Below are 57,671 nucleotides of genomic sequence, written 5' to 3'. Positions count from 1 at the left end.
TATTGGGGGGGAACACCGGAGAAGCGCCGTCGTTTTTTGATGGCGGTGTACTACGCCATTCGTGATGAGGTGGGAGAGGACTTCCCCATTGGTATCAAGCTGAACTCGGCAGATTTTCAGAAAGGCGGGTATGACGAAAGTGAATCGATGCAAGCGGTGCTGGCGATTGCAGAGGCGGGTATCGACATGATTGAGATCTCAGGTGGCACCTACGAAGATCCTGCATTCACCGGTGTCCAGCAGCCTGTAAAACAGAGCACCCGCAAGCGCGAAGCGTACTTCCTGGATTTTGCCGAGAAGGTTCGCGAGCAGACATCGGTGCCTTTGATGGTGACTGGTGGATTCCGGTCCGTGGCGGGAATGAATGAAGCTCTCGAAGGTGGAGGGCTGGATCTGGTTGGGCTTGCACGGTTGTTCAGCCTTGATGCTGCGGTACCGCAGCGGTTGTTGGCGGGGCTGGACCCGCAGTATGAAGTCACCCCGAGACGATCTGGCGTAAAAGCGGTCGACCGGTCCGGGATGATGGAAATCGTCTGGTACTCACACCAGCTCAAGAGAATTGCGCGACAAGGTCAGGCCCGCCCAAGGGAATCAGTCCTCAAGGTGGCGCTCTGCTACATGCTGAGCAACTTCGCCAAAGGAGATATTGGATTACCCAAATTCCGCGCTAGTTAAACGATTTATCGCAATTCAAGCCGTATTAACAGGAGATCATTCCATGGCTTTCAAACTGCCCCCGCTTCCTTATGACATTAGTGCGTTGGTTCCTCATATCTCGAAGGAAACACTGGAATACCACTATGGAAAACATCACAGCACCTATGTGGTGAAGCTTAATGGCCTTATTGAGGGAACCGACCTCGAAAACCAGTCTTTGGAAGAGATTATCAAAAACAGCAGCGGCGGCATTTTCAATAATGCAGCACAGATCTGGAACCACACCTTTTACTGGAACGGCCTGAGTCCCCATGGCGGGGGCCTGCCAGAGGGAGCCGTCGCTGATGCCATCGACGCTGCTTTTGGGTCCTTCGAGAACTTCCAGGCCGAATTCAATGAGAAAGCGGTCAACAACTTCGGCTCTTCATGGACCTGGTTAGTCAAAAGAGCAGATGGATCATTGGCTATCGTCAACACCAGTAACGCTGAAACCCCGCTAACGGGCGACGACATTCCACTGCTGACCTGCGACTTGTGGGAGCACGCCTATTACATCGACTACCGCAATGCCCGGCCCGGTTATCTGGGCGCGTTCTGGCAACTGGTGAACTGGCGTTTTGTGGGAGACAACCTCTCGGCATCAACAGCTTGATGTCACTGGCACAGGAGGCAGGAACAATGAACAAGCAAAGTGATCAGTTAAGCGCAGCCCCGACGATACAGATCCGCGCGGAGGAGGCATTAAGCAGGTTGCACTCATTGGGTGTGCGCGTTCCTGTCATGCAGGCCGGAATGACCAGTGCATCTGGCCCAGCGCTGGCAGGCGCGGTATCAGCAGCGGGCGGGATTGGAACGCTCGGCCTGCATGATGTGTCGGTGTGGGAGGGAATGATTGAGCGTACCCGCGCCCGGGCAGAGGGAAACCCGATCAGCGTCAATTTGCTGTTGCCTTATACCAGGGCGAAGCACATGGAAGTCGTCATTCGACAGCAGGTACCTATCGTTACCCTGTTCTGGGGGGATGGGACACGTGAGATCCGCACGCTGAAACAGCATGGCGTCTTTGTGTTCCAGCAAGTAGGGGCCGTGTCAGAGGCGCGTAAAGCTATTGATGCGGGTGTTGATGGCATCATCGTCCAGGGTATAGAGGCTGGCGGCCATGTAAGAGCCGAGGAGCGGCTTGAAGCGCTGTTGCCCGAAGTTGCCGAGCTGGCATCAACACTGCCTGTTTTTGCAGCAGGGGGCATCTACACAGCCAATGATGCTGCTAGAGTAGCGAAACTTGGAGCGGATGGTGTGTGCACCGGTACCCGTTTTCTCCTGACACCGGAAAGTCACATTCACGATGCCTATCGGAATGCACTCCTGGCCGCAGACAATACCATTTTGACTCACCTGTTTGGGTTCGGTTGGCCGGATCTACACCGGGTAGTGCCGAACAAGGCAACCGAACGCTGGTGTCGGGAAGACGGTAGCATTCCATGGTGGTTACAAGCACTCAATACGAGTTTTGGGTTTACCCGCAAGCTTGTACCGATGAAATCCAGCATATCCTCAATCCAGAAACCGGGGGTGCCGTTCTTTTCACCCGCCATGCTCAGCAGAGGGCAGAAAGATAAGCTGCTTAATTCAACCGCCATCTACGCGGGCGAGCATATTGGGCGCATCCATAGCATCAAGCCAGCAGCAGAGATTGTTGCTGAGCTGTCCGCTGGTTTCATGATGGAAAGGGAAGGTGAGTCATGAATCAAGACATAAATCGTGCAGCTCATGCAGCAAGAACCAGTTTAACGGTGTTCGGGCTTTATATGATGGCTATCCCAGGGCTCGGTCTCATGACTGTTCCCGGAGTGTTGCTCGATCTGTTTCAACTGGAACATGGCGAGTACTTCTGGATGGCCAGGGTGATTGGTCTTCTGGCCTTTATCATTGGGGTATTCCAGTTCTGTATCGCCCGTTTTGCCCTGGCGGAGCTTTACCTGATTACCGTGGCACAGCGATATTTTGCTGCACTGGTGTTTATTGCTTTGTGGATCAAGGGCGAAGCTGAAATTGCCATTGTCCTGTTTGCTACGCTGGATATGGCCGGAGCCACCTGGACGTTGATGGCGTTCAAACGGAGTGATTCAGCCCTAAAAAACCACTAATTTGCATTGATTCAATTTTTTCGATATTCCCCCGGCGTCTTCCCCGTCCAGCGCTTGAAGGCCCTCTGGAAGGCGCTTTGTTCTGAAAACCCGAGCAGGTAGGCGATATCAACCAGACTCAGGCTCGGGTCTCTGACATAGCCCAGTGCCAGAGCCTGCCTCAACTCATCAACAAACCCCCGGAAACTGGTGCCGCGTTGGGCCAGCTGGGATTTCAGCTCTTCTTCGCTCATGTTGGTCGCATCGGCAACACTGGCGATGTCCGGTAGCCCTTCTTTGAACGATTTCAATATCAACTGGCGGGCCTGTGCGACCCAGCCCGGCTCCAGCGCGGTACCCAGTTGCTTTACCAGGCCGGCACAGACATCGTCCATCATCTGCCGAAGCTGGGGATTGGCGTGGGGCAGGGTGATAAGCAGGTAAGAACCATCAACGCAGACCGCGGTTTCAGGCCGGGAGAAATGTACCGGGCAGTTAAAAAACGCGGAATACTGCGTGGTGTCTGAAGGCTCCGGGTGCTGGAACGAGACCCATTTGGGGGCTAGATCGTTGCGGTTGGTGAACCAGCGGGCCATGGCAACCGTGGTTGCCATATTCAGCTCGTCCTGCAACCGACCCAGTTTTGCCCCGTCCTGGAGACTGCTTCTCAGATAACGAATATAGTCATTACCACTTTGTTCGATCACCACATGGGCGGCATCAATGGTGAGCATGGAATAACGCATATGCTGCTGCATCAACTCCGCACCGGTGGAACAGCTCATGAGTGCAAAACCGTGGGATCCCAGATGGCCGGGCCGGATGCTTTGACCCAATTTCAAGCCCAGACAGGGTTCATCAAGGGTCTTTGCAGTGAGATTGAGCAGGTGATCGAACTTGGTGAAAGACACTCGGCCATTAGGATCATTTAAATCGTCCGGAGTCAGATCTGCCTCACCGAGCAGGCCGGCAGCAGAAAGGCCCCTGGATTCAATAAAGTCGGTCACGAGTTTAACGAAGTGCACCGCTACACTGTGGGTGTCTGCTGCCCCATGCGCCATTTTGTCTGACATCTTCTTGTCTCATAGGTCCATCTGCTTTCGATAGAGCATATCAGCTCGAACCAGACTGCACCTGATGAATTGCTTGTTCTATGACGCCTCAATGGCTAAAAGGAAAAAGCAATCCCGTTGCTTTCTGAATCATCAGCTGGAGCGACATGGCCATGGCCAATGCGCCCCCGATGTTAACGCCGATTAGTATGCGGCTTCGTGCATCGCTTTTGCCGCCGCAATGGGATCATGGCTTTCCTCATACTTGCTAAGCCAAGCCTCGTAGTTATGCACGGCAGGCATATCTTCCGGGTGGAACCCGGGACGAAAATAGGTAAGCAACATGGGAAGCAGGCGGGCATAAATATCCAGCTGCCAGGGTAGGCCTTTCACAAACATTGACAGACATTGGCGGCGGCTAAAATCATCCGCCCTGAGCATGAAGAAAGGGGCGATCAGGGAGTACAACGAAAAGCCAACCGTTACATGGGTCATGGCCAGAGCACGACGAAAATAACCCACCCTGGCGACGCGTTTCATCACATCAAATGCCACCGCCCGGTGCTCCATCTCTTCAATAGCATGCCAGGCGAACATGGCACGAATTCGGTCATCCGCACCCTCGGTGGATGATTTATGCGCAAAGAACAGCTCAGCCATCATGGCAGTGTAGTGTTCGAACGCCGAAGTTAGCGCAATGTTGTATTCCGGCGAGTTATCCTGAAGTCGCTTGTCCATTACCCGCTTGATCCGAGACGTGAACTTCTCGATCGGGATCCCCTGTCGCTTCAGACGCTTGTTGTAATTGGCGTGAACAATGCCGTGCTGGCCTTCCTGCATGGTAAAATCACGGACTTCCTGCCTGAGCACACTGTCCTGAATCTTGTCCTTGAAGGCCCGTACAGAGGAAATAAAGAAACGTTCACCATCCGGAAACGTGGCCTGAATGGCATCAAACACGCGGGTTTTATAGGGATCCCCGTCTTGCCAATAGGTCGGGATATCCTCTGACATCAATCCGAAATCCAAATCCTTACGTACGACGATGGTTTCTTTGTGCGATGACATTATTCGCTCTCCTGGCAATTCAGCGGCTCGGTGCGGCATAGCGATCAAATTCAACCGGGTCATGGGAACTAAACAACGACACTTCATCTGCATGATTGAGTGCCAGTTCACGTAACCGCTGCAGGTTCCTGACGCGCTCGGAAGGCAATGAGGCAATCCCTTTCTGGAACATCATTGAGCCAAAGGGGACTCTCGGATTCTCCGTAACCTGGCTATGGTGGTAATAGGCATCACCGCAGTGCAGTAGCCAGCGCTCTCCCTGTTTGACTGCGACACCGGTATGTCCGCGTGTATGACCCACCAGAGGGATCAGCAGAATGTCCGACGACAGGCCCGGAATGGCGCGTATGCTGCTGAAGCCAAACCAGTTTTCCCCTTGCTCTTCATGTACGACCCAATCCGGCTGGTGATCAAACTGGATCGGCCGAAAGCGGTTTTTTTCACGAAAGCCAGGGTTCAGCAATTGCTCCAGTTCAGGCTTGAAGATATGAACCTGCGCCTGGGGAAAATCAGATAACCCGCCAGCGTGATCAAGATCCACATGGGTGAGAGCGATGTGCCTCACATCGGATCCCTTGAAGCCTAGTTGCTGAATCTGGTGCAGGGCGGTTTCCTGATAGTCCAGCCGCGGCTGGAAAATAGGCGGGTAGGCGAGGCCCAATCGCTTTCTTGGCTGATCGATGTCGTGGGTACCAAGGCCGGTATCGACAAGGATAAGCCCGTCCGGTGCTTCGATAAGAAGGCAATGGCAGACCAGTTTTCCCTTCTTGAAAATCTGCCCGTCCTGATTGTTCATCAGTCGGTCGCAGAGCGGGCACATGGTGCCGCAGTTCAGGTGATGAATACGGATGCTCATTGGGGCTCCTTGTTCCAATGGCCTTGAAGGCCATCAAAATCCAATATCACCGCATAGTAACCCTGCAGGGCAACTGGGTATTGACCCAATCCCAGTTGCTATGACCCAACATGGCTCAACGAAAGGTGGGTCAACACCACCGTGTTTGAGTCAATACGTCACACGCCAGACGATCAACAATAGTGAGGTGAATCATTGCCTAATTGACAACACTGGAGCAGGGCATGCCTATTGGATTCTTCGAAAAACCTACCAGCCTTTTTGATCGGTTATACCGGTGGATTGCCATCAGGCTTTCGAAATTCTCTCATGGCGCCGATGCCGTGCCCCCGAAAGAAGCGCTGCAGGGATATCGTGATGCCCAGCGATTAGCCAATGACACGGTGCTGCATGTCGGGAAGCTGCTTAAAGTAGGCATGACAGAAAAGGAAGCCGCCGGGCTACTGGAAGGCTACCTGAAAGAGCACGGCAGTGAGCGTTACCTGCATCGGCCCTTTGCCTGGTTCGGTAACCACGCCAGGTTCGATGAATACACCAGTTACGATGATTACCATCCTGGTGACAGGAAACTGGAATACGGTGCCACCGCCATCCTCGACGTTGCCCCCATTGTTAATGGGTACATTGGGGATGTGGGCTATACCTTGTCCATTGGGCCGAATCGGGAGCTGGACATTGCCCGGGAGTTCTTGCTCCAGCTACGTTCTGAAATCCCCCGGCTATTCATGAGCGAGATGACCCCGGCTGAAATCTGGCTTGAGGTTGATCGGCGCATTGCTGCTGCGGGTTACGACAATATTCACTCCAAATACCCTTTTTGCACATTGGGGCACCGTGTCTTTCGGGTTAAGTCCAAAAAAGGCAAGGAACGCCGCCTGGGTAGCAAATACTTTGGCTGGTTTTCGGTAGATGCCAATCTGGCCTTCCTGAAATTTGGCCCTTCCGTGACGATCAATGCAGAAAATGTGGGTAAGAAACTCGGAGTGTGGGCGATTGAGCCACACATTGGTTGGAGCGGAGGAGGAGCCAAGTTCGAAGAAATTCTGGTTGTGGAGCCGGATCGTTGTTACTGGATTGATAACGACGTTCCTCACCTGAAAGCCGATGGTCAACTCTCTCACCCCGTCGCGGGATAAGTGCTGGACAAATCTGGAGTCGAAAGATGGTGAACATTCCCGAATTCATGCAGTCGCTACAGGCATTACAACCCGCGCCAGTTGAGGCCTTTCCTGAAACCGATCAGCTGTCCAGATACCTGGCGGTGAATACGGTCAAGGTACCGAAACCGGGCTACGGGGAAGTGCTTGTGAAAGTGTCACGCGGAACGATCAACCCGAATGATATTTATCACGTTCAGGGGATCTACACTGCAACAGAAGGGGAGCCTTTCCCGAGAAATCTGGGTTTTGAGGGGGCAGGCGTTGTTGTTGCCTCTGGCGGTGGACTGATTGGCAGGGTCAGGATAGGGAGCCGCGTGGCGTTCTACGCCACGGGCATGTTTGCCGAGTATGTGATCTGCAATGCACTGGACCTGATCGATATCCCCTCGGATGTGGATTTCGCCACAGCAGCCTGTTCGGTTGCCAATCCCATGACCGCCCTGACGATGCTCGATGTGGCTCGTCGTGCTGGCGCCAGCACCATCGTGAATACCGCCGGGGCCAGCGCGCTGGGGAAACTGCTGATCCGGCTTGGCAAGCAGAAGGGTATTGGCGTGATTTCTGTCGTCCGGCGAGACGAACAGGCCGATATTTGCCGCAATGCTGGCGCCCTGGAGGTCATTAATTCCAGCCGGGACAACTTTGAGGACGAGCTCAAGGAGGCCTGTGAATCAACGGGCTGTTTCATGGCCTTTGATTGCGTTGCGGGCGATATGCCGCAGCATCTGCTCAACGCCCTTCCCAAGGAGGGTGGGGTCGTGAAGATGTATGGCTATATGACGCCAGGCACCGTTGAGATTACCCCGCAAAGCCTCTTTCCCGAGCGAAGAATTGAGACCTTCGAGATCAATGCCTATCTGGATCGCATGAGCCTGCTTAAAAAGGGCATGGTGGCCTGGTCTATCCGTAGTGGTATGGGCAAGGACCTTGTCACCGAGATTCAAAAGAGCTTCCCATTGAGTGATGGTGTTGCGGCTTTCTCGTGGTATAGCCAGAACATGACGGGTGGAAAAGTGCAGATTGTTGCGGATGCTCACCTATGAAACGTAGTCGCATGACATCCTTGTTGGGTCTGGTCATTGTTGTTTCCGCGGTGTCTGGCTGGGTCGTGACTGAGCCCGCCTCTTATCATGAGGTTGGCGATATCCGTGTCTTTGGTAATACCCCAAAGGAAATTACCGAGATGGCCGCAGGTGACGTTATTGCCAGCGAAGGGCGCACCCTGGCAGAAGAGCTTCCCGGACACGATGAAATCTTGCCACTTCCTGATGGCAAACATGTCCTGGTAAGCGGTAGAGACGAGTGGATATGGAAGGTTAACCTCCATGACGGAAGCTCGGAAAAACTGGCTTACTCGCCGGTATCACCGACTGGAGCAAGAATTGACCCCAACAATCCCGGGCAGGTGTATTTCTGCATGGCCCGGCTGGATTTTCATGACTACGAAAACGATCCGGGGCTTTACAAACTTGACCTTAAAAGTGGCACCTTTACCCCTGTTGTCACCCGCGTTCCAGTAACAGGGAATCTGCGCCCGGACGGCCTTGAGATTCCCAACCACGCTGATGACAATCAGGAAGTCGTTTATCTGCCACCCTACAAGCAGACCGGCGTTGCCAGCCTGGGGGCTTCCAACAGTCGCGTTCTCCAGTTCTGTAATGACCTGGACATTTCCCGCGATGGCCAACATATCTATATCACCGAGCCGTTTAGTCACCCAAAGGCGTCATCAGGCCTGGGGGCCTTTGCTGAAGGCATTACCCTGGCCCGCAACGGACGGGTATGGCGCTACGATACCGATACCCAGCAGGTTGGGCTGGTACTGGAAAACAATATTTTTTCCGACGGCATCCTCATCGAATATGACGCCAGTGGTAACGAAACCGGGCTGTTAATCAGTGAAACCGTGAATTCGAGAATAGGGCGTGTTCACCTGTCAGGAGAGAAAGCCGGGGAGTACGAGCTTCTTTGGGACGATCTGCCCGGCCTGCCGGATGGTATGGACCGTGATAGCGAAGGTCGAATCTGGGTTGGGTTGATCAAAGACCGAACCGCCTTGATGACCTGGATGCACCGTAATCCGTGGCTAAAGCCTTTGGTACTGAGGATCCCGCCCCATTTGCTTCCTGCCTCCAAAGGCACCGCTGTGCTGGGCCTGTCACCGGATGCGAGTCGCGTCATCGCATACACCCACCATGATGGATCACGGCTGCTGGACATCTCTGTCGTCGTTCCTGTCGGTAAAGCCCTGTATCTGTCCAGCTTCTACAAAAATAATGCCGGGATTCATTCTGTCCCGATAAAAGCCGTACTCGGCGCATCCTCACCTGAGTGAGGCGGTCATGAGAAAAAGACTTCTGCTTGCAGCCGTTGTAATGGGGGTAACCCTCTGGTCAGTCATGACCTTTGATATGAGTGATTACCATGCTCACAGGGAATCACCGCTCTTGTACACAGGGCTGGTGATCAACAGTCACCACCCTGAGCGGCTAGGGGGCTTTTACCTCAATACCTTTGGTGGGCAAAGGGTTGAGTCGGGTATGGGCACCTTTTCACTCCGAACGCAGGGTTATAACGGGGAGGGGCCTTTACTCATCATCGAGAAGCTGTCAGACCCAGCCTCAACTAATGCACACCAGGCGTTCGATCACGGTTATGTCCATCTCTGTTTTGAAGCCGATGATGTGTCACGGATAAAGGCATTATTCATCAAGAATGGTGGGGAGATAATCAGTCATTTTGATCCGTTGGATCCTACGGTGGCGTTCTATGGCAAAGACCCGGAAGGCAATCTGGTGGAAGTGCACCTACCTTTCCCGACGCCATTCACCCCACGTACGGTGGCGAGAACCTTCTTGTCCTATCTACAGATAAAAAGCGGTATGGATGTGGCGCACTCTGATTCTGTCAGGTTTATTCATACCAATATCAACACATCGGACTGGGTCAAAACCGTCAGTTTCTACCAGGCTGCATTCGGGACCGAGCCCACCGGCCCGAAGCGGGACTATGACGGTGACTATATTGGGTTGCTGACTGGCGTGCCGGGCGCAGCCGTAGAGGGGAGGCATGTGGCATTACCTGGCTATTCAGCAGGCGGTCCCACCTTTGAAATATTCACCTATAACCTGACGGCAAATCACTTCCCACGACAGCGCGACCAGCTGGGCTATGTGATGACCGAGTTCATTGCCGATGATCTGGATAACACGGTAAGACGCGTCATCAATGCGGGCGGCAAGATTGAGGCGCCCATGAATAACACCAGCGTATTAGTCAGTGATCCTGATGGAAACCTGATACGTCTTATTCCTGATCGCTAGCATTTACCGGAGAAACCCATGGTCCAAGCCATACCAAAGACCATGTTGGCATTGCGCCAGCATGCCCCAGTCCCGGAAGACGCGCTCTCTGATCCAGAGAAGATCAAGCAATACGTCTCTCTGGAAACCGTTCCTGTGCCGGAGCCAGGCCCAGGCCAGGTGCTCGTAAAGGTGAGTCGAGGATCCCTGAACCCCAATGACCTTTACCACATCAAGGGGGTGTACAGTTCAACGTTTGACTACCCCTATCCCCGAGGCATGGGATTCGAAGGGGCCGGAGTGGTCGTTGCCAGCGGGAAGGGATGGCTCGGCAAGCTACGCCAAGGCAAGCGGGTCTCGTTCTACAGCAAAAATGGTCTGTTTGCAGAATATGTTCTGGCTGACGCAATGCAGTTAATTGTATTGCCGGAGGAGGTGGGCTTTAAGGAGGCGGCCTCATCCGTGGCCAACCCTATTACCGGTACGGGCATGGCACGCTGGGCAAAACAGTCCGGTTCAGAGTACTTCTTCATTACCGCAGCAGCCGGCGTGGTGGCGACCATGACCATGCGAGTGGCTCGCTCCTACGGTCTGAAGCCTATCGCCATTGTACGGCGGGAGGAGCAGGCGGAAGTGTGTCGGCAAGAGGGCGCCATTCATGTGCTCAACCAAACCGATCCGGATTTTCAGGAACAGCTGGCTAAACTCTGTGCGGAAGTGAACTGCACCTATGGTTTTGATTCCATTGGCGGACACATGCCGCTGACGCTGATGCGGGCCATGCCGCAGGGTTCGACCCTTTGCATGTACGGCTATTTCGACACAGGTCCAATGCAGTTTGAACCACAAAAGCTGTTTAATGGCTGGAAAGTCGATTATTTCGAAACCGAATACTATCTGGCGTCGCTGTCGTTGTTATCCCGCTACCGGCTTAGCCGGGAGGTCGTTAACAACATCAATGGCCTGTTTCAGCCAAGAATCCATAAAACGTTTGCTCTGAAAGACGCTCTACAGGCTTACACGTACTACAGCCAGAACATGACCGCAGGAAAAGTCCAGCTTGTGGCCGATCCATCGCTGTAGCCGGGCCAGTCTCAGGGGGAGGCGTGATGCTTTGCCGTAACGTTGACTCTCCCTGAGTGCAAAGAGGTGGGAAGAGGGCGCACAGGCTATCTCTCCCGCACCCTCTCCCCGATCCGTTTTTATAGATTCTCCTGGAAGAACGGGATCAGTTTGGCCAGAGCCTGGCCGACGGGTTCTGGTTGGTCATACAAGTCGTAGTGCGAGAAGCCTTCGACGACCACGAGCTCCTTGACCTCGGCTGCGGCGCGGGCATAAATCTCCAGGCCATCGCGATAGGCACCAAAGCCGCCGGGCTTGTCACCGACCACCACCATCATTGGGGCAGTCAGTAAGGTCTCTGACAGATGGAAAGCGTCCCAGACGGCAGACCCGGCACGACGCGAGAACAGCGCTCGGGTTCCGGCATTGTCGTTAATGCATCGGTTACGGTAGTAGTCGGTGGCGCCCAGCACATCGATGTCAGTAATGCCTGCCTCAGTGGCCACTTCCATTGACGGGGGAACGAACAGGTCCACCTGCAGCGCCTCACCTCTGGCTTCGGCAGTGCGCTGTGCTGCGACCCGTTCCATCTGGCCAATGGGATCAAAGCCACTGAAGCCTTCACGGCACAAGCGACCGTAGTTCACACCGGTAATACTGACGAGAGCCTTGATGCGACGCTCGATCATGGTGGCGTTGATGGCATAGCCACCGCCACCGCAGATTCCCAGCACGCCGATGCGGTCGGCATCGACATAGGGAAGGGTGACGAGGTAGTCCGTGACGCGGCTGAAGTCCTCAACCGCCAGCGCAGGGTCTTCAATGTAACGGGGCTCGCCGCCGCTCTGTCCTTGTGTGCTGCGGTCGAAGGCAATGACAACAAAGCCGGCTTCTGCCAACGCTTCGCCATAAACATTGCCTGCGGTTTGTTCCTTGCAGCTACCGATAGGGTGGGCGCTGATAATGGCCGGGTATTGTTTCTGTGCGTTGAACCCTGGTGGGTGATAGATGTTGGCAGCCATGTCCCAATATTGGGTCTTGATTTTGACAGTTTCCATTGTCTTCTCCATTTGCAGTTTGGTGTTCTTAACACAAGCGTTTACAGGGTACGTTTTTGCATTCAATGGTGATTTCGCGAATCACACCTAATCAGGCTTTCAAAGGGTCCGACTAAAAAATGGCGCCAGCACCGATACCGCTTCATTCACATAGTTGTCCCTATCATAGAGGGACATGTGATTCGCGCCTTCGACGACATGGAAGCTCTTGTCGGTACTGGCGACACGGTTGAACAGGTCGTCACTCATCCACTTACTGCCCGCCTGGCTACCGGCGACCACTTGCAGAGGTTGGGTGAAGAACGCTTCAGCCTTATGGAAGGCATCGTAAGTGATGATCTGGTTCAGGCTGCGGGCGGTAGCAAAGCCGGGGGCGGTCGGGTACTGGCACCGATCCGTGTGGTAGTACTCCCAGGCTTCACGGAGCTCCTCGTTGGGCGCATCTTCTTCACGCAGTGGCGCCAGGGGAATGGTGGCGATATCCGCACCACTGGCGTCGGAGGTGCGGGCATCTGAGCCACCCAGAATGGCAGGCATGGCATCGGCGTCCTTGATGTCATTTTCCCAACCATTGCGGAACATCTGGCCGATATTCACCAGGCTGACGGTGCCTACCGCTTTGATCCGGCGATCATTAATGGCCGCATTCGCGGTATAGCCCGCACCAGCACAAATGCCCATGGCGCCAATGCGATCATTGTCCACATAGGGCAGGGTGGTCAGATAGTCGATGACGGCACTGACGTCTTCAGTACGAATGTGGGGGTTTTCTAGCTGACGAGGCTCGCCAGTGCTCTCACCTTGGTAAGACGCATCGTAGGCGATGGTCACAAAACCTTGCTCGGCCAGTTTTTTTGCATATAGGCCTGCTGTCTGCTCTTTGACCCCACCGCCTGGGTGGGATACGACCACCGCGGGATAGCTTTTGCTTTCATTGAAGCCTTCCGGGAAGTTCAGCACCGCTGCGATGCTTATGTTTTGGCCGTTAAGGTTCTGGAAATTAACCTTTTTCATCACAAGTCCCTCTTTTGGGTTGGGTGGTGTTCATCTTCAAGACGATGTTTAGCGCATGAATTCATGCCTGCACCCATGCCGTCCTGATTTGTATCCACTATCCCCCATGGCCGGATTCGGCGCTTGTCCGAATTGACGCAATAATTGCCCATTTCAACAGAATTCTGGCATGGCTACTGGTGTCCCATTCGCTTCTGGTTACACTGATCCCATCACAAGAAAGGGCAGGATGAGCATGTCATTAGCACCGGATAACGATCAGCCGTTGTTGGCTCGACTCGAGGCAAAGCTGCTGGCGATTGCCAAAACCGAAGGGGATTTCACTACCGCGATTCCTGCCCTGACTGTGCATCGTCGCAATTCGGTGACTGAACCCATGCCGTGCATTTATTCATTGGGGCTGGCCATTACGGTTCGCGGCGGTAAGCAGGTGACCTTTGGTAATGAGGTGTTCAACTACGAACCTGGCGAGGCGTTACTGGCATCGGTCGATATGCCCGCGGTTTCACGCGTCACACGTGGCTCTCTAGCAGAGCCCTATATCGGCATCATGTTGTGCCTGGATACACGTATGGTGCAGGAGATGGCGGCCCAGCTCCCATTGCGCAGAAACCGCAAAGGGGCCAGCCAAATCGGGATTCGCACCCATAAGCTGGATCCTGCGATATTGGACGCGATTACGCGATTGGTGGATGTGAACGCCCAACCTGCACTTTGTCAGGCTGTGGCGCCGCTGATTCAGCGTGAGATTATCTGCCGCATTCTTGTCAGTGATTGTGGTCCTGCCTTTCTCTCACTGAATGAAGGGGCCAACCCGGGTCGGCAAATTGCGTCCTGTATGGCCTGGATGAAGCAGCACTATATGGAATCCGTGAGCATTGATTCGCTGGCCGAGCAGGCCTTCATGAGCCCGACCTCCTTCCGGCAGCACTTCAAGGCGGTCGCGGGCATGAGTCCCCTGCAGTATCTCAAGAATGTTCGTCTTCAGGAGGCGAGGGTGCTGATGCTCAACGAAGGGGCAGAGGCGGGGGCGGCCGGGCTGAAAGTCGGCTATGAGAGTGTGTCCCAGTTTAATCGTGAATACTCCCGTCTATTTGGTGCTCCACCTTTGAGGGATATAAAACGCGTACGCGAGCAGCAAACCCGGCAGAAACAGACCACGGAGAACCCGGCTGATGATTAAAGCCATTTTGTGCGTTGCGGCAGCACTGATTGTTGGTGCCCTCATGGTCGTGTTCGTTGTGACCCGGATTGAGAACTCACAAGCGGAAAAGAATGCGAAGCGGCTAGCCCAATCACCGGTCGCCGAATCCCTGGATCGAACGACTGCAGTGGTGGTGTTTTCACGATCTGGCAATACGGCTGTGCTGGGCCGGTATATTGCCCAGCAGGAAAATGCGGATTTCTATCGGCTGCTCGCTCCGGACTACGATCTGGGCTTGCTGGGTTTGGCAAATGCGCTTTCCGATGCACGAGGCAGTGAAGCAATGATCCAGCCGGAAACCGTTAATCTCAGCCAGTACGGCACGGTCTATCTGGGCTCGCCAATCTGGCTCTATAGCCCGGCACCGCCTATCTGGGAATTCGTTGACAAGAACCGTTTTGATGGAATGCAGGTTGTGCTGTTCAACACCTACAACAGCAAGTTTGAACAGTCGTATATCGATGCATTGAGGGATCGCATCATGGCGAAGGGTGCGCGCTCATTCGAGCACCGTTATGTGTTGCGTGGACGTATGGGCCAGCAAATCTCTACTGAGAAGGTACTGGAAAACTATGATGCTATTCAGTCAGAGACGGAGACTAATCCGCTGAACTGAATCTCGGAGCGTTGCAGGAACAGCGTTGCTGCGTGACGACGTTAGGGCCTTGGTTGGTAGTTACCACGAGTCAGCCGCTGAGAGGCAAGATTATCCAGTGGCATGGAAGAGGTCAGATCTTTAGTTGGTCGGCCAAGAGTCTTGAGACGCTGATGTAGCGACAAATATCCAATTTAACATAATATACATTATGCGCAGTCATTGGGATTCCACCACAAGACAAGGTACACACCTGCATATTCATATTGCACATTCCCTCCGCTTCAACCGACTTACCGGCAAAGCCTGTAAACATTAACGATTCGGGTTTGCATCTATTGCCCATGACCCGTTTAATCGCTGCTACTACGGGGTTTTTACTTTCTGCATGAATTGCTGACGGAGTTCTGATGTTGCTGCGTGCCTTGCGCTCGACCTGGCTGGTGACAGGCTTGTTGCCTTGTTTTGTTTTGGCGGCTGATCCTGTGCCGGTATCCGTGGCTCCAGTCGAAATGCAGCAGCCGGTGCGCGAATTGCTCATCAACGGTACGCTGGCTGCTGATCAGGCGTCTCGACTTTCTCCCTCTGTATCCGGCCTCGTGAGTCGTCTTCATGTGGATATTGGCTCCCGTGTGGAATCCGGCGACGTGCTACTGGAGCTGGATCCGGAACTGAATCGTCTGGCGCTGCAACAGGCACGAGCGACCTTCAAACAGCAGCAGACAACGCTGGCAGATCTGGAACGTCAGCTTGCTGAGGCCAGCAGCCTGATTGCCAAGCGCAGTATTGCTGCCAGTGAGGTGCGTAGTCTGGAAGCCCAGGTTGAGGCCGGCAAGGCGGCTCTGGCGGCCAGCCAGGCGGACGTGGGCCGGCAACAGGCATTATTGGCACGCCACACGCTGAAAGCGCCTTTTTCCGGGGTGATCAGCGGAAAACTCACTGAAGTTGGCGAATGGGTCACCCCCGGCACTCCGGTACTCGATCTGGTCGGCACCGGCCAGTTACACGCGGATTTTGCGGTTCCACAGCGCTATTACAGCCAGATTTCTTCTAAAACCGCCCTCACCGTTCGCCAGGAAAACGCCCTCTCCGGCCTCTCGGATGACGCGGATGGGATTGTGGCCAGCATTGCAGCCATTGTGCCGGTAAGTGACCCGTCTGCGCGTACCTTTACCTTGCGCGCCAGTGTAGACGCCGAGGGGCTGACGCCAGGGATGGCGGTGTTCGGCACTCTGGCGATTCAATCGCAACAGGCAGAACCTGTGGTACCGCGTGATGCCCTGCTTCGTGATGTACAGGGCAATGTGTCCGTATGGTTGGCGGTTGAGGATGAGGAGCACGGTTTGGTCGCGCAGCGCCGGGCCATCAAGGTGAGGCCGGGCCAATCCGATCCGGTGATCGTGACCGACGGCTTGCGCCAGGGGGATCAGGTGGTGATACGCGGCAATGAAAGCTTGCGCGAAGGCGATGCCGTGCTGGTGGCCCAATAATGTTCGAGAAAATTGTACGCAATGGCACCCTGATGACGGTGATTGTATTGATCATCACCCTGCTCGGCGTGCTTGCCGCCCTGCGCATTCCCGTGCAGATGATTCCTGATCTTGAGGTGCGAACGATTTCGGTGCTGACGCGCTGGTCTGGCGCGACACCCCAAGACGTGGAAAAGGAAATTCTGATTGAGCAGGAAGAATACCTTCGCAACCTGCCCAACCTGCGCCGTCTCACCGCTACGGCCTACAGCGGCGAAGCCGAGATCGAGCTGGAATTCCCTTTCGGTGTGGATATTACTGATGCACTGATCCGCGTAAATAATGCGTTAAGTCAGGTGCCGGCCTACCCGGATACCGTCGATCAGCCCCGCATTCTGTCGTCATCATTCTCCAGCAATTCGTTCATGTATTTCAGCGTCTATCCCCGGCCCGGCAATCCCCGTGGTCTGGATATGGATATGATGCGTGACTTTATTGATGACGAAGTGCGCGCTCGCATGGAAAGCGTTCAGGGTGTGTCCATGGTGGAAATGCGTGGTGGCGCGGAGCGGCAGATTCAGGTGCTGCTTGATGCCCAGGCGCTGGCCCAGTTTGGCCTCACGGTGGTCAACGTGCGTGACGCCCTGCGCACCCGCAACCGGGATGTGTCCGGTGGCGAAGTGGACAGTGGCAAGCGCCGCTATCTGCTGCGCACCGTGGGCCGCTTTGATTCACTGGAAGATCTGAACAATCTGATCCTGCAGCGCCAGGGTGATTCCGTGGTTCGACTGGACGATGTGGCGACCGTGGTGATGGACCACTACCCGGTGCGCCAGATATCCCGTTTCAACGGTAACGCCGTGATCATGTTGGCGGTGCGACGGGAAACCGGCTCCAACGTGATTGATATCAAGCAGGACATGCTTGAGGAAGTCGCACTGATTCGCCAGGAAGTGCTGGAGCCCGCAGGCATGGACATGACGCTGATGTCCGATGACGTGCGCTACGTGGAAGCCTCGGTGGCCAATGTGTGGACCAATCTGGGCATCGGCGCGGTCTTTGCGACCCTGGTGATGTTCCTGTTCCTGCGCTCGGTACGCATCACCGCGGTGGGCGTGATCGGTATTCCCATCTGTACCATTGCGGCTTTTCTTGGCCTGCTGCTGGCTGGCCGTACCATTAATGTGATTTCCATGGCGGGTATTGCCTTTGCCATTGGGATGACACTGGACAATTCCATTGTGGTGCTGGAGAGCATCGAGATGGAACGACGCCGGGGGCTGGACCGGTTCAAGGCAGCCGTAAGCGGCATCCAGAAAGTCTGGCCAGCGGTGTTCGCGTCGACCATGACCACGGTGTTGGTGTTCCTGCCGGTGGTCTTTATTCAGGAAGAAGCCGGCCAGCTGTACTCGGATATCGCCATTGCCGTCTCTGCCTCGATTCTGGTCTCGATGCTGGTGGCGATGACGGTCATCCCCACCCTCTCTGCCCGGCTCGATTTTTCTGCCGTGATGAACCATGACGGCCAGCACAGCCGCTGGATGCGAACCATCCAGGGCTGGGCAGCAGCGCTGTCTGCCACCCGCCCGCGGCAACTGGCCACGGTGGGCGTGACAATTCTGGCGGCAACGGCCATCGTGGTGTTGCTGACACCGCCGGCGGAGTATCTGCCGGAGGGGGAAGAGCCCAAGACCTTCGCGGCAATGAGCGCCCCACCCGGCTATAACCTCGACACCATGATTGCCATCGCCGATGAAGTGGAGGCACAAATTCTGCCCATGGTAGGGGCAGATCCGGCGGATTTTGATAACGGTACCCTGCCCATGCCGCCGCTGAAGTACATGAATATGGGGGTCGCCGCCGACGGCCTGCGTATCATCGCCGAGCCCATGGATCCCGCCCACATGGAGCCCATGATGGATGCGATTACCCGGGTGTATCGTCAATACCCGGGTATGCGTGCCTTTGCCGCACGCGGGTCGATCATCTCCAGTAATGATGGCGGTACCCGCAGCGTGACGCTGGATGTGGCCGGTGCGGATCTGGCGGAAATCTATGAGGTGGCACGCACCCTCTATCGCGAGGCGGAAACCGTTTTCGAGAACCCGCGCATCCAGTCACAACCCGCCAGCCTGTCACTGGCCCAGCCGCTTATCGAGGTGCGTCCCAACTGGTCGCGAGCAACCGAAGTCCGGTTTACCACCCAGGATCTGGGCTATACCGTGGCGGCGCTCACCGATGGGGCCTTTCTGGACGAGTTCTTCCTCGGCGATGACAAGATTGATATTTATGCCTACAGCCAGCGCACCGGTACCACTCCCTCGCTGACCACCCTGCCCGGCCTGCCGGTGCATACCCCGATTGGCGCCACCGTGCCCCTGTCGTCGCTAGCCGACCTGCAGGAAACCGTGGACACCAGCGTGGTGCGGCGTGTGAATGGCCGCCGGACGGTAACACTCAACATTATTCCGCCACGCAGTGTGCCGCTGGAAACCGGCGTGGGCGAAGTCCGCGCCATGGTGCAGCGCCTGCGAGACGACGGCATCATTCCGGATACGATCAGCATCAGCCTGTCAGGGGCAAGCGATCAGCTGCAGGCCACCCAGGAGTCACTCAGCGGTAACTATGTGGTCGCTCTGCTGCTGGTGTATTTGTTGTTGGTGGCGATCTTCAAGCACTGGGGTTACCCGCTGCTGATCATGACGACCATTCCCCTGGGGATCGCCAGCGGCTTGCTGGGGCTGGCACTGATGAATGCGGCGGGAATCAGCCAGCCCTTCGACATGATCACCATGCTGGGTTTCCTGATTCTCATGGGGACGGTTGTGAACAACCCGATCCTGATCGTCCATGAAGCCACGGTCAATTTGCGCAATGGGCTGTCTGCCGCCCAGTCCGTGAGTGATGCCGTGGCCACCCGACTGCGGCCGATCGCCATGACCACGATCACCACCGTCTGCGGCCTGGCACCGCTGGTACTGATACCGGGCGAAGGCACGGAATTGTACCGGGGTGTCGGGGCCATCGTGCTGTTCGGGCTGTTGGGCAGCGCCATTGTCACGGTGTCTTTCCTGGCGGCGCTTACTGCGTTGATTCTTGCCCTTGGAAAGCGCCAGACGGCATTGAACCCATAATCACTTTGGTGACCCTGAGTGCCTCAGGGTCACTCCTGCCCCCGCCCCACTACTTATCCGTTCTCCTGTCACAACTTTCTGAAATCATCCTTTTCGACGGTTGACGTTTGCCCTGAAATTGACCACAAAGAGTGTGTGCTCTATGTGCAGTGATGCGCGTAGGCTTGGCACAGGGATGGCGTGGACAATCTGTCCATGCTGGAACGCGAACTGTGTATCGCCAGACGTGTTAGAACCAAATAGCATGGTGATATACCCCTGAAGAAATTACGGGTATAACTGTACCTGCAGGCATGCAGATCAAATCGTGAGCAGCCATCGCTTCACGTTGATCTACATCAAAAAGGGAAGCGTTCGCGCCTGCTAGATTTGCCGGCGCACAAACCGGAAGGAAACGCACATGGAAAACGCTGTTGCTTCGCCGCCCTATAATTACAGGGTTGTTCAGCAATTCACCATCATGTCGGTTGTCTGGGGTATTGTCGGCATGCTGGTGGGGGTCATCATCGCCGCGCAGCTTGCCTGGCCGGCACTCAACTTTAACGTTCCCTGGCTCAGTTTTGGGCGCCTGCGACCGCTTCACACCAACGCTGTGATTTTCGCTTTTGGCGGATCGGCCCTGATCGGCACCTCCTACTATGTGGTGCAGCGGACCTGTAACGCCGTTCTGGCCTTCCCCAAGCTCGCCGCCTTTACCTTCTGGGGTTGGCAGGTGGTGATTGTCGCCGCCGCGATCACCTTGCCGCTGGGTTATACCAGCGCCAAGGAATATGCCGAACTGGAATGGCCCATCGATATCCTGATCACGCTGGTGTGGGTGTCCTATGCCATTGTGTTCTTCGGCACCATCGCGAAACGCAAGCAAGCCCATATCTACGTTGCAAACTGGTTCTACGGGGCGTTTATCATCGCGATCGCCCTGCTACACGTGGTCAACAACCTCGAGATTCCGGTCTCTGCCTGGAAGTCCTACTCGGTCTATGCCGGCACCATCGATGCCATGGTGCAATGGTGGTATGGCCACAATGCCGTGGGATTCTTCCTGACTGCAGGCTTCCTGGGCATGATGTACTACTACATTCCGGTGCAGGCACAACGTCCCGTCTACTCCTACCGCCTGTCCATCGTCCACTTCTGGGCCCTGATCGCGGTTTACATGTGGGCAGGGCCTCATCACCTGCACTACTCATCCCTGCCCGATTGGGCACAGTCCGTGGGCATGGTGTTTTCCATCGTGCTACTGGCGCCCAGCTGGGGCGGCATGATCAACGGCATGATGACCCTGTCCGGTGCCTGGCACAAACTGCGCACCGACCCCATCATTCGCTTCATGATTGTGGCGCTGTCGTTCTACGGCATGAGCACCTTTGAAGGGCCGATGATGTCCATCAAGACGGTCAATGCGTTAAGCCATAACACCGACTGGACCATCGGGCACGTGCATTCCGGCGCACTGGGCTGGGTGGCCATGATCACCATTGGTGCCACCTACGTGATGGTGCCTCGCCTGTTTGGCCGCAAACAGATGTACTCGGTGGGCTGGATCAATGCGCACTTCTGGTTGAGCACCATCGGCACCGTACTCTACATCGCATCCATGTGGGTCTCCGGCATCATGCAGGGGCTGATGTGGCGCGCGGTGAATACCGACGGCACCCTGACGTACAACTTCGTTCAGGAACTGGTGGAGCGTCACCCCTTCTACGTCATTCGCCTGCTGGGCGGTGTCATCTTCCTGGCGGGCATGATCCTGATGGCCGTCAACGTCTACAAAACCATACGCGGCGAACGTGATACCAGCGGCGCCGACAATGTCTTGCAGACCGCCTGAGGAGAGCCGACATGTCCAATGCACATGAAGTGGTAGAAAAGAATGTCGGTCTGATGATCGTGCTTACCCTGATTGCGGTGAGTTTCGGTGGCCTGGCTGAAATTGTCCCGCTGTTCTGGCAGAAAGCGACCACCGAACCGCTGGAAACCCTGGAACCCTATAGCGCCCTGGAAATGGAAGGGCGTGACATATATATCCGTGAAGGCTGCCATGTCTGCCATACCCAGATGGTGCGGCCACTGCGTGCGGAAACCGAGCGTTTTGGCCCCTACTCTGTGGCGGGTGAAGATGTCTGGGAGCACCCCTTCCTGTGGGGCTCGAAGCGTACCGGCCCCGATCTGGCCCATGTCGGCATTCGCCCGATCACAGAACAGTGGCATCGCGAGCATTTGCGCGATCCCCGCCAAGTGGTCCCTGAGTCCAACATGCCAGCCTACCCATGGCTGGAAACCACGCCAGTGGACTGGAGCCACACCGAGCGTAAGTTGCGCCTGTTCAAGAACACCTTCGGCGTCCCCTACACCGACGAAGGCATTGCCGAGCAGGTCGAAAGGTTCACCAACGGTGAGTGGTCTGAGGCAACCGAAGAGGATGCCCTGGTCGCGTATCTGCTTTCCCTGGGTCGCGAGCGCAAGGAGGTAACTCAATGAGCTATCACGCCTTGTTTACGCTGGTCTTCTTTGTGGCCTTCATGGCGATGACCTTCTGGGTCTACCGCCCCAGCCGCAAACAGGACTACGAAAAACTCGCCCATATTGCACTCGATGCCGAGCGCCAACCGAAGGGGGATGAACAATGAGCGATTTCTGGAGCTGGTTCATTATTGTCATTGTTGTCATCAACCTGCTTGGCTGTGCCGGGCTGCTGCTGTGGAACAACTCAATCTCGGCAGAAGAAGCCGCCAAGGAAACCACAGGGCATTCCTTTGATGGCATTGTCGAGCGTAACTCCCCCCTGCCTCGCTGGTGGTTGGGCCTGTTCATCGGCACCCTGGTTTTTGCCTGCGTCTATCTGGTGCTTTATCCCGGGCTTGGCAAATTTGATGGCGTGCTGGGTTGGACCAGTTCGGGGCAATACGACAGCGAGGTCGCGCTTGTCGAACGTCAGACCGGCCCATTGTTCGAACAGTACGCGCAGGTCCCCATCGAGGAATTGATCCGTTACCCCGAGGCACTGGCGGTCGGGGGACGGCTGTTCGCCAATAACTGTGCGATTTGCCATGGCTCGGATGCGCGCGGTGCCAAGGGGTACCCCAACCTCACCGATGACGCCTGGCTCTATGGTGGTTCGCCGGAACAGATCGTTACCTCAATCACCGCTGGCCGTCAGGGAGCAATGCCTCCTATGGCCGCGGCCATCGGTAATACCGACGAGGCGGTTCGCGATATGGCAATTTATGTGCAGAGCCTGAGCCGGCCGGATGTGGCCAACAAGGGAGACAATGCTGCTGCCATCGAGCGGGCCAAGCCCAGGTTCATGATGTGTGCGGCGTGTCATGGCCCCGATGGATCAGGGAACCAGATGCTGGGCGCCCCCAATCTGACCGATAACAGCTGGCTCTACGGCCCGCGCCTTGAAGACATCGAGTACGGGATCAAGCATGGCCGTAGCGGTCACATGCCGGCCCATGAAAGCCTGCTCAGTAAAGAGCGAATTCATGTGATTGCTGCCTACGTGTACAACCTGTCTCACCGCGCGGACGCTGATAACACCACGACGCCCTGAATGCGGCGGCATCAGCCCCGCTTGGACAATCTGTCGCAGTGTCACCCACAGTGACCTGCGGCAGAATGGAAATTACACAGCCATATCTCCAGGGTGGAGGTCAGCCATGTCCGATCGCCAACGCATTGATGTTCATGACGCCAGTAAGGAAGGCGCCGTCAGCCTGTACAGCAAACGCGAGCGTATTCAGATTAAGGCCACCAAGGGCCGTTTCCAGAGTATTCGCAATGTCACGATTCTTGGCACCATGGGCCTGTACCTGCTGCTGCCCTGGGCCCGCTGGGACGGCCAGCAGGCGGTGCTGTTTGACCTTCCCGGACGGCAGTTCCGGATCTTCGGCTGGACGTTCTGGCCACAGGACTTTCTGTTCCTTTCCTGGACATTGATCATCGCGGCTTTCGCGCTGTTCTTCTTTACCGTTCTCGCAGGACGGGTGTACTGCGGCTACGTGTGCCCGCAAACCACTTGGACCCGATTTTTTCAGTGGATCGAGCAATGGTGCGAAGGCGATCGGCACAGCCGAATCAAGATGGATAACGCGCCCTGGACGGCCTCTAAACTGTTCCGCCGCGGCAGCAAGCATGTGCTTTGGTTGCTGCTGGCCTTTCTCACCGGGCTGACTTTTGTTGGCTATTTTTCGTCGATCACGGATCTCTCGCTGCGGATCTTCAGCCTTGGCTGGGGCGGCTGGGAGCTATTCTGGGTGGGCTTTTTTACCGTAGCGACCTACGGCAATGCCGGTTTCATGCGCGAGCAGGTCTGTCTGCACATGTGCCCTTATGCCCGCTTCCAGAGTGTCATGTTTGATGATGACACCCTGATTGTTTCCTACGATGTAGCACGGGGCGAACCCCGCGGCCGCGGCGCGAAGAAAAAGCAGGCAGAAGAAAGTGATCCTCTGGGTGACTGCATTGATTGCGGCATGTGTGTGCAGGTCTGCCCTACCGGCATCGATATTCGTGAGGGGCTGCAGTATGAGTGTATTACCTGCGCGGCCTGCATTGATGCCTGCGATGACGTGATGGACCACATCCACAAGCCCCGCGGCCTTATCCGTTACACCACTGACAATGCGTTGGTGGGCAAGGAATCCCATATCCTGCGTCCTCGCCTGTTGGCTTATGGCGCCGCGTTGTTGCTGATGGCCTCGCTGTTCATGGTCAGTCTTTACAACCGCGTGCCATTACAGGTGGATGTGCTGCGTGATCGAAATCAGCTTTACCGTACCACCAGCACAGGCATGATTGAGAACATCTACCGACTGGAAATTCTCAACAAAAGCCAGGACCCGCAACGGTATGAACTGGTGCTTGAAGGCCCTGCCGGGCTCAGCATGGAAAACCGCACCGAGTTTACGCTACAGGGCGGCGAAACCCTGACCTTGCCGGTAACGGTCAGCTATGATCCTTATGAAGTGGAAATGGCATCCGGGGCGATCTGGTTCACCGTCAGATCCCTGGATGACCCCGATGTGGAGAACCGTCATGAGTCACGATTCATTGCCCCAGGGCGATGACAAACCCTGGTACCGCCATCCCTACTTATGGCTGGCGATGTTGCTGCCAGCCTCTGCGGTGGTTGCCGGTCTGGTGACACTCTACATTGCCATTGTGAATGCCGATTCACCCGTGGTGGACGAGTGGTACAAGGAAGGTCGGGGTATTAACCGCTCTATGGAGCAGGAACATCTCGCTGCGCGGCTGGGTATCGGACTTGAATTGTCACAGGTGGGTGCAGGCATCCAGGCCCGGCTTGTCAGCGAAACGGCCATTCCCCTGCCGGAAAATATCACTGTGACCCTGCGCCACCCGACCCTGGCAGACCGCGATACCACCATTGAGTTGTTTCAAGTCGACAGCAACCATTACCGTGCCGATGGTGTATTGCCTGCAGACGGGCGTCGCAAGGCAACGGTAACCGCCAGCGGCGGGCATTGGCGCCTGTATCAGACCGTCATTACCGGTGACGGTACGCTGCAGTTGGGGCATGTACCTGCTTCATGACGGACACCACCTGCTGGCATTGCAGCAACCCAGCCCCACCCGACACCTTCGTGGCAAGGACCCCGGAAGGCAGCCGGCCAGCCTGCTGCCCCGGCTGCGCAGCAGCGATCGAAACCGTCTACGGACTCGGACTGGACGACTATTATCGTGTACGCGAAAGCGCCGCACCGGTGCCTGACGACCACCGCATGGCGTTAAACCTGGCCCTGTTTTCGGTACCGGAACTGGTTAACCCGCACCTGAAAAACACCCCTGAGGGGCAGCGAATTCGGGTGCAGTTATCTGGCCTGACCTGCGCGGCGTGCAGCTGGTTAATCGAAAAAGCCCTTCGCGAGCAACCCGGCGTAAACTCCGCCAGCGTCAATCTGGCCGGCATGACACTGAGCATCGACTATCTCGGCCCGGCACAGATCGAAGACACCGCGCGTCGGGTGATGCGATTGGGTTATGGCATTTCCTTGCCCAATTCACCCCACGAGCAACAGGCGAGAAAGCAGGAGCAACGGCGCCTTGTGGGGCGTCTGGCTTTGGCGGGCCTTGGCGCAATGCAGGCCATGATGTACTCCACCGCCCTATATATCGGGGTGTTTGACGGCAGTGATGCCATTTATGAAAATGTCTTTCGAATCGCCAGCCTGGTCGTGGCCACGCCTGTGGTGTTTTATGCCGGTTGGCCGTTTTTTCAGGGTGCGATCCGCGGGCTAAGGGGCGCCACCCTGACCATGGATGTCCCCATTGCACTGGCATTGTTGCTGGCCTGGGCTGGCAGTATTGCGGTCATGGTCATGGGCGGCCGCCATGTCTATTTTGATTCTGCCGCCATGTTCGTCTTTTTCCTTCTTGCCAGCCGCTGGCTTGAACAGCGACAACGGCAAGCGATTCACGGGGCCTGGCATCAGCTGGAGGAAACCCTGCCGGTGGCCGTTCGCCGCCACGATGACAGCCTGGAAAATCCCTGGATCAGCACCCGTCAAATTGTTGCGGGAATGCCCCTGATGTTGCATCAGGGCGAAACCGTGCCGTGTGACGGAATCATTCAGCAAGGTCAGGGGGCATTCGATGAAGCCGCCCTGACGGGCGAATCGGTACCCCGTAGCCTCTGCTCCGGCGCCACGGTCCATGCTGGTAGCCGCCTGGTGGAAGGGAATGTGGTCCTGCAAGCCCTTGGGCCGCCATCCAGCAGCCTGGTGGCAAAAATAGGCGAGCAAGTCGAACGGGCCCAGCAAGAACGGATTACCGTGGTGCGCGACTGGCAACGCATTGCGCCTCTGTTCACATTGGCCGTCCTGTGCCTTGCGGGTACCACCCTCGCATGGCACTGGTCAGCAGGCCCGGCCCAAGCGTTCGAACACACCCTGGCTGTGCTGGTCATCACCTGCCCCTGTGCGTTGGCGCTGGCAGTGCCGTTAACCCTGTCCGCCACACTCGGCACCGCCTTGCGACAAGGCGTGCTGATCGCTTCTCCCCGCCAATTCCTGTCGCTTACCCGGTTGAAGGGGGTAATGCTGGACAAGACTGGCACGCTCACCGCAGGACGCTTCCAGATCAGTCAGCTGGAGCGATATCGGGATGACTTCAATGATGAGCAGTTGCTGGCCATTGCGGCAGCCCTTGAATGGCAGAATCCCCACCCGTTAGCGGGGCCGTTCCAGCAATGTCCCCGTGACCCAGATGTCACAGCGATCCAGGCAGATCATCACGGTGTAAACGGTCATCGCCATGGCCTGCCGTGGCGGATCACCGGCTTGCCGGATAAGGCAAAAGACGGCGCCACCTGTCTGGGCCTTTATCAGGCGGAGCGGTTGTCATTGTGCCTGTGGCTCGAAGACAGCGTGCGTCCGGAAGCCACCACCGTTCTTAATGCCCTGTCGATACAAGGACTGGTGGTGCGCATGGCCACTGGCGACAACCCGGATGCGGCAGCTCATGTGGCCAGCCGGCTCCCCATTTACGAGTGGCGGGCCCAGCAGACTCCGCAGGAAAAACAGCAGTGGGTGCAGGCTCTGGAAAGACAGGACCCGCAGATGATGGTGGGTGACGGGATTAACGATGCAGGGGCCATGCTTGCCGCCACCGCCTCGGTGGCCACCGGTAATGCTACCAGCCTGGCACAGCGAGCGGCGGGCATCTTTCTGCTCGATGACTCCTTGGCCGCGCTACCTCGTCTTGCCCCTCTGGCGGCCGCCTGCCAGCAACTGGTTCGTCAGAATCTGGGCTGGGCACTACTGTATAACTTGCTGGCGGTCCCCTTTGCGGTGGCCGGGCTGATTCCTCCCTGGGCGGCGGCTATTGGTATGTCAGCCAGTTCGCTGTTGGTCACCCTGAATGCATCGAGGATTACCCGATGGAAATTGTGATCCTCCTGATCCCCCTGGCCCTGCTCTTTCTGGCTGGCGCCATCGCGGCGTTGTTCTGGGCGCTGCGCAAGGATCAGTTTGATGATCTAGATAACGCCTCCTGGCGAGTCGTGTTCGACGATCGTGAACAACGCAAGAAACCGTCATCGAGTCGTGAGCACAGAGACAGCAACGATCATGATCAGTGAAGCGTTTCCCGGCCTGATCGCTGCCGCCATGCTTATCGCCCTGGGGGGCGCGGCACACTGTGCAGGCATGTGCGGCGGCATTAGCGCCGCTCTCAGCTTTGCGGTGCCGGAATCGCGCCGGCAAGGTAAGCGCCTGTGGGGCTGGCAATTGTTATTTGGCGCCGGCAGGTTGACCACATACGGACTGTTGGGTGCCGCCGCCGGGGCCCTCGGCGGGCGACTGCTGGCAGTGTTGCCTGCACCGGGAATGGCCCTGGGGCTGGCACTGGCCGGAACCTTGATGGCCTTTCTTGCAGTCCATCTGGCGGGCAAGGGCGGGTTATTGATGGGGCTGGAGCTGGCAGGCAAGCAGATATGGAACCGGATACAGCCCGTCACCCGCTTATTGATGCCCATCGACAGAATCCACAAGGCCTGGCTGTTGGGTGTTGTCTGGGGGCTGCTGCCCTGTGGGTTGGTGTATACGGCACTGGCCCTGGCGGCGACGTCCGGTACCGCGTTGACCGGGCTGTGCATCATGCTGGCTTTCGGGGCTGTCACGGTGATGCCGGTGGCCGCCAGCGGGGTGGTGGCATCACGACTCGCGTTACTGCGAAGCCCTGTGGCTCGTCGTCTGGCCCTCTTCCTTACCTTGTCGCTTTCTGTGGCGTTTTTCCTGCTTGCCTGGCAAATGCGGGATGCTGTCCATCATCATGCCTCCCCCGCTCCTCATGGCGAGATACATGGGGAAACAGCCCCCGAACACCATTCGCACAGACATTGATCCAGATCAAGATTGGCGCTCTCCCGGCCTTGGATAATAGCGGTATACACACGGGAGACAGCCAAAATGCAAGACTGGAACGAAGCGCTGGTTGGCCGTTACGGGGGCCCGGGGCCTCGCTACACCTCGTACCCCACGGCACCCATGTTCCACGAGAACATCCCCAATGATGCCTTCTCTCGGGCGATGGACGACAGCAATCAGGCCCGGCGGCCGCTGTCGCTCTACGCCCATGTGCCCTTCTGCCGCCATGTTTGCTACTACTGCGCCTGCAATCGCATTATCACCGCAGACCGGGCACTGGCCGGCACTTACCTGCAGAATCTCAAGAAGGAAATCCACCTGCTCGCCAGCCATGTGGACAAACGACGTCAGGTCACCCAACTGCATTGGGGTGGCGGCACGCCAACCTATTTGAGCGATGCCCAAATCACCGAGCTGGTGTATGACCTGGCCAGGCATTTCAACTTGCGCGAGGACGACCGTGGCGACTATGCCATTGAAGTTGATCCCCGCACAGTAGACCGTGCCCGCCTGGGTCTACTCCGAGGCTTGGGGTTTAACCGTTTGAGTCTGGGTGTGCAGGATTTGAACCCGCTGGTTCAACAGGCGGTTAACCGTGTTCAGTCCTTTGAAATGATTCGTGACACCCTCGGCTGGGCCCGAGATTTCGGATTCAAGTCCATCAATGTAGACCTGATCTCCGGATTGCCCTGGCAAACCGAAATGACCATGGCACGAACCCTTGAGCAGCTGATTTATCTCAAGCCGGAGCGCATCTCTGTCTATGGCTATGCCCATCTGCCGGACCGATTCAAGATTCAGCGCCAGATAGACGAAGCCGCCCTGCCTTCACCTACCGAAAAGATTCGGATGTATGTCCGTGCCGGGCGGATGTTGCAGCAGGCGGGATATCGCTTCATCGGCATGGACCACTTTGCCCTTGAGTCTGATGAAATGGCTGTGGCACAGCGTAATGGACTGCTGCACAGAAATTTTCAGGGCTATACGCTGCACGGCGATGCGGATCTGCTGGGAATGGGCGTGAGTGCAATCAGCCAGATAGGCAACCTGTATGTGCAGAACCATAAAGTGCTAGGCGACTGGCAAGCCGCCGTGGAGCAGGATCGATTACCGCACCACAAAGGCTATCAGCTGGACAAGGCTGACCTTATTCGACGCGACATCATCATGAAACTCCTGTGCGATCTGCGGCTGGATATTCGGGCCTTTGAGCAACAATGGGCGATCAGTTTCCAGGACACCTTTGCCGAGGCCATGATCCAGTGGCGCGATTTCGCCGACCAGGGACTAGTGGTGTTTAACGACGACGCATTGCTAATCACCGAACAGGGACGGCTGGTCAGTCGTGCGCTGGTACAACCGTTCGACTCATACTTGACTAACAAGCAAACCAAAGGCTTTAGTCGTATAATCTGAACCAGAGTCAGTCATTTGCTCCGCGCTTCGCGCGCGTGAACCCGTCTGTCGCAGAACAAAGGATGTCACCGTGTCTCAACACGTTTCCTGTAATGATTGCAGCTTGAGCCCCGTTTGCTTGCCGCTGGCTGTCGCGCCCGCGCAAATGGATCAGCTCGACAATATCATTCGCCGCGGTCGCCCGCTCAAACGAGGAGAGCACCTGTACCGAGCGTCTGACAGCTTCGAATCGGTATTTGCTGTGCGCTCCGGGGCGATCAAGACCTATGTTGTTAGCCAGGATGGCGAGGAACAGGTTACCGGTTTCTATATGCCCGGAGAGGTGCTGGGCATGGACGGTATCAGCACGGCACATCATGTCTCTAATGCCAAGGCACTGGAAACCGCAACCGTCTGTGAGATTCCCTTCACCCAGCTGGAAAATCTGTCACAGCAGATTCCTACCCTGCAGCACCATTTTTTCAGTCTGATGAGTGATGAAATCCGTGCTGACCGCGAACTTCACATGTTGTTAAGCAAGAAAAGTGCAGACGACCGTGTGGCCTCGCTGCTGCTCTCCCTGTCCGCCAGGCATCATCGGCGCGGCCTGAGCAGTGAATCCTTCCGCTTGCCCATGTCCCGTTACGACATTGCCAATTATCTTGGGCTCGCAGTGGAAACCGTCAGCCGGATCTTTACCCGCTTCCAGCAGAAAGGCTGGCTTCAGGTTTCCGGGCGCGACATTGATATTCTCGATCGTGCCAGCTTGTGCGGCAACGCCCCTGACACGGATACCGTGGAGATTCATTTGTGAGCCACAACCTGCTCGTTATTCTTGATCCTGACTTGAAAGCGTCACAACCGGCGCTGGACAAAGGCCTTGCCATGGCCGCCAGCCTTGGCAGTTCTGTGACGGTCTTGGTGAATGCCTATTCCGGCCCCATGGCCCGAGCCGTCGGGCTGGATGAAGAACGCTTCAATGCCGCCAAAAGCCAGATAACCCATGCCTGGCGTCAGCGCATTCAGGGCTTGGCTGGCGAATACCCTGTTGCCCTCGCCATTGTGTGGGCGAGACGCGAAATGGATGCCCTGCGCACCGAAATTCTGCGCCTTTCACCGGACCTTCTGGTTGTGCATACCAGCCAGGAAAGCGGGCTGAAGCGGCACGTTTTTACCCCCAGGGACTGGCAGTTAATTCGAAAAGCCCCCTGCCCTGTACTTTGTGTACACAGCGAAGCTTGGCAGCAGTCCCCGCAGTGGCTGGTCGCGCTGGACCCCGGTGAGCAGGATGATGATGCCGCGCCTCTGGCGAACACATTGCTCACCCAGGCTCGCACCCTCACCCAATCACTGAATGGCAAACTGCAAGCGTGCCATGTGATGGATGGTGTGGATGACAGCCTGGTGATGTTGGTGGCTGAGGGGGTGCCTGACTATGCAGCGACCCTTGAGTCGCTCAAAACGCACCATCAACAACGATTCCTGGAATACGCCCGGTCACAGGGCCTCGACAGCGAGTCTGTTAGCCTGCTGGAAGGGCCAGTGGCCGATGCCCTTGCCCGGCACTGTGAAGCGAATCAGATCGATGTGTTGGTGGTGGGGACGGTGCGCCGCAATCTGGCCGAGCGAATGCTGCTCGGGTCAACGGCAGAAACCGTGATTACCCGAGCCAGAAGTGATGTGCTGGTCATCAAACCTGACCGGTTCGAATCCCCCTGGGTGGAATAACCGGTGCCATGCAGGTATGGCACCGGGGACAGGGACTACTGTTCTGCCCTGCGGAATACCGGTTTGTCTGCGGTTGAGTCTGCCTCGCTGTAGCGATAGCCTGCCACATCGAAATTGACCAGCTTGCCCGGGTCCTTGATGCCCTTCTTGAGGATCCAGGCTGCCATCATGCCGCGCGCTTTTTTCGCGTAAAAGCTGATGACCTTGTATTTTCCGTTCTTCTCATCCTGAAAGACCGGCTCCACGATTCGCCCGTTCAAGGCTTTCTTGTTGACCGATTTGAAGTACTCGTTGGATGCCAGGTTGACCAGCACATCGGTTTTCTGGGCTTTCATGTCACGGTTCAGCTGATCGGTAATAATATCGCCCCAGAATGCGTAGAGATCTTTGCCGCGGGCGTTGTCCAGGCGTGTTCCCATCTCCAGACGATAGGGCTGCATCAGATCCAGGGGGCGAAGCACGCCGTAGAGGCCAGACAGCATCCGAAACGAATCCTGGGCACGTTCCAGCTGCTTGTCGGTAAAGGTTTCAATCTCAAGCCCCGTGTAGACATCGCCCTTGAAGGCAAATGCCGCCGGACGGGCATTCTTCTTGTTGAACGGACGTTGCCATTGGGCAAAGCGCTCCACATTGAGATGAGCGATTTTGTCACTGACCTTCATCAGGCTTCCCACATCCGCCGGAGAAAGCGCTCTGGCGCGTTCAATCAGCACTTCACTGTCGTCCAGCAAGCGCGGCTGGGTCGTCTTGAGTGCCGGCAACGGACTTTCGTAATCCAGGGTTTTTGCCGGGGAAACCACAATCAGCATGACCTTCTCCTTTACATGTCGCTGTGGGAATTATATGAATCAGAGGAACGAAGGTCTGCATTCTGGAGGATAAATGCGCCTATTACTGCTATTTGCCGTGGTTATCGCTGTGATTGTGTTGCTTTGGGGCAGCTGGCAATGGGGCCGACGAGCCTTTCTGATAACCGTGGTAGCAGTGGTTGTTGGTCTGAGTGGCCTGCTGTATGGCATGTTTCGGGAAAGCGCCAACGACCAGGTTCTGCTGGCACCGGAAGGGCTTGAGGTGGCGGTTAGTGATATTCGTCAGTCAGAATCAGGCGTGCGCCTCAGCGGCACACTGACCAACGCCGGCGAACTGGACCTCGCTGCCGTTGATGTGCAGATACAGGCCCTGGATTGCCCGACCGAGGGTGAGTGCCGGGTGGTGTATCAGGAACAGCAACGTCTGCAGATGTACGTTCCTGCCGGCCGGCAGTACCCGTTTGCAGTGGTTAGCCGGCATCCACCTGACCAGGAAACCGTTGATCGCTGGCAGTTACGGCCAGTTGCACGGCTGGTTTATCCGTCTTCGCGCTGAGCAATACTGGCAAGATGGTGTGAGAATCGTCACAATTCGCGTTCCTGACACCCTGGAGTCTGTATGGCCTCTCTGATCCCGGGCAATCCCACCCCCATCGGTGAACATACCTGGCGCGTATTGGGCCGTAACCCCGGCATGATGACCGGGCCCGGCACCAACAGCTACCTGTATGGGCGTGATGCGCTCACGGTGATTGATCCCGGCCCCGTGGATCAGGAACACCTGAAGGCCTTGCTGGCAGCGGCCCGTGAATTGGGCAAACCCATCAACCAGGTCATCGTGACCCATACTCACCGGGATCATTCCCCCGGTGCCCTCGCCATCGTGGCCGCCACCGGGGCGCGTTGCCTTGGCCCCTTTGTCCCCGATGACGGGTTGCAAGACGAGACCTGGCAAGCGGATCAGGTTTTACGCGAAGGGGATGTGGTCGATTGCGGCGGTGTGGGTTTATCGGTGATTGAGACCCCGGGACACGTGAACAACCATCTGTGCTATCTCACCGATGAAGGGCTATTGTTCACCGGTGATCACCTGATTCAGGGGTCCACCGTGGTCATCGCCCCGCCCTCCGGCTCCATGCAGGCGTATTTTGCGTCTTTGAAAAAACTCATGGGCCGGGGCATCACCCTGATGGCTCCGGGGCACGGCGATGTTATCGCCAACCCCGACGAGTCTTTGGCGCAGACCCTGGCCCATCGCCAGAAGCGCGAAGACAAAGTGTACGACAAGCTCCCCCCCTCCCCGTCTCCACTGGCAGAACTGGTCAAAGCCGTCTACGACGACGTACCGGTCTTTCTCCACGGCGTCGCCCAATTCTCCCTCCACGCCCACCTGATCAAACTGGCCGAAGACGGCAAGGCCCGTGAAACAGAATCCGGCTGGCAAAGAAGCGAGTAACGAGGAAAGAGAGCCAGAGCCCCCCACAGACACGGGGAGTTCTCGCATTGAGTCGAAGTCAGTAACGATTCAATCAGCCAGCAGGTGCCGGCCCATGCTCCACAAGGGAGCCCCCCTACCGTAAAACACGCACCTGCGGCAGCTGAAACCTTCCATCCCGACCCGCGACGCAATGTTTCACGCTATTCACTATTCACTGTTAACTATTCACTGCTCTTCACAGCCACCCCTTCCGCTTGAAATACCAATACGGCGCCATCCCCGAGAGAATCATCAGCCCGATCGCCATGGGATAACCGAAATCGAGTGCGAGCTCGGGCATCACCTGGAAATTCATGCCGTAGATGCTGGCAATCATCGTCGGCGGCAGAAACACCACTGCGGCAATGGAAAAGATCTTGATGATCTGGTTCTGCTGGATGTTGATAAAGCCCTGGGCGGCATCCATCAGGAAGTTGATCTTGTCGAACAGGAAGGTGGTGTGCGACATCAGGGTATCGAGATCATGCTGGATCTCGGCGCAGGTGCGTCGACTCTGCTTGTCGGCACGGACATAACGTTGGATGAATGAAATCGAACGTTGGGTATCCATCAGGCACAAACGGATTTTCCCGTTGGTATCCTCCAGCCGTGCCAGTCGCTCGATGTCCTGATCCAGCTCGCCGTTTTCTTCCTCCAGCACACTGTAGCCAACCTGCTCCAGATCCCGGTGCACGTCTTCAATGGCATCGGCAAGGTTCTCCACCTTTTGGTCGAGGATGCTCAGCAGGATATCCATCGGCTGTTTGACCTTGACCCAGCCCCGGCGAATTCGCAGCCGTAGCAGGCGAAAATCTGCCAGCTTGGTATCCCGAAACGAAAGCAGACGTTCAGCCTGAACGACGAAGGCGACGGTGGAGGTGCGCACCCTCCCCTCGGACTGGAAAAGAAACAGCGAGTGGACATGCAGACCCTGCTCGTCACTGAAATAGCGTGCCGATGACTCGATTTCTTCCATGTCGTCAGAGTCTGGCATTTCATCCTTGAAGAACTGCTGAACCTGGTCCCGCTCGGCCTCATCAGGCTCTTCAAGGTCAATCCAGCTGGCTTCTTCGGCCAGAACGGGCAGCATGTCGTCGGTGGCTTTCTCGCGCAGCACACCGTTCTCAATGCGATAAATTTGCAGCATGATGTCTCCCTGATCATCATCACTGGCAAGACGCCAGCAGCGATATCTAAGATACCATGCGCACCCCTGTCAACGATGCCGATATCAACGTCGAGCCCTATCATCTGGACGAACACGCCCCCTTGTGGCTGTGGCGTGATGCCCTGCAACCCGAGCTCCTCGACGGATTGCTCGAGCGGCTCTGTGAACAACTGCCCTGGCGACAACCCACGGTGACGGTTTACGGCAAACGTCACCTGACGCCCAGACTGACAAGCTGGCAAGGCGCTGCCGGAATCCGGTATCGGTATTCGGGGCTTGAAGAAGAAGCCCAGGGCTGGCCGGATTGCCTGGAACCCGTCCTGCGGCAGGTGGAACACCTGACCCGGCATGACTACAACAGCGTGTTATGCAACTGGTACCGTGACGGACAAGACAGCATGGGCTATCACAGTGATGACGAACCCGAGCTGGGGCCTGAGCCCTGGATTGCGTCACTGAGCCTCGGCGAGCCCCGAGACTTTGTGTTTCGGCCAAAACCCGCCGGCCGCCAGTGCCTGTCGCTGACTCTGCCCCACAATTCCCTAATGCTGATGAGCCCGGCGGTGCAACACCGTTATCACCATGCCCTGCCCCGCCGCGCACACGCCAACGGCTCGCGGATTAACCTGACATTCAGGTGGATTACCCCCAGAACGCATAGCTGATAAGGATAGCAGCAAGCAGGCCTGCTGCATCGGCAAATAACCCACACCAGAGTGCGTAACGGAAATCCCGGATTCCCACGCTGCCGAAATACACGGCAAGGACATAAAACGTGGTTTCGGTGGAGCCCTGCATCACCGCCGCCATTCTGCCCGCCAGAGAATCAACGCCGTGGGTTTGCATGACATCAATCATGGCCGCTCTGGCACCGGAGCCACTCAACGGCTTCAACAAGGCCACGGGCAAGGCATCCACAAAGCGGGTATCCAGTCCGAGTGCGCCCACCCCGAAACGGATGCCATTGAACAGCAGTTCAAGCACACCACCGGCACGCAGCATGGCAATGGCGGCCAACATGGCCACCAGGTAGGGAATCAGTCGGACCGCCGTGGTGAAGCCATCTTTCGCCCCTTCCACAAACACATCGTAGCTATCCACACGGGTACGCCAGGCGGCGACAAAAAAGCCCAGCAGCACCAACAGTAATATGCCGTTACCCAGCAGGCTTGATAATGTATTGGCCAGTTCCGGCGGGGACTGCCAGACCACCACCCCAAGCAAGGCCAACAGGCCGATCCAGACGCCTGCAACCCTGAGTAATACCGGATCTCTCAGCGGAATGCGCTGAAGTCTTGCGGTCAGCCAGACACCGGCAAAGGTGGAAATGGTGGTCGCCATCAGCAAGGGAAGGTACACCGCAGCAGGATCCGCGGCTCCCTGTTGCGCCCTGAACAGCAGCACCGTCACCGGTACCAGCGTGACCGAAGAGGTGTTCAGCACCAGGAACATGATCATGCTGTCACTGGCTACGGCGGGCTGACGATTGGTCTTTTGGAGTTGCTCCATGGCCTTCAGGCCAAGAGGGGTCGCGGCGTTATCCAGCCCCAGCATGTTGGCGGCGAGATTCATGGAGACTGGTGCGGTCGCGGCAGGGTTGCGCTCAATCTCTGGCATAAGACGGCGAAATACCGGACTGATCCGGCTGGAAAGTTGATCGGCAAGCCGGCTCGCCTCCGCCAGACGAAACAGGCCACTCCACAGGGCCAGCACCCCGATCAGGCCGAGCGACACCTCCACGGCCAGATCCGCTGCCTGCCAGAGAGCATTGACAAGACGCCCTGGCGCCTCCATATCTCCGGAAATGAGCTGAATTACCGCCCCGGCGATACCCGTTAGGAAAAACAGGCTAAAGAGTCTGTGCAAACCTTCCCCCGTGCGCTAGGGTCTGTGTATAAATGTATGAAAATTAGTGTGCTGGCGACTTTTTGTACACCAAAGTCTGGTATCGTCAAGATCCGGCTCCGCAATACAGCAACGCCCGGTTGCGGAAAAGTCATCAAACCACGGATTAACCGTTGAGAAAACGCATGGTTCAATTCCGCAAGCTGTTTCCCGTCGCACTGGCTGTCCTGCTACTGGGTGGTGCGCTTCAATCGGTAGGCGCCCTGCGCAACGATCCCGCGCCGGTCGAGGGCAAGCTGAAGCCCACCGATGAGCAGATTGATGCTGCCGAAGAAATCGCTGACAAGCTCAAGTACCACTACCGGCGCCTGGACTTCAATGATGCCCTGTCCAGCAAGGTCCTTGATCAATATCTGAAGGATCTCGACCCCAATCGTTTGTACTTCGTGCAGTCTGATATCGACGAGTTCGAAAAATACCGTGACAGCCTGGACGACCAGCTACGTACAGGAGGGCTGGAAGCCGGCTATACCATCTTTAATCGTTTTCAAAGCCGCCTTGAATCTCGTCTCGAAGGCATGCTGGCCATGGTCGACAAGGATCTGGACAATCTCGACTTTGAAGGCGAAGACGTGGTTCAGGTAAGCCGTGAAGATGCCGCCTGGGCCAAGGACATGGCCGCGCTGGATGATATCTGGCTGCGACAGTTCAAGAATGCCGTGCTTTCCATGCGTCTTAACGAAGCAGAAGACGAGGACATCAAGACTCGCCTTACCCGTCGTTATGAAAGCCAGCTCAAACGCATTCGCCAGAACACGCCGGAAGATGTCTTTCAGGTCTACATGAATGCGCTGACACAGACCTTTGATCCACACACCACCTATTTCACCCCGCATAACTCAGAGAACTTCGATATCAGCATGAGCCGCTCCCTCGAGGGCATTGGTGCCGTGCTGCAATACGAAGATGGCTATACCAAAGTGGTCCGTCTGGTGCCGGCCGGCCCTGCCGCCAAGAGTGGCCAGCTGAAGCCTGCCGACCGCATTGTGGGGGTGGGCCAGGAAGACGAAGAGCCCGCCCCCGTGATTGGTCTGCGTCTGGATGAAGTGGTCGACCAGATTCGTGGCCCCAAGGGCACCAAGGTCAATCTGGAAATTATCCCGGCTGGCAGTGCCAGCGAGCACGATACCCGCGTCATCAGCATTGTCCGCAACAAAGTGGTGCTGGAAGAGCAAGCAGCCAAGAAGGACATCATCACCATCGAGCGTGATGGCGAAACGCACAAACTCGGTGTGATCGAAATTCCCGCGTTCTACCTGGATTTTGCGGCCTTCCACCGTGGCGACCCGGATTACACCAGTACCACCAGCGACGTCGCCAAACTGCTGGTCGAGCTACGCAAGGAAAACATCGATGGCTTGGTGATCGACCTGCGCAACAACGGTGGTGGCTCGCTGCTGGAAGTCAACAAGCTGGTGAGCCTGTTCATCAACCGCGGACCAACCGTGCAGGTGCGTGAATCCAGTGGTCGCGTCAGCGTCGAAGCCGACAAATTCCCGGGGGTCTTGTACGCCGGCCCCATGGCCGTCATGGTGAATCGCTATAGTGCGTCGGCATCAGAAATTTTTGCTGGTGCCATGCAGGATTACGGCCGCGCCCTGATTGTCGGTGATCAGACCTACGGCAAGGGCACCGTACAAACCCTGCTGGACCTGAATCACGGCAAGCTCAAGATGACCAATGCCAAGTTCTACCGGGTTTCCGGTTCCAGCAACCAGAATCTGGGCATCGTGCCGGATGTGGATATGCCATCGCTGGTCGACAAGAAAGATGTTGGCGAGAGCTCCCTGCCAAATGCCCTGCCCTGGGATGAAATCAGCTCGGCCAAATACCAGCGTGTTAGCGACATGGTGCCTTACCTGCCGATGTTGCGTGAGCGTCATGTCGAGCGTACCGAACAGGATCCCGAGTTCATTTATGTGTTGTCCCTGCGGGCATTGCTGGACAAGAACCGCAACCGCGAGACCCTGTCACTGAACATGGAGCAGCGGACCAGCCAGCAACAAGCCTTTGACGCTGAGCGACTGGCCATCGAAAACCGTCGCAGGGATTCCCGTGGCGAAGATCCTCTGGATAGCATCAAGGCCCTGCGTGACCTGGAAGAACAGCGAGCACTGGACCCGGAAAGCCACGATGAAGCCATCGATGATGACCCCTACGTCCGTGAAACCGGTGAGATTCTGGTCGACTTGATGGACTTGATTCGTGACAAACAGGTCGCCCGAAAAGGGTGACTCAGGCGCCTGCCGACCACCTGCAGCAATAAAAAAAGCGGCTTATAGCCGCTTTTTTTATTGCTGTTTCAACCCATCAACTCAAGCAAGCGCCTTAAAGCCCCAGCGCGCGGGATTGCCACCCAATCCTGCCTGCAAAGTACGGCGGCCCAGGGTGTGATTTAAGCCTTCCACCGCCCGTTTCGCCGGGTCAGGTAGCATGCGCATACCAAAACTGGCTGCCCGAATCGCCGTTTTCACCACACGTACCGCTGTGCCTGCGGAAACCGAGCTGTAAATGTTCAGGTCATCGGCGACCTTGTCTCCAATCAGGTAACGACTGAATGCCAGCAAGACGTCGTAGGACAGATTGAACGGCGCCTTGTTGGACATGTCTTTCAGCAAGGCCTTGGCCAGTGATTCACTATCCGGTGTCGGATCGTAAAGGTGGGAGGTTAGCTGCAGTGCCATGATCTCTTGCTCTTCCAGTGTGGTGGTGAGCAAGGATTCGTCGACGCCAAGCAAATAACCGGCATAACGCCAGAAGTAATGCATGGATTCATGCTCACGACGGCTGATATTGACACCCAGTCGCTTCAGCCCCCGAACCACCATGAAATCGAACTCAAGGATCGTGCCGGCCATGTCTTCCTGGTTGATGGGCATGTCGTACTTTTCCACATCCCAACGCGGGTTATTGCGGAGAAACTGTCGAACCGCCGCGTGCAGCAGACGCACTTCCATCAGGGTCCGGTGCCCCAGGCCGCCAGGGCGTAACCCATCATCCCCGACAATATTGTGCAACATCTGCCCGGTCTCATAGATGCGACGCGATACGTCTTTCTGCAGTCGTCCGGTGGCAACCAGGACTTGAGAGGGTTTGTTATGCGCATAGCCCTCTACCAGGCTTGAACACATCAACACCAGCCCCTGGAGCGCGCCGTTGCGGCGGTACATCCGCCGACCGAGCTCCATCTCTTCGAAGTCCACCCAGTGGGGCACCGCGTGGCAGTGGTCTAGAAACGCCTGAAAATCACCGCCTTCGCTGGCGGCACGGCGCTCGACTTCCTCCAACAGGCCGGAGGGCCGGGTAAACTTGATCTGGGCGGCACAACGGTCCGCCAGAGGATCCTGTATCTGACGCCAGCGATCCAGATTTTTGTGGGAATACCGATCCCACCACACGCGTTCCTGGGGGTTCTGCGGACCGCGCTGAAAGCGGGCCAACTCCTGAGGCGTAGCCATGTTTACCTCTCGTCTTTATTGTTTTGAGAACTCGCGAGTTCTGACTCTAAGGTAAAATGACTAGCCCGGACGGTCAATACACTAATTGCGCGTTTCTGTTACCCCTTCGAGGAGCGTATTGATTAACCACTGCGGTGCATCCAGAGGCAGGTCATGCCCGGCTTCCGGATGAATCCGAAGAGGTAACTGCCAGGCCGCCGCCATCCGCCGTGAGCAGCTCGGGTGCACCAGTCGGTCCCCTTCCCCGCTTACCATGATCACAGGGACATTGTCTGGCAGCGCGGCAGGCGCCTGAAAGCGCATGGCGGCGAGTAGCTGACGCAAGCTGTTACGCACCGAGACTGGCTGCAACCGCGCATAGTCAGCCCAACGCTCTGCCAGCTTGTGTAGCCATGCGGTGTCACGCAGGTTTGAGGTAATTTCGAGAATGGCCTTTTCCTTTCGCACCCGGTCACGACTGACAATGCCTTCACGGATCAGTCTGGCGTAATTCCCTGGACGCAGTCGGCGCCAAAACGGGCTAAACCGGCTGGAAGAGGTATTGATCAAGGCTGCAAACGCCACTTCGTGGGGCGCCTGACTGAGCCACTGGACGGCGGTCATCGCACCCAGTGACAGGGCAACCAGATAGTAAGGGCCGCTTTCGCCCTGGCGGCTAAGCTGCTCGCGCGCGTGGGCGACCATGGACGCAATTCTTGTCGGGCTGTCCTCGCGATAGAACACGCCGTTGCCAGGCAAATCCAGACAAATCACCCGATCATTGGGTACCGCAGCCTGAAATTGGGCCGGAAACTCCTCCCAATGCTTTTGCTCGCGGACCAGTCCCCTCAGCAAAACCCAGGTTCTTGCCATAATCCTGCTTTCCTTACACTCAATGTTGCGAACCGGTATCCACTGTCAACGCGCCCTACCCGCCCGGCCGTTACTCAATGGAACGTTTTCCTTTTCCGGATCAACAGTTTGGACAATGACCCGTGTCGGATTACCCGCTAGAATGCCACCGGCATGCAGGATGGCAAATGGAGTTTCCGCGCCGATGACACGAAAAACAGTAAAACGGGTAAAAACAGGCTCTGTAGAGCGTCGCTTTTCCATGGCAAAGGCTGGGTTCATGGCAGGTGCCAAGTACGCCACCGCCAGTGCCGGCACCTTTTTTACCAGCAAGGACAAACGTGAAGAACGTCGCAAGGAAATTCTGTCTGCCCGTGCCCAGGAGCTGGTAGAAGAATTAGGGAAACTCAAGGGATCGGTGGTCAAGATCGGCCAGATGATGGCCCTTTTCGGGGAGCATTTCCTGCCCGAAGAAGTCACCGCCGCCCTGCATACCCTTGAGAACCAGACCACGGCACTGGAATGGCCTGCCATCGAAAAGCACCTTCAGCGCCAGCTGGGTGAGGTCAAGCTGGCAGAGCTGGACGTAGACTCCACCCCACTGGGTGCCGCCTCCCTTGCCCAGGTTCACAAGGCCATCCGTAAGTCTGATGGCAAGGAGCTGGTGCTCAAGATCCAGTACCCCGGCGTCGCCGATGCCATCGATTCCGACATGCGTGCGCTGGTACGACTGTTGAAAATGAGCCGACTCGTTCCGATCACGGAACAGTTCAACATGTGGCTCGATGAAGTAAAGGAAATGCTGCGCCGTGAGGTCGACTACGATCTCGAGGCCCACACCACCCGCCATTTCCGCCAGACCCTGGCTGATGACCCCCGTTTTGTGGTGCCCGAGATCGTCCCGGAATACTCCAGCCACAACATTATGTGCATGACCTTCGAGCACGGTATCGGCGTGAACGACCCAGCGGTGCTTGAGCTTTCCCAGACCCGGCGGAACTTTATCGGGCGAGCCATCATGGAGCTGTGCTGCCGTGAGGTGTTCGAATGGAACAAGATGCAGACCGACCCGAATTTCGGTAATTACCTGCTGCGGATCGGTGATGCCCCGGAAAAAGACCAGATTGTGCTACTGGATTTTGGGGCCATTCGTGATTTCGACAACGATGTCCTGGGCCCGGGCCGCGAGATGATTCGTGCCTCCTTTTATCACGATACAGAACGCCTGATTCGTGCCCTGAGTGCACTGGATTTTCTGGCTCGCGGCACGCCTCGCCGGATTCTCGACGATTTTGCCGCCATGTGCTTTGAGGCGATCGAAGTCTTGCAGGACCCGGAGAAATTCCCACCCCCTGCGGATTTGCTTAACGACAAGCTGGAATATCGCTGGGGCGAGAGCAACCTCCCAGCGCGCATCATGAACAAGGCGGGTCGCAACGCCCTCTCCGTCCACTTTGATGTGCCCCCCAAGGAATTTATCTTCCTGTTCAGGAAATTATTGGGCGCCTACACCTTCTTGCATGTCATTGATGCGGAAGTCAGGGGTAATACCATCCTGGAGCCATTTATTCATATGCAGGAAGAAGACGATCTGCACCAGGTTGATCAAAAAACCATCACTCCAGCGGATTGAACAGCCCCGGCCATTGCGTCAGGCTCTGGCCGGTAGTATCCAAGCCTATCAGTCACTTATTGGTGCGATAACCATTTGTCATTTGCCAAGCTGGTAGACGCGCAATAAGGTTAGCACCCTGCTGAGGGCCTGTGCCTGGCGCGGACACCCTGTGTCCGAACCCACCAGCCCTCATTTTACGCGGCTTTCAGGGGATTGGGTTGCCACCTTTCCACTCTGATTTGCCGATTATTTGCGAACCACAGACGGGGGTAACGCAGGTGATTATCGGTGTTCCCAAAGAAATCTGCCCTGGCGAGCAGCGCGTAGCCATTACGCCTGCCAATGTCAGCGCTTTGCTGAAGAAACAAGGTGTCGAGATCATCATCGAGCGCGGTGCCGGCGACCTGGCCGGTTATCCGGACAGTGCTTTTGAAGCTGCCGGAGCCAAACTGGTTGATCGCGACGAGGTGTTCAGTGCTTCACAGGTCGTTCTGCAGGTGCAGACCCCTGGTAGCAATACCGAAAACGGCACTGAAGATCTGAACAAGCTGAAGGAAGGCCAGACCCTGATCGGGATGACCGATCCGCTGGCCAACCCGAAATTCGCGCAGTCTTTGGCCGAGAAGAAAATCTCTGGCCTGGCGCTGGAGCTGGTACCGCGGATTACCCGCGCCCAGGCCATGGACGTACTCTCCTCCATGGCCATGGTTGCCGGTTACAAGTGTGTACTGCTGGCTGCCACCGAATCCCAGCGCATGTTCCCCATGAACATGACCGCAGCTGGCACCCTGAACGCCTCCCGCGTGTTTGTCATGGGTGCCGGGGTTGCAGGCCTGCAAGCCTGTGCGACGGCAAAGCGTCTTGGCGCCATTGTGGAAGCCTACGACGTTCGCCCCGCTGCCCGTGAGCAGATTCTCTCCGTTGGCGCCAAGCCGGTTGAGCTGGATCTCGATACCGGCGAAGCAGAAGGCACCGGCGGCTACGCCAAAGCCCAGGGTGAAGACTTCCTCAAGCGTCAGCGTGAGCTGATGACTGAAGTCGTCAAGGAAATGGACGTGGTGATCACCACTGCCGCGGTACCTGGCGCCAAGAGCCCGATCCTGGTGACCGAGGACATGGTGAAGGCCATGAAGCCTGGCGCCATCATCGTCGATCTGGCTGCCGAGCGTGGTGGTAACTGTGAAGTGACCGAGTCTGGCAAGACCGTGGTTAAACACGGTGTGACCATTGTCGGCCCTGAAAATGTGCCCTCCTCTGTGGCTTTCCATGCCAGCCAGATGTTTGGCAAGAACATGGAAAACCTCCTCAACCTGCTGCTCGACGACAATGGCGACCTGCAGCTGGACTTCGAAGACGAGATCGTTGTCGAAACCGTGATCAGTCACGATGGCGACGTGCCCCAGGCCCGTCTGCGTGACCTGCTCGGCCTGCCTGCGCTGGCCAAGCCGGAAGCCCCGGCTGAAGAAGCCGCCGCAGACAGCAAGGAGGAAAAATAATGGATTTCGTAGCTCAACTGACTCTGTTCGTGCTGGCGATCTTCCTCGGTGTGGAACTGATCACCAAGGTTCCGCCTACCCTGCACACTCCTCTGATGTCTGGCTCCAACGCCATTTCCGGCATCACCGTGGTGGGTGCATTGATCGCTGCTGGTTCTGATGCTGGCATGCTCATCAATGTACTGGGGTTTGCTGCGGTGGTACTGGCTACCATCAACGTGATTGGCGGCTTTATGGTCACCAATCGAATGCTGGCGATGTTCAAGAGGAAGTAATTCATGCACGTTTCCCAGAACTGGATTGATATCGCCTACTTGATCGCCGCCTGCCTGTTTGTGGTGGGTATCAAGGGGCTGACCAAGCCGAAAACTGCCGTGCGTGGCAACCTGCTGGCTGCGGCCGGCATGGGTGTTGCTGCCGTGGTTACCCTGCTCAATGAGCACATTGTTACTTATGAAATCATCATTGCCGGTGTCGTTGTTGGTGGCCTGATTGGTGCCGTTATGGCCAAGAAGGTACAGATGACGTCCATGCCGCAAATGATCGCCCTGCTGAACGGCTTTGGTGGCGGCGCGTCTTTCGCGGTCGCGTCTGCGGAGTTCTTCCGTGGCTCTGCGGATAGCACGGTCTCTATCATCGCCACGGGTGCCGCTGTACTGATCGGTGCCGTGACACTGACCGGTTCTCTGGTGGCATTTGCCAAGCTTCAGGAACTGATCGATGGCAAGCCCATGGGCTTCCCGGGCATGAAACTGGTCAATGGCCTGCTGTTTATCGGCTCTGTTGTGGCCGTAGGCTACCTGGTCGTCAACCCGGGCAACGAGGCGGTCTTCTGGGGTCTTGTGGCTGCCGCTGCGGTGCTTGGTCTGTTCCTGGTGCTGCCGATCGGTGGTGCTGACATGCCCGTGGTTATCGCGCTGCTGAACTCCTACTCTGGTGTTGCTGCCTCTGCGGCCGGTTTCGTAATGGGCAACAGCGCCCTGATCATTACCGGTTCCCTGGTTGGCGCCTCTGGCCTGATTCTGACCAGCATCATGTGTAAAGCCATGAACCGCTCCCTCACCAATGTTCTGTTCGGTGTCATGGCGGAAGCTGGCGAAGCCATGGATGAAGACGAAGTCTATGCTGGCAAGGTGAAGTCTACCTCTTCTGAAGAAGTTGCCATGCTGCTTGAGACAGCCCAGCGCGTCGTTATCGTACCGGGCTTCGGTCTGGCTATGGCTCAGGCGCAGCACGCCGTGCGTGATATGGCAGACACCCTGGAAGCCATGGGTTGCGAAGTGGAATACGCTATCCACCCGGTAGCGGGTCGTATGCCGGGTCACATGAACGTACTGCTGGCCGAAGCGGAAGTGTCCTATGACAAGCTCAAGGACATGGATGCCATTAACCCGACCTTCGAACAGACCGATGTCGCCATCGTGCTGGGTGCCAACGACGTGACCAACCCGCTGGCCCGTGAAGACAAGGGTAGCCCGATCTACGGCATGCCTATCCTGAACGTGGACAAGGCCAAGACCGTGGTTGTGGTGAAGCGCTCCCTGAGCGCCGGTTTTGCCGGCCTGCCCAACCCGCTGTTTGCCAAGGACAACACGCTGATGTTGTTCGGCGACGGTAAGGGTGCGGTGCTGGATATCACCACCGCCCTGAAAGAAGGCTGATTGTCAGTCTGACGAAAAAGGGAGCCTGAGGGCTCCCTTTTTTTGTGTCTGCCTTAAATGTCCGGGTCACAGGTCTTGCTATGGCGGACTGAAGCCCCCTGCTCTTTCACAAGTATAACGCCAGTTTCTCAATCTCTTTGGCATCTCCCGTGCCTGAAACCGCTGCATCGTGAACAGCTGATTGCGGGCTAACACGCACGAACCAAAGCGTGAGCGCATTACAGTCAACGCCATGAGGGGATGATCTTTACCGGAAATAGCGATTACCATCTCTCCTCCAGCGCTTACAGACATTCAAATAGCGACTCCTGTGGCGGCTGCGGCTGCGAGATGTGAGTCTTGATGATGTACCATAAAAAAAGCCCTGACTCACTGCCGCAAGTCAGGGCTTTTTTCATGCCTGAAGGATCACTTCAGGGTGTAAACCACGCCAACAGAGAAGGTGTGGTCGGTTTCCTTGGTGCCGTCAGGCGCATCGGAATCGTGCTCGAGCAAGTGGCGCAACCGCAGAGAAAACTTGGAGTTAATCGCGGTGGTCAGCGAGGTTTCTGCACGGGTGTCCGCACCATCCTCACCCACTTCGGTGGAGAAGTCTTCACGGAAAACGGTATTGTCGCTTACCTTCAGATCATACTTGATACCAATACGGGCAATAGCATCCTCTTCCGAGTCCGCACAGCTGAAATAGGTGTCCTGAGGGTCCAGGCACTTGACCCGGTAACCCGGACCGAATTCAGCATCCAGCGTCTGGCGGTCGCTATCAATCCAGCGGCGACCAAGACCAATCGCGTAGCTTGCTTCGTAGTGGTAGCCCGAAAAATTGTCTTTCTTGTACGTGAGAACGTTGAACAGGTAGTTCCTGGATTCTTCACCCAACTTGCGGTCAAGCTTATAGGATGCAAAGTAGTTTTCATCCGTGCGGGTGTATTCTTCCGTATCCGGATCTTCTTCCTGTTCGTTGTTGGCGTCGGCCTTGAACGTATGACGCCACTTGGCGCTGTCGCGGGACATATTGGCATTCGCGTTCGTCGAATCGGAGTTGGTATTCCCCCGCTTGAACAACAAACCAATACCAATATCACCGCTCCACTTGGTTGCACCGTCTTCTGCTGCCTCTTCAGCAGCAAGGCTTGCCACCGGAAGCCCGGTGGCAATCAGCATGGCAGCCAAATACTTACTGCGCATTGAAATCTCCTTTACTCACTCTTGTCCAGGTGGACATCCATTTGCGGGAACGGGATGCCAATACCTGCCTCGTCAAAGCGACGCTTGACGGTTTCTGTCGTATCCCACTTCACACCCCAGAAGTCCGCGCTTTTAACCCACGGACGGCAGAGGAAATTCACTGAGCTGTCTGCCAATTCACCAACAGCAATCACCGGTGCCGGGTCTTTCAGAACGCGATCGTCGGCAGCCAGAATCTCTTCGAGAGTCTTTTTGACCAGTGAAAGGTCTGCATCGTAGGCCACTCCGAACACCATATCCACTCGACGGGTAGGCATTTCTGAGTAGTTGGTGATGTTGCCGGACATGATCGAACCATTGGGTACAGTGATGACCTTGTTATCCGGAGACATCATGATGGTGGCAAAGATCTTGATTTCCTTGACGGTACCGGCAGTGCCGCCAGCCTCTACATAATGGCCAACGCGGAACGGCTTGAACAAAATCAGCATGACGCCGGCAGCAAAATTCCCCAGAGAATCTTTCAACGCCAGGCCTACAGCCAGACCGGCGGCACCAACGATGGCCACCAACGAGGTAGTTTCGACACCCAGTTGATCCAGGGAGGCGATGACCACGAAGACAAACAAGATGATGTGGACGATGTTGCCAATGAACTTGGCGACAGTGGCGTCGACCCGCTTGTCCATCATCCGGTTTACCCAGCCGGCCAAACGGCCAACAATCCATTTACCGACAATGAAAATGACCAGCGCAGCGACGATATTCCACGCATACGGCATCAGGTTTTCATTGGCAAAGGTTTGCAGTTGCGAAAGATATTGCTCCATTGATCATTCTCCTCATCCAGTGAGCGCGGATTATGCCTTATAACCTTGACGAGCAAGCCTCAGGTTCCGCAACACAGCGGCGATTTTACAAAGTTTCACCCAGTCACCCGTAGCACGGGCACTCAATTTCACCGGCCTATGATGAAAGGCTCAAGCACATTTCGCCACCCCTCACAGCCAATTCCGCCCGCATGGGTAACATAATTGGGTCGAGTGCCTTCAATCCGCTATAATAACGGCCCTTTTTTCCCGGTCTCACGGAGCCTTTCATGACCTCAAACCTGCGCGCCCAGCTCACTGCCCAGCTGCAACAACGCATCCTGATCCTGGATGGCGGCATGGGCACCATGATCCAGCGCTGCAAGTTTTCCGAGGAGGATTACCGGGGCACTCAGTACGCTGATTGGCCCAGCGACCTGAAAGGCAACAATGACCTGTTGTGCATCACCCAGCGGGAGCGCATCAAGGCACTGCATAAAGGCTATCTGGACGCTGGCGCCGACATCATCGAGACCAACTCCTTCAACGCCACCTCCATTGCCATGGCCGACTACGACATGCAGGATCTGGCCCGGGAGATCAATGTGGCCGCAGCCAGCGTGGCCCGGGAAGCCGCTGACGAAGCCTCTACACCCGACAAACCCCGCTACGTGGCCGGTGTTCTTGGCCCAACCAACCGCACAGCCAGCATTAGCCCGGACGTGAACGACCCGGGTTTCCGTAACGTGACCTTCGACGCACTGGTAGAGGCCTATCTGGAAGCTCTGGATGGCTTGGTGGAAGGCGGCATTGATCTGGTGCTGATCGAAACCATCTTTGACACCCTGAACGCCAAGGCCGCGGTTTTTGCGGTGGATCAGTACTGCTACGAGAACAAACTGTCCCTGCCGGTGATGATCTCCGGCACCATCACTGATGCTTCCGGTCGGACTCTCACCGGTCAGACCACCGAAGCGTTCTATAACTCCCTGCGCCATGCCCAGCCGATCAGCTTTGGCCTGAACTGTGCCCTTGGCCCCATGGAGTTGCGCCCCTACATCGAAGAGTTATCGCGGATTTCCGAAACCTTCGTCTCCGCGCACCCCAATGCCGGCCTGCCCAACGAAATGGGCGAATACGACCTGGATCCGCCCACCATGGCCCGCGAGATCAAGGGGTGGGCCGAGAAAGGCTTCCTGAACATTATTGGTGGCTGCTGTGGCACCACGCCTGAGCATATCGCCGCCATGGCGGGTGCGGTCGAGGGACTGGCTCCCCGCCCCCTGCCCGACATCGAAGTGGCCTGCCGCCTGTCTGGCCTGGAACCCTGCACCATCACCAAGGATTCACTGTTTGTGAATGTGGGTGAGCGCACCAACGTGACGGGGTCCAAGCGTTTCCTGCGCCTGATCAAGGAAGGCGACTACGATGCCGCCCTGGATGTGGCGCGGGACCAGGTAGAAAACGGTGCCCAGATCATCGATATCAACATGGATGAGGGCATGCTGGAATCCACCGACTGCATGGTGCGATTCCTCAACCTGGTCGCCTCCGAACCGGAAATCGCCAAAGTCCCGATCATGATCGATTCGTCCAAGTGGGAAGTGATCGAGGCCGGGCTCAAGTGCATTCAGGGCAAAGGGGTGGTGAACTCCATCTCCATGAAGGAAGGGGAAGAAAGCTTCCTCCATCAGGCTCGCCTGCTGCGCCGCTACGGCGCTGCTGTGATCGTGATGGCCTTCGATGAAGTGGGCCAGGCGGAAACCCGTGAACGCAAGCTTGAAATCTGTACCCGTGCCTACAAGCTGCTGACAGAAGAAGTAGGCTTCCCGCCGGAAGACATCATTTTTGACCCGAATATCTTCGCCATTGCGACGGGTATTGAGGAACATAACAACTACGCCGTGGATTTCATCGAGGCGGTGGGCGACATCAAACGCACCCTGCCCCACGCCATGATCTCCGGTGGTGTCTCCAATGTGAGCTTCTCATTCCGCGGTAATGACACCGTCCGTGAAGCCATTCATGCCGTGTTCCTCTACTACGCCATCAAGAACGGTATGGATATGGGGATCGTCAACCCCACCATGCTGGCGGTGTACTCGGACATTCCGGAAGAGCTGCGCAACGCCGTGGAAGACGTAGTGCTCAACCGGCATGAAGACAGCACCGAGGTGCTGCTGGACCTGGCCGAGAAGTACCGGGGATCCGGTGCGGAAAAGACCAAGAAGGAAGACCTGGCCTGGCGCGAATGGACCGTGGAAAAGCGCCTCGAGCATGCCCTCGTCAAGGGTATTGCCGATTACGTGGAAGAAGACACCGAGCTCGCCCGCCAGAACGCTGCGCGCCCCCTGCACGTGATCGAAGGCCCGCTCATGGACGGCATGAACGTGGTGGGCGACCTGTTCGGCGAGGGCAAGATGTTCCTGCCTCAGGTGGTGAAATCGGCCCGTGTAATGAAGAAAGCCGTGGCCTACCTGATGCCCTTCATGGAAAAAGAAAAAGAAGAGCTCGGTACCCAGGATGAATCCAACGGCAAGATCCTCATGGCCACGGTAAAAGGCGACGTCCACGACATCGGCAAGAACATCGTCGGCGTGGTCCTGCAGTGTAATGGCTACGAGGTCATCGATCTGGGCGTCATGGTGCCCTGTGAACAGATTCTCGACACCGCGAAGAAAGAAAAGGTGGACATCATTGGCCTGTCCGGCCTGATCACCCCGTCTCTGGATGAAATGGTCCATGTGGCCAGCGAAATGCAGCGTCTGGACATGGACCTGCCGCTGATGATCGGTGGCGCCACCACCAGTCGCATCCATACCGCCGTAAAGATTGACCCGGCCTACCAGCATGCGGTGGTGCATGTGGCCGACGCCTCCCGTGCCGTGGGCGTGGCCTCCAAGCTGCTCTCCAAGGAAGCCAAAACCGAGTATGTCAGTGAGCTCAAGGACACCTATGAAGGGCTGCGTGAAAGACGCAAACAGCAGCAGGTCGACCGCTCGCTGATTTCCATCGAGCAAGCCCGTGAGCACCGCTTCCAGCCGGACTGGAGCGGCTATACGCCACCCGAGCCTGCCGTCAAAGGTCTCAAGGTCTTCGAGGATTACCCGCTGGAAGACCTGGTACAACGTATCGACTGGACCCCTTTCTTCCGCTCCTGGGAGCTCGCCGGTAAGTTCCCCAACATTCTGGAAGACGAGGTAGTAGGTAAGGAAGCCACCCGCCTGTACCGAGATGCCCAGGCAATGCTTGAGAAAATCGTTAAAGAAAAGTGGCTAAGTGCCCGTGCTGTAATCGGTTTTTGGCCAGCCAACTCCGACATGGATGACATCGAGCTGTACCACAAGCCCGGTGACAAGGAGGCCTTCATGACCCTCCATCACCTGCGTCAACAGCTGGACAGAAGCAAGAATGACAAGCCGGATTACTGCCTCAGCGACTTTATCGCCCCCAAGGAAACCGGCCTGACTGACTGGCTGGGCGGCTTTGCCGTCACTGCCGGCATCGGTATCGATGAGCACGTGGCCCGTTTTGAAGCCGACCACGACGACTACTCTGCCATCATGCTCAAGGCCTTGGCGGACCGGCTGGCCGAAGCCTTCGCCGAGCGTATGCACGAGAAGGTCCGCAAGGAATACTGGGGCTACGCCAACGATGAAGCACTGAGCAATCAGGACATGATCAGTGAAAAGTACCGCGGCATTCGCCCTGCCCCGGGCTACCCCGCCTGCCCTGACCACACGGAAAAGGCCCTGCTGTGGGAATTGCTGGACCCGGAAAGCAATGCGGGCATGACCCTGACCGAGAGCTACGCCATGTTGCCCGCCGCCGCCGTTTCCGGCTGGTACTTCTCTCACCCTGATGCCAAGTACTTCGGCACCGGCAAGCTGGCCAAAGATCAGATGGACGATTATGCCGCCCGCAAAGGCATGTCCCGCAAGGAGATCGAGCGGATGGTGCCGCATCTGTTGGGCTACATTGAAGAGCAGTGAACAGTTAACAGTGAATAGTGAACAGCGCGCGGGAGCGTACTGTGTTACGCCAACGAAAGAGGCCGCGTCCAGACGATGGGCGCGGCCTCCTTGCTTTCAAATTCCCCATGCGCTGAACGCGCACTGTTAACTATTCACTATTCACTGCTCTCCGGCGGTAGCTCAAACCGCGCATCCCAATCCGTCGCATCAATCGACTCCCGATACCCGTGCCAGGTGGCGTAGCCCAGCACCGGCAGCAATACCGCCAGCCCGATATAGGCGGTTAACAGGCCGACCAGCAGGCACAGACCGATGAGGCAGGCCCAGATGAATAGCGGGAGCTTGTTACGCAGTACCGCATTGGCACTGGTGATGACACCGGTCACCATGTCCGTTTCGCGATCCATGATCATGGGGAGCGAGAAGGCACTGGCGGTAAAAACGATGGCGCAGAACATGGCACCAACGCTGGAGCCGACACCAAAGAACAACAGCACGTTTTCCAGGTGCCATTCGTTCACCGGGTAAAAGATATAGATCAGGTTGGCCGCACGGGCCCAAACAAGAAAGACGACGATCATGATCACCGTAAAGGTCAGCATATCGCCTATGCAGGAACGCACTTGCCGAAAGCTTTTGCCCAGCGTGGGCGCTTGATTCTGTTGTCGCTGGATACTGATGCCGTACAGATTTAGCGCCAGAATCGGCCCGAGGAACACGAAACCCGAGATCAGCGCCAGGTACAACCCCATGTTGCCGAACCACCAGGTCGCGGCAGTGATAGCATAACTCATTGCAACCATCACCAGCCCATACACCAGGCTCGGCACCGGCGCAGCGCGAAAATCCCGCCACCCTTTTTTCAGCCAGCGAACCGGCGCCAGTGGCTCGATGTGTCGGCAAGGCGCCACGAAAGGACGGGTATCCTCCGGCAGGCCATTTGGCCGAATCCTGGGTTCCTGCTCATCCATATTCGCCTCTCCCTGCAAACTGGATTACACACGGCTAATCACTTTCGCTGATGACCTCAGCCACGTCCAGCTGGCCGTCATCAGCATTCAGCATACCTGCCATCTCGTCACGCACGCTATGCATCACATCACTGGCGGCCCAAATTGCCGGAATACCATACTGGCGTGCCAGGCTGGCGGCGGCATTACCGGAGTCCTGCCCGGCCAACACAATGCCTCCTGCCTGCAACAGCCATGGGGTCCAGGACGGGTCCACCTGATCCATCACCAGAATATCACCGGGTTGAATTCGGTTAAGGCTCCAGGCACTGCACAGGCGTCGAATCGGGCCCTGCACCTGGCCTGCAACCAGTGGCAACCCTTTCAGTAGCGGGCTGGCCTGCAAGCCACCGCCAAAGCCATAGCCAATCTGGTCCATTTTCCAGTCTGGCGCGCCTTGCAGGCTGTCATCCAGGTAGCGCAGTTTCCGCTCGGCAATGGTCTGGTGGTTGGCACTGGCAGGGAGCCCCTCGCCCATCCACAGTTGCCAGAGTTCGTCAAAATACAGGAAGTGAATATCGTCCGGGTGCTGAAGCTGTTGCTGCTTGACCACCAGCGCACCCATCGCCCTGAGCAATTCACGAAAGCGGTTACCGAGCATAAAGCGCAGGGTTCTTACCTGGGCAGCCAACCGGAAAAGCGTCTCATCATTACCGACCGGCACGGCATGGATCACGGCAGTACGCCCTGTGGGCCTGACACTATTGGCCTGGGCGGGTTTTTCAATCAGAGGGGCATGCACCGGATCCGCACCCGGCCGGAGCACGCTGTGTCTCACCGGCTGATCATTGCCCGCAGCCAGTGATTCCACCAACGCCAACTCTTCGCCACTTAGCAGCAATGACAGAGGCAGCGGATCCCCGGTTACCGTTAGCCTGTCAGGAACATGCAGATAGGCCAGCTCTCCATCAATACGACTCAGACGCTCGCCAATGGCATCGAGCTGCATAAACCCGCGCCACAGTGTATCTCTTGTCACTTCGGGCATCTGCCATTGCCTGATAGCGCGACGAATGCTGCCCACTGCGATCTGTTTAAAAAACAGACCCGGGGCTGCAGAGGGCTTCACACGCTCAAGCCCTTGCCAGGCCGGAGGCACTTGACCGACAACACCCGCGTGCTGGTCCTGAAGCGCACGGAAATACGCACAGTTGGTGTAAATGTGGCTATGTTGGCGGCGATAGGGCTCAATTTTATTTAATTGCTGCCATCCATTTCGCTGCACCAACGGCTCCCAAAATGCCGTCTTCAACCAGCGGCCCGCCAGGGTGTACCACAACGGTGTTTCAGCCTGGTTGAACAGCGTATGCCCTGCCCGGCGGGTCCAGGCTTCCCGGGGTTCTGGCAATGAGCCCACTGGAAGTGTTTGCAGCAACCACACCTTGTCACCGTCAAACACCCATTCGCCGGCCTGGGGGCGGTCAAAGTTACTCTTGAGTGAGTCATGCAGCGCAAGCAGCCTGGCTTCGCCAATGACCTTGTGGAGGGCAGCGTTATCGTGACTGGCGTGAACCAGGCGACCCGACTCATCAAAGATAGCTCGCTGGCGATCTGGATTGCCGTCAGCAACACCCTCCACCACGACGTGAGGCAAGTCCTGTCGTAGCGGGTGACGAGTGAAAAGCACCCCCGCCGCTTTTTGTCTCGGCAACGCCTGAATGACAACATGCTCGGGAGCCTGCTCACGGGCAAAAATGGAATGCAGCGCGGCCGCGAGGGCAGCATCAGAATCCAGATTCAATAAGCTTTCACGGCGGGAATCAGGGTTCATGGGCCCCTGTTGTAAAACCCAGTAACGCTCTTCAGCAAACATGCGTGGCAGCGCTTTCAGGGTATTCGCCAATGCCTCACTGGCGACGCCCTCAACAGCGCTTCGCATAACCCGCCAGCTGGGAGGAACAGGCAAACCCAGGGCAGCCCACCGTTGCAGGTTTTCCCCACCCTCGGGGTCTGCTGTCAGTACTTCTATGCTCATGACAGGTGTCATTTCCTGTTTCTTTTGGTGTTCAATCGGCCTGCGATTCCAAGACCTGCCAGATAAAAGGCCGGCAACAGCAGCAATGCCCCCAGAGCAATGGCCAGCGCAATTCCGCCAAACAGGGCCGGCGCTTTCATCAACGTGCTCATCAGCGACTCCTGCCAATAGAAAAACCACTGGTGGTCAGCAGGAAACAGCCAGATATGAAACTGATAAAACACCTCGGTAGGCCCCACAACGCCAAGCCACGCTAGCACAGCCATAACAGCGATGACAGTGATCACCACACGCCCCCGCCATGCGGGCATGCCCAGCGATAGACAGCACCATGCCAACGGCAGCCACAGCACCAGCAGCAACACAAAAAGCCATCGCCCTGCATCAATGAGGTTTGCGACATCCTGCAGGTGAATGACCTCCGCGCGATGCAACAACAGGGAATGTTGGCCCGACGGCAAGGGGTAACGAATATTCGATAGCCCATGACCATGGTCATGAACCGCATCCCGTATTTGCTCAAACGCCCTGACATGCTGTTCGGGGGGCAATTGCTCAAAGCCCCGCTTGAAGCGATTCTGGGGAGCATACTCGTTGATGTGCTGCTCAATACCCAGCTGCTTGTACCAGAAGGGGTAGCCATAGTTGACTTGGCTGTACAAGGCCCAGCTGAGCAGCACCGCGAGCAATACGGTCGTGACAGCATAGAAGAACCACACTAAAGTGGCTGCCTTGGGGCGTTTGCCCACCGTAGTTCCCATTGGTACCCCCGCAATAAAACAGAATAATAAACAGAGGACGTAGCAGCATGCGACCGCTCTTCCCGCCTTTCGCCCTGCTCCTGGTTATGTTGGCAGTGGCTGGCTGTAGTACCACACAGCTCCCCAAAACCAGCGCCACGCTGACTCAATCCGCCCAAAAAGCCGATTATTTTCAGGTTCGTATCCCGACACGAGACGGGAAGAAACTGGCGGCCACAGTGTACCAGCCAGAACTGCAGGCGGGGCAAAGTGCGCCACTAATTATCGCCACCCATGGTTTTGGTGGATTTCGCGCCAAGCGGCCAATGTCGATTTACGGCAAGGCCATTCTCACTGGCGAGGCCGCCATCGCCGCATGGAAAGCCGGCTACTGGGTGGTGTTCTACGACCAGCGTGGCTGGGGCCAATCGGGTGGCCGCGTTCATATGATGGACCCGGATTATGAAGTCGCAGACCTGAGCCAGGTCATCGACTGGTCACTGGATCACCTGCCCGGCATTCGCCGTCTGGAAGATAACAGCCCCGCCATCGGCATGATCGGTGAGTCCTACGGGGCTGGCGTGCAGACCCTTGCCACCTTTACCGAACCCCGTCTCAAAGCCCTGGTGCCCCTCACCGGCTGGCACGACATGAACAGCCTGGCACCGAATGGTGAATTCCGGACTGGCTGGGGAGCCATCCTTCTCAGTGCCGGTGCCATCAATAGCGGTTTCGACGTTGGTGAAATGTTTGCCAAACCCTGGAATAGCGCTTTCGATGGCACTGTCAGCCAGGACATGCAGGCCCTGCTCTATGAACGCAGCCCAGCCAGCTTCTGTGACAAAGGCATGGCCCCCCATGCGGATGCTCTCTTTATCCAGGGCTTCCACGACACCATCTTCGCGTTTCAGGAAGCCGAAAAAAATGCGGATTGCTGGAAGGCGCAAGGCAGGGATGCACGCATCGTTGGCCTGCAAGGTGGCCATGTCATGCCATGGCCGATCCAGCAATGGCGTGGCTGGCTACCTCTTTATCAGACAGAAGATACGGTGCACTGTGGCGATTACGAAGCCTCTACCACTGACACCATCCTCAGCTGGTGGGACGAGAAGCTCAAAGGCGAAGACCCCGTGGTACCCCAGTACTGTGTCAATGTGACAGAAGACCGCGGGCTGGCACTGCAAGACGGGCTACCCCCAGCCAACCAGTTCAACCTGCCCAAATCCAAGGTAACCATTCCATTGGCGGGTGCCTTTGAGTGGCTGATGATCCCCTTTGACAGTGGCTCTGACCTGTTTCGTGCCATGTGGCCAGGCGCTGACCTGCGTGATCTGAAACCCAATGGGGGTTTCGGTCGCCCCAAATTCATCCCGCTGTATGTGGCCAAGGGGGATGATGAAGTCATGCTCGGCACCCCCAAAATCGACCTGCGGATAGCAGGCACCTCAAGCTCGGATAGCATGCCTTTATTCGTGGGTGTCGGTGTGCAGAATGCCAACCGTCGACGAGTTAGAGTCGCCAGCGAGCAGCTGACGCCACTGCCAGAGAAAGGTATCTACGAAATGGAGTTGCCCGCGGTCAGTCAACCGCTTGAAGCGGGTGATCGGGTCGGCCTGATTGTGTACGGATTTACCAGCCAGTTCCCGCTGAATTCGGCTTTCCTGGCCCGCTCGGCAACCTTGAAGGGGGATGTGTGGTTACCGCTAACGCGAGAGGACGCCATCTCACTGGCACCGGAACGCCCCTTCTAAGCATTTAGGGAGCCTCTGGATAACTCCTTGCGTGCT

The 57,671-nt window shown here is 56.8% G+C and carries 50 protein-coding genes (1 of these 50 running past the window's edge); 35 read left to right on the top strand and 15 right to left on the bottom strand.

Annotation, left to right across the window (positions count from 1 at the left end; all coding sequences use genetic code 11):
• The 4 genes in view from A15D_RS11845 to A15D_RS11830 are tightly spaced (at most 43 nt apart) and all read left to right on the top strand, a layout consistent with a single transcriptional unit that may run on beyond the window.
• Window positions 1-675, top strand: the 3' portion of a protein-coding gene (locus A15D_RS11845; protein WP_102792110.1) for an NADH:flavin oxidoreductase/NADH oxidase family protein. The gene continues 606 nt to the left of window position 1, outside the view; 675 of the gene's 1,281 nt are visible here — the last part of the coding sequence; its start codon lies off the left edge, out of view; the stop codon is at window positions 673-675.
• Between the two features lie 43 nt (window positions 676-718).
• Complete coding sequence (locus A15D_RS11840) at window positions 719-1,309, top strand: Fe-Mn family superoxide dismutase (protein ID WP_102792109.1); 591 nt, start codon at window positions 719-721, stop codon at window positions 1,307-1,309.
• Between the two features lie 26 nt (window positions 1,310-1,335).
• Complete coding sequence (locus A15D_RS11835; protein WP_158245808.1) at window positions 1,336-2,403, top strand: nitronate monooxygenase family protein; 1,068 nt, start codon at window positions 1,336-1,338, stop codon at window positions 2,401-2,403.
• Entirely contained in the window at window positions 2,400-2,804 is a 405-nt protein-coding gene (locus A15D_RS11830) for a hypothetical protein (RefSeq protein ID WP_146026875.1), read from the top strand. The genes A15D_RS11835 and A15D_RS11830 overlap by 4 nt, the downstream gene beginning before the upstream one ends.
• A gap of 11 nt (window positions 2,805-2,815) precedes the next feature.
• Here the strand turns inward: A15D_RS11830 and A15D_RS11825 are convergent, their stop codons facing one another.
• The 3 genes from A15D_RS11825 to A15D_RS11815 form a co-directional block, all read right to left on the bottom strand.
• The gene (locus tag A15D_RS11825; protein WP_102792106.1) at window positions 2,816-3,856 is read right to left on the bottom strand and encodes an AraC family transcriptional regulator; all 1,041 of its coding nucleotides are present in this window, start codon (window positions 3,854-3,856) and stop codon (window positions 2,816-2,818) included.
• 183 nt (window positions 3,857-4,039) lie between these two features.
• Window positions 4,040-4,903 (bottom strand): metal-dependent hydrolase, encoded by an 864-nt coding sequence (locus A15D_RS11820; protein WP_158245807.1) that lies wholly within the window; start codon window positions 4,901-4,903, stop codon window positions 4,040-4,042.
• Window positions 4,904-4,922: 19 nt separating this feature from the next.
• On the bottom strand, window positions 4,923-5,759 hold the full coding sequence (locus tag A15D_RS11815) for an MBL fold metallo-hydrolase (protein WP_199175895.1): 837 nt from the start codon (window positions 5,757-5,759) through the stop codon (window positions 4,923-4,925).
• 224 nt (window positions 5,760-5,983) lie between these two features.
• Here A15D_RS11815 and A15D_RS11810 point away from each other — a divergent pair, with 224 nt between their 5' ends.
• The 5 genes from A15D_RS11810 to A15D_RS11790 are packed head-to-tail and all read left to right on the top strand — an operon-like array spanning window position 5,984 to window position 11,304.
• Window positions 5,984-6,895, top strand: coding sequence for a M24 family metallopeptidase (locus A15D_RS11810; protein WP_102792104.1), 912 nt, complete (start codon window positions 5,984-5,986; stop codon window positions 6,893-6,895).
• 26 nt (window positions 6,896-6,921) lie between these two features.
• Window positions 6,922-7,962 carry a zinc-binding dehydrogenase gene (locus A15D_RS11805; RefSeq protein ID WP_102792103.1) on the top strand — a complete coding sequence of 347 codons (1,041 nt, stop codon included), beginning with the start codon at window positions 6,922-6,924 and terminating at the stop codon, window positions 7,960-7,962.
• Window positions 7,959-9,254: an SMP-30/gluconolactonase/LRE family protein gene (locus tag A15D_RS11800; RefSeq protein ID WP_102792102.1), complete on the top strand. Its 1,296-nt coding sequence runs from the start codon at window positions 7,959-7,961 to the stop codon at window positions 9,252-9,254. The genes A15D_RS11805 and A15D_RS11800 overlap by 4 nt, the downstream gene beginning before the upstream one ends.
• Window positions 9,255-9,261: 7 nt before the next feature.
• Window positions 9,262-10,242 carry a VOC family protein gene (locus tag A15D_RS11795; RefSeq protein ID WP_102792101.1) on the top strand — a complete coding sequence of 327 codons (981 nt, stop codon included), beginning with the start codon at window positions 9,262-9,264 and terminating at the stop codon, window positions 10,240-10,242.
• Between the two features lie 18 nt (window positions 10,243-10,260).
• On the top strand, window positions 10,261-11,304 hold the full coding sequence (locus A15D_RS11790; protein ID WP_102792100.1) for a zinc-binding dehydrogenase: 1,044 nt from the start codon (window positions 10,261-10,263) through the stop codon (window positions 11,302-11,304).
• A 119-nt stretch (window positions 11,305-11,423) separates the two neighbouring features.
• On the opposite strand, the gene A15D_RS11785 is transcribed toward A15D_RS11790, so the two are convergent.
• Complete coding sequence (locus A15D_RS11785; RefSeq protein WP_102792099.1) at window positions 11,424-12,341, bottom strand: alpha/beta hydrolase; 918 nt, start codon at window positions 12,339-12,341, stop codon at window positions 11,424-11,426.
• Between the two features lie 99 nt (window positions 12,342-12,440).
• Window positions 12,441-13,355, bottom strand: coding sequence for an alpha/beta hydrolase (locus tag A15D_RS11780; protein WP_102792098.1), 915 nt, complete (start codon window positions 13,353-13,355; stop codon window positions 12,441-12,443).
• 229 nt (window positions 13,356-13,584) lie between these two features.
• Between A15D_RS11780 and A15D_RS11775 the strand changes: the two genes are divergently transcribed.
• From A15D_RS11775 to A15D_RS11700, 16 genes are all read left to right on the top strand, one after another.
• Entirely contained in the window at window positions 13,585-14,538 is a 954-nt protein-coding gene (locus A15D_RS11775; protein ID WP_199175893.1) for an AraC family transcriptional regulator, read from the top strand.
• Complete coding sequence (locus tag A15D_RS11770) at window positions 14,531-15,175, top strand: hypothetical protein (protein ID WP_102792096.1); 645 nt, start codon at window positions 14,531-14,533, stop codon at window positions 15,173-15,175. Before A15D_RS11775 ends, A15D_RS11770 begins: the two co-directional genes overlap by 8 nt.
• A gap of 389 nt (window positions 15,176-15,564) precedes the next feature.
• Window positions 15,565-16,644, top strand: a complete 1,080-nt coding sequence (locus A15D_RS11765; protein WP_022984134.1) for an efflux RND transporter periplasmic adaptor subunit — start codon at window positions 15,565-15,567, stop codon at window positions 16,642-16,644.
• Window positions 16,644-19,757 (top strand): efflux RND transporter permease subunit, encoded by a 3,114-nt coding sequence (locus A15D_RS11760; RefSeq protein WP_102792095.1) that lies wholly within the window; start codon window positions 16,644-16,646, stop codon window positions 19,755-19,757. Before A15D_RS11765 ends, A15D_RS11760 begins: the two co-directional genes overlap by 1 nt.
• 400 nt (window positions 19,758-20,157) lie before the next feature.
• Entirely contained in the window at window positions 20,158-21,588 is a 1,431-nt protein-coding gene (gene ccoN, locus A15D_RS11755) for a cytochrome-c oxidase, cbb3-type subunit I (RefSeq protein WP_102792094.1), read from the top strand.
• An 11-nt stretch (window positions 21,589-21,599) separates the two neighbouring features.
• Complete coding sequence (gene ccoO, locus A15D_RS11750) at window positions 21,600-22,238, top strand: cytochrome-c oxidase, cbb3-type subunit II (RefSeq protein WP_102792093.1); 639 nt, start codon at window positions 21,600-21,602, stop codon at window positions 22,236-22,238.
• Complete coding sequence (locus A15D_RS11745) at window positions 22,235-22,387, top strand: cbb3-type cytochrome c oxidase subunit 3 (protein ID WP_102792092.1); 153 nt, start codon at window positions 22,235-22,237, stop codon at window positions 22,385-22,387. The genes ccoO and A15D_RS11745 overlap by 4 nt, the downstream gene beginning before the upstream one ends.
• On the top strand, window positions 22,384-23,313 hold the full coding sequence (gene ccoP / locus A15D_RS11740) for a cytochrome-c oxidase, cbb3-type subunit III (protein WP_102792091.1): 930 nt from the start codon (window positions 22,384-22,386) through the stop codon (window positions 23,311-23,313). The genes A15D_RS11745 and ccoP overlap by 4 nt, the downstream gene beginning before the upstream one ends.
• Window positions 23,314-23,419: 106 nt before the next feature.
• A complete protein-coding gene (gene ccoG, locus A15D_RS11735) occupies window positions 23,420-24,829 on the top strand; it encodes a cytochrome c oxidase accessory protein CcoG (protein WP_102792090.1) in 1,410 nt (469 codons plus the stop codon).
• A complete protein-coding gene (locus A15D_RS11730; RefSeq protein ID WP_102792089.1) occupies window positions 24,798-25,316 on the top strand; it encodes a FixH family protein in 519 nt (172 codons plus the stop codon). Before ccoG ends, A15D_RS11730 begins: the two co-directional genes overlap by 32 nt.
• On the top strand, window positions 25,313-27,673 hold the full coding sequence (locus A15D_RS11725) for a heavy metal translocating P-type ATPase (RefSeq protein WP_102792088.1): 2,361 nt from the start codon (window positions 25,313-25,315) through the stop codon (window positions 27,671-27,673). Before A15D_RS11730 ends, A15D_RS11725 begins: the two co-directional genes overlap by 4 nt.
• Window positions 27,661-27,861: a cbb3-type cytochrome oxidase assembly protein CcoS gene (ccoS, locus tag A15D_RS11720; protein WP_102792087.1), complete on the top strand. Its 201-nt coding sequence runs from the start codon at window positions 27,661-27,663 to the stop codon at window positions 27,859-27,861. The genes A15D_RS11725 and ccoS overlap by 13 nt, the downstream gene beginning before the upstream one ends.
• Window positions 27,851-28,624, top strand: a complete 774-nt coding sequence (locus A15D_RS11715; protein ID WP_102792086.1) for a sulfite exporter TauE/SafE family protein — start codon at window positions 27,851-27,853, stop codon at window positions 28,622-28,624. The genes ccoS and A15D_RS11715 overlap by 11 nt, the downstream gene beginning before the upstream one ends.
• A 66-nt stretch (window positions 28,625-28,690) precedes the next feature.
• Window positions 28,691-30,064: an oxygen-independent coproporphyrinogen III oxidase gene (hemN, locus tag A15D_RS11710; protein WP_102792085.1), complete on the top strand. Its 1,374-nt coding sequence runs from the start codon at window positions 28,691-28,693 to the stop codon at window positions 30,062-30,064.
• 70 nt (window positions 30,065-30,134) lie between these two features.
• Window positions 30,135-30,857 carry a fumarate/nitrate reduction transcriptional regulator Fnr gene (gene fnr, locus A15D_RS11705; protein WP_102792084.1) on the top strand — a complete coding sequence of 241 codons (723 nt, stop codon included), beginning with the start codon at window positions 30,135-30,137 and terminating at the stop codon, window positions 30,855-30,857.
• Complete coding sequence (locus A15D_RS11700) at window positions 30,854-31,771, top strand: universal stress protein (RefSeq protein WP_102792083.1); 918 nt, start codon at window positions 30,854-30,856, stop codon at window positions 31,769-31,771. Before fnr ends, A15D_RS11700 begins: the two co-directional genes overlap by 4 nt.
• Before the next feature lie 35 nt (window positions 31,772-31,806).
• Here A15D_RS11700 and yaaA read toward each other — a convergent pair whose 3' ends face one another.
• Entirely contained in the window at window positions 31,807-32,580 is a 774-nt protein-coding gene (gene yaaA, locus A15D_RS11695) for a peroxide stress protein YaaA (RefSeq protein WP_022984120.1), read from the bottom strand.
• A 73-nt stretch (window positions 32,581-32,653) separates the two neighbouring features.
• Between yaaA and A15D_RS11690 the strand changes: the two genes are divergently transcribed.
• Window positions 32,654-33,136, top strand: a complete 483-nt coding sequence (locus tag A15D_RS11690) for a hypothetical protein (protein ID WP_102792082.1) — start codon at window positions 32,654-32,656, stop codon at window positions 33,134-33,136.
• Between the two features lie 63 nt (window positions 33,137-33,199).
• Window positions 33,200-34,036 carry an MBL fold metallo-hydrolase gene (locus tag A15D_RS11685; RefSeq protein WP_102792081.1) on the top strand — a complete coding sequence of 279 codons (837 nt, stop codon included), beginning with the start codon at window positions 33,200-33,202 and terminating at the stop codon, window positions 34,034-34,036.
• Window positions 34,037-34,253: 217 nt separating this feature from the next.
• Here the strand turns inward: A15D_RS11685 and corA are convergent, their stop codons facing one another.
• Complete coding sequence (gene corA, locus A15D_RS11680; protein WP_022984117.1) at window positions 34,254-35,204, bottom strand: magnesium/cobalt transporter CorA; 951 nt, start codon at window positions 35,202-35,204, stop codon at window positions 34,254-34,256.
• A 56-nt stretch (window positions 35,205-35,260) separates the two neighbouring features.
• On the opposite strand from corA, the gene A15D_RS11675 reads away from it, so the two are divergent.
• Window positions 35,261-35,890, top strand: a complete 630-nt coding sequence (locus tag A15D_RS11675; RefSeq protein WP_102792080.1) for an alpha-ketoglutarate-dependent dioxygenase AlkB — start codon at window positions 35,261-35,263, stop codon at window positions 35,888-35,890.
• On the opposite strand, the gene A15D_RS11670 is transcribed toward A15D_RS11675, so the two are convergent.
• Window positions 35,868-37,091 (bottom strand): nucleoside recognition domain-containing protein, encoded by a 1,224-nt coding sequence (locus A15D_RS11670; RefSeq protein WP_102792079.1) that lies wholly within the window; start codon window positions 37,089-37,091, stop codon window positions 35,868-35,870. The two genes, A15D_RS11675 and A15D_RS11670, sit on opposite strands and share 23 nt — an antisense overlap.
• 164 nt (window positions 37,092-37,255) lie before the next feature.
• Here A15D_RS11670 and A15D_RS11665 point away from each other — a divergent pair, with 164 nt between their 5' ends.
• Window positions 37,256-39,364, top strand: a complete 2,109-nt coding sequence (locus tag A15D_RS11665) for a carboxy terminal-processing peptidase (RefSeq protein WP_102792078.1) — start codon at window positions 37,256-37,258, stop codon at window positions 39,362-39,364.
• Window positions 39,365-39,445: 81 nt separating this feature from the next.
• Here A15D_RS11665 and A15D_RS11660 read toward each other — a convergent pair whose 3' ends face one another.
• Both A15D_RS11660 and A15D_RS11655 read right to left on the bottom strand, forming a co-directional pair.
• Window positions 39,446-40,588, bottom strand: coding sequence for an oxygenase MpaB family protein (locus tag A15D_RS11660; RefSeq protein ID WP_102792077.1), 1,143 nt, complete (start codon window positions 40,586-40,588; stop codon window positions 39,446-39,448).
• Between the two features lie 81 nt (window positions 40,589-40,669).
• A complete protein-coding gene (locus tag A15D_RS11655; protein WP_102792076.1) occupies window positions 40,670-41,440 on the bottom strand; it encodes an alpha/beta fold hydrolase in 771 nt (256 codons plus the stop codon).
• Window positions 41,441-41,624: 184 nt separating this feature from the next.
• Here A15D_RS11655 and A15D_RS11650 point away from each other — a divergent pair, with 184 nt between their 5' ends.
• The 4 genes from A15D_RS11650 (at window position 41,625) to A15D_RS11635 (ending at window position 46,191) form a co-directional block, all read left to right on the top strand.
• Entirely contained in the window at window positions 41,625-43,052 is a 1,428-nt protein-coding gene (locus tag A15D_RS11650) for an AarF/ABC1/UbiB kinase family protein (protein ID WP_102792075.1), read from the top strand.
• A 260-nt stretch (window positions 43,053-43,312) separates the two neighbouring features.
• Entirely contained in the window at window positions 43,313-44,530 is a 1,218-nt protein-coding gene (locus A15D_RS11645) for a Re/Si-specific NAD(P)(+) transhydrogenase subunit alpha (protein ID WP_102792074.1), read from the top strand.
• On the top strand, window positions 44,530-44,805 hold the full coding sequence (locus tag A15D_RS11640) for an NAD(P) transhydrogenase subunit alpha (RefSeq protein WP_022984109.1): 276 nt from the start codon (window positions 44,530-44,532) through the stop codon (window positions 44,803-44,805). Before A15D_RS11645 ends, A15D_RS11640 begins: the two co-directional genes overlap by 1 nt.
• Before the next feature lie 3 nt (window positions 44,806-44,808).
• Window positions 44,809-46,191: an NAD(P)(+) transhydrogenase (Re/Si-specific) subunit beta gene (locus A15D_RS11635; protein ID WP_022984108.1), complete on the top strand. Its 1,383-nt coding sequence runs from the start codon at window positions 44,809-44,811 to the stop codon at window positions 46,189-46,191.
• Window positions 46,192-46,599: 408 nt separating this feature from the next.
• Here the strand turns inward: A15D_RS11635 and A15D_RS11630 are convergent, their stop codons facing one another.
• Together A15D_RS11630 and A15D_RS11625 are read right to left on the bottom strand one after the other, a co-directional pair.
• On the bottom strand, window positions 46,600-47,376 hold the full coding sequence (locus A15D_RS11630; RefSeq protein WP_022984107.1) for a YdiY family protein: 777 nt from the start codon (window positions 47,374-47,376) through the stop codon (window positions 46,600-46,602).
• An 11-nt stretch (window positions 47,377-47,387) separates the two neighbouring features.
• Window positions 47,388-48,206: a mechanosensitive ion channel family protein gene (locus tag A15D_RS11625; protein ID WP_022984106.1), complete on the bottom strand. Its 819-nt coding sequence runs from the start codon at window positions 48,204-48,206 to the stop codon at window positions 47,388-47,390.
• 269 nt (window positions 48,207-48,475) lie between these two features.
• Between A15D_RS11625 and metH the strand changes: the two genes are divergently transcribed.
• Window positions 48,476-52,177: a methionine synthase gene (metH, locus tag A15D_RS11620; protein ID WP_102792073.1), complete on the top strand. Its 3,702-nt coding sequence runs from the start codon at window positions 48,476-48,478 to the stop codon at window positions 52,175-52,177.
• A 137-nt stretch (window positions 52,178-52,314) separates the two neighbouring features.
• Here metH and A15D_RS11615 read toward each other — a convergent pair whose 3' ends face one another.
• Genes A15D_RS11615 through A15D_RS11605 form a run of 3 tightly spaced genes read right to left on the bottom strand, consistent with a single transcriptional unit; the run spans window position 52,315 to window position 55,905 of the window.
• Entirely contained in the window at window positions 52,315-53,130 is an 816-nt protein-coding gene (locus A15D_RS11615; protein WP_102792072.1) for a DUF2189 domain-containing protein, read from the bottom strand.
• Window positions 53,131-53,164: 34 nt separating this feature from the next.
• Window positions 53,165-55,144 (bottom strand): PEP-utilizing enzyme, encoded by a 1,980-nt coding sequence (locus tag A15D_RS11610; protein WP_102792071.1) that lies wholly within the window; start codon window positions 55,142-55,144, stop codon window positions 53,165-53,167.
• A gap of 8 nt (window positions 55,145-55,152) precedes the next feature.
• A complete protein-coding gene (locus A15D_RS11605; RefSeq protein WP_102792070.1) occupies window positions 55,153-55,905 on the bottom strand; it encodes a DUF1461 domain-containing protein in 753 nt (250 codons plus the stop codon).
• A 47-nt stretch (window positions 55,906-55,952) separates the two neighbouring features.
• Here A15D_RS11605 and A15D_RS11600 point away from each other — a divergent pair, with 47 nt between their 5' ends.
• On the top strand, window positions 55,953-57,635 hold the full coding sequence (locus A15D_RS11600; protein WP_233192213.1) for a CocE/NonD family hydrolase: 1,683 nt from the start codon (window positions 55,953-55,955) through the stop codon (window positions 57,633-57,635).
• The last annotated feature ends 36 nt before the right edge of the window (window positions 57,636-57,671 follow it).

Origin of the sequence: Alcanivorax sp. MD8A (genome assembly GCF_002888555.1) — a bacterium.
Lineage (GTDB): Bacteria > Pseudomonadota > Gammaproteobacteria > Pseudomonadales > Alcanivoracaceae > Alcanivorax.
The sequence above is the reverse complement of the archived record's forward strand: the minus strand, read 5'-3'. Positions and strand labels throughout refer to the sequence as shown.

Coding starts and splice junctions, on each gene's coding strand:
- A15D_RS11840 (WP_102792109.1), top strand. CDS start 719: ATGGCTTTCAAACTGCCCCCGCTTCCTTATGACATTAGTGCGTTGGTT.
- A15D_RS11835 (WP_158245808.1), top strand. CDS start 1,336: ATGAACAAGCAAAGTGATCAGTTAAGCGCAGCCCCGACGATACAGATC.
- A15D_RS11830 (WP_146026875.1), top strand. CDS start 2,400: ATGAATCAAGACATAAATCGTGCAGCTCATGCAGCAAGAACCAGTTTA.
- A15D_RS11825 (WP_102792106.1), bottom strand. CDS start 3,856: ATGTCAGACAAAATGGCGCATGGGGCAGCAGACACCCACAGTGTAGCG.
- A15D_RS11820 (WP_158245807.1), bottom strand. CDS start 4,903: ATGTCATCGCACAAAGAAACCATCGTCGTACGTAAGGATTTGGATTTC.
- A15D_RS11815 (WP_199175895.1), bottom strand. CDS start 5,759: ATGAGCATCCGTATTCATCACCTGAACTGCGGCACCATGTGCCCGCTC.
- A15D_RS11810 (WP_102792104.1), top strand. CDS start 5,984: ATGCCTATTGGATTCTTCGAAAAACCTACCAGCCTTTTTGATCGGTTA.
- A15D_RS11805 (WP_102792103.1), top strand. CDS start 6,922: ATGGTGAACATTCCCGAATTCATGCAGTCGCTACAGGCATTACAACCC.
- A15D_RS11800 (WP_102792102.1), top strand. CDS start 7,959: ATGAAACGTAGTCGCATGACATCCTTGTTGGGTCTGGTCATTGTTGTT.
- A15D_RS11795 (WP_102792101.1), top strand. CDS start 9,262: ATGAGAAAAAGACTTCTGCTTGCAGCCGTTGTAATGGGGGTAACCCTC.
- A15D_RS11790 (WP_102792100.1), top strand. CDS start 10,261: ATGGTCCAAGCCATACCAAAGACCATGTTGGCATTGCGCCAGCATGCC.
- A15D_RS11785 (WP_102792099.1), bottom strand. CDS start 12,341: ATGGAAACTGTCAAAATCAAGACCCAATATTGGGACATGGCTGCCAAC.
- A15D_RS11780 (WP_102792098.1), bottom strand. CDS start 13,355: ATGAAAAAGGTTAATTTCCAGAACCTTAACGGCCAAAACATAAGCATC.
- A15D_RS11775 (WP_199175893.1), top strand. CDS start 13,585: ATGAGCATGTCATTAGCACCGGATAACGATCAGCCGTTGTTGGCTCGA.
- A15D_RS11770 (WP_102792096.1), top strand. CDS start 14,531: ATGATTAAAGCCATTTTGTGCGTTGCGGCAGCACTGATTGTTGGTGCC.
- A15D_RS11765 (WP_022984134.1), top strand. CDS start 15,565: ATGTTGCTGCGTGCCTTGCGCTCGACCTGGCTGGTGACAGGCTTGTTG.
- A15D_RS11760 (WP_102792095.1), top strand. CDS start 16,644: ATGTTCGAGAAAATTGTACGCAATGGCACCCTGATGACGGTGATTGTA.
- ccoN (WP_102792094.1), top strand. CDS start 20,158: ATGGAAAACGCTGTTGCTTCGCCGCCCTATAATTACAGGGTTGTTCAG.
- ccoO (WP_102792093.1), top strand. CDS start 21,600: ATGTCCAATGCACATGAAGTGGTAGAAAAGAATGTCGGTCTGATGATC.
- A15D_RS11745 (WP_102792092.1), top strand. CDS start 22,235: ATGAGCTATCACGCCTTGTTTACGCTGGTCTTCTTTGTGGCCTTCATG.
- ccoP (WP_102792091.1), top strand. CDS start 22,384: ATGAGCGATTTCTGGAGCTGGTTCATTATTGTCATTGTTGTCATCAAC.
- ccoG (WP_102792090.1), top strand. CDS start 23,420: ATGTCCGATCGCCAACGCATTGATGTTCATGACGCCAGTAAGGAAGGC.
- A15D_RS11730 (WP_102792089.1), top strand. CDS start 24,798: ATGAGTCACGATTCATTGCCCCAGGGCGATGACAAACCCTGGTACCGC.
- A15D_RS11725 (WP_102792088.1), top strand. CDS start 25,313: ATGACGGACACCACCTGCTGGCATTGCAGCAACCCAGCCCCACCCGAC.
- ccoS (WP_102792087.1), top strand. CDS start 27,661: ATGGAAATTGTGATCCTCCTGATCCCCCTGGCCCTGCTCTTTCTGGCT.
- A15D_RS11715 (WP_102792086.1), top strand. CDS start 27,851: ATGATCAGTGAAGCGTTTCCCGGCCTGATCGCTGCCGCCATGCTTATC.
- hemN (WP_102792085.1), top strand. CDS start 28,691: ATGCAAGACTGGAACGAAGCGCTGGTTGGCCGTTACGGGGGCCCGGGG.
- yaaA (WP_022984120.1), bottom strand. CDS start 32,580: ATGCTGATTGTGGTTTCCCCGGCAAAAACCCTGGATTACGAAAGTCCG.
- A15D_RS11690 (WP_102792082.1), top strand. CDS start 32,654: ATGCGCCTATTACTGCTATTTGCCGTGGTTATCGCTGTGATTGTGTTG.
- A15D_RS11685 (WP_102792081.1), top strand. CDS start 33,200: ATGGCCTCTCTGATCCCGGGCAATCCCACCCCCATCGGTGAACATACC.
- corA (WP_022984117.1), bottom strand. CDS start 35,204: ATGCTGCAAATTTATCGCATTGAGAACGGTGTGCTGCGCGAGAAAGCC.
- A15D_RS11675 (WP_102792080.1), top strand. CDS start 35,261: ATGCGCACCCCTGTCAACGATGCCGATATCAACGTCGAGCCCTATCAT.
- A15D_RS11665 (WP_102792078.1), top strand. CDS start 37,256: ATGGTTCAATTCCGCAAGCTGTTTCCCGTCGCACTGGCTGTCCTGCTA.
- A15D_RS11660 (WP_102792077.1), bottom strand. CDS start 40,588: ATGGCTACGCCTCAGGAGTTGGCCCGCTTTCAGCGCGGTCCGCAGAAC.
- A15D_RS11655 (WP_102792076.1), bottom strand. CDS start 41,440: ATGGCAAGAACCTGGGTTTTGCTGAGGGGACTGGTCCGCGAGCAAAAG.
- A15D_RS11650 (WP_102792075.1), top strand. CDS start 41,625: ATGACACGAAAAACAGTAAAACGGGTAAAAACAGGCTCTGTAGAGCGT.
- A15D_RS11640 (WP_022984109.1), top strand. CDS start 44,530: ATGGATTTCGTAGCTCAACTGACTCTGTTCGTGCTGGCGATCTTCCTC.
- A15D_RS11635 (WP_022984108.1), top strand. CDS start 44,809: ATGCACGTTTCCCAGAACTGGATTGATATCGCCTACTTGATCGCCGCC.
- A15D_RS11630 (WP_022984107.1), bottom strand. CDS start 47,376: ATGCGCAGTAAGTATTTGGCTGCCATGCTGATTGCCACCGGGCTTCCG.
- A15D_RS11625 (WP_022984106.1), bottom strand. CDS start 48,206: ATGGAGCAATATCTTTCGCAACTGCAAACCTTTGCCAATGAAAACCTG.
- metH (WP_102792073.1), top strand. CDS start 48,476: ATGACCTCAAACCTGCGCGCCCAGCTCACTGCCCAGCTGCAACAACGC.
- A15D_RS11615 (WP_102792072.1), bottom strand. CDS start 53,130: ATGGATGAGCAGGAACCCAGGATTCGGCCAAATGGCCTGCCGGAGGAT.
- A15D_RS11610 (WP_102792071.1), bottom strand. CDS start 55,144: ATGAGCATAGAAGTACTGACAGCAGACCCCGAGGGTGGGGAAAACCTG.
- A15D_RS11605 (WP_102792070.1), bottom strand. CDS start 55,905: ATGGGAACTACGGTGGGCAAACGCCCCAAGGCAGCCACTTTAGTGTGG.
- A15D_RS11600 (WP_233192213.1), top strand. CDS start 55,953: ATGCGACCGCTCTTCCCGCCTTTCGCCCTGCTCCTGGTTATGTTGGCA.